The sequence below is a fragment of the Ferruginibacter sp. genome, assembly GCF_028288465.1.
Taxonomy (GTDB): Bacteria; Bacteroidota; Bacteroidia; order Chitinophagales; family Chitinophagaceae; genus Ferruginibacter.
Genome location: NZ_JAQBNR010000057.1, coordinates 1 through 57,671, shown reverse-complemented (window position 1 = coordinate 57,671; position 57,671 = coordinate 1). Strand labels below are relative to the sequence as shown.

Sequence of the window (57,671 nt, the reverse complement as noted above, 5' to 3'; positions counted from 1 at the left end):
TTGAATGAGCAGGCATTGCAAATGCTGACGCTCGATGAATGAAAACGAGTAAAACTAACATCGAATTTGCAATAATACATACACGCATTGTTGCATGCTTTGTATCGCATAAATTAAATCCAATTATAACCCCTGATATCTTTAACGAACAAAGCAACAAGTGTTTTCAAGCTGCGATTTAGACATGCTTTGGTTAAGAAAAATTTACACACTACCGCTCCTTTTTTCTTACTAACATCCAAATGAATAAAACAGCGGCCACAGTCAGTATCACTCCAAACCAGTCACCAAAACGGGAGTAAATTGTTTTTTTATTTACGGTTGTAACTTCACCTATCAGGGAAGTTTTTGTTCCGCCCGAACTATTAGCTTCTGCAGTAACCCTTCCATAACAATCGCTGATGGTTAACCTGCCTTGTCTTGCAGATCTCACTTCTGAAAAACCGTTCTCAACCCCTCTTAATATGGCCATCCGCGAATGAAGCCAATCGTCAACCGTAAAATCCCATGCCGGTATGCATATGACTGTTGCGTTACTAGTTCCGTAAGTTTTAAGATAGTCAGGGAAGTCAAGATCTTTGCAAATAGCCACTCCTGCCTGTTCTCCGTTAAATTTAAACATTCCCGTTTCAGTGCCCGGCGTAAATTGGGATTCTAATCCATTTACCAAATGAACTTTATTGTAATCCAACAAAACGTTGCCTTCTGCATTTATTACCAGGGCCGAGTTTCGCTCTTGCACATTTTTAAAATTTGTATAGCCCGTAACTATTGTTACCTGATGCTGTTTTGCCGTACTACTTAAAATACCAATCGCGGCAGCACTTGTTTCCCCATTTATATTAATTGCCCTTTCCGGAAGAACAACCAATTTCGCTCCCATTGCTGCAAGCCTGGCAATTTCCTGCGCATATTTATTGATATGCAACAATTCATTTTGAAAGTCGATATCCTTTCCCATTTTATGCAAGCTTTCATCCAACACCACAAGCCCAATCACAGCTAATTTTTGTTTAGAGTTGTTGTCAATTTGAATAAATCCGAAGACAAAAACCAATGTCACCAGCGTAAAAGAAATAATCGTCAACGGCCAGCGTTTGTTTTTTCCTTTCCGGTAATACCAACCAACTGCCAGGGCTGAAGGAATGAATGTAACCACAAAGGTGATACCCAGTATACCTGTTATAGATGCGATCTGAATGACAGGCAAAAAATCGGATTGTGAATAGGCAATACTCGCCGCAGTTCCATCCGGTGAAAATTTGATTAATAACAGTTCGAAGGCCGTGAAGAAAACAGGAAAAGCAAAAACACAAAACCATTTATTTATTTTGATAACCGTAGCCCTGCTAAGCGTTACTATTATGGCGAAAATAAGGGGCAGTGCTAAAGTAAAAATGATAGCTGGCACCAGGCCGGCAACAATTTTCAAATAGTGGAACCAGCTTAGCCTGCCGATTAAATAGCCTGCAAAAGAAATAAAAAATGTTTGCCTGGCTGTTACACCAAATGAAACGAGTAATACAGGTACTGGCGCAAGCCACAGAAGATACCAGTAATTTCCGCTTAATCCATTCGACAAATACCAGCATACACCCGGTACAATAATGGAACCGGCAATAAGTACTTTCTTTGAGAAGCGGCTATTCAATTGCTTATCAGGTTGCATGCAGGCAGACGTTTAATTGTATAAACCTCAAAACTAGCTTTGTTTGTCAATGAAAAATTGTAAAATTTAGACAGCCTGGTGGTGGATAAGGAAATCGGCTATAGTATGATTTTCGGCTTGAAATTGTTTGGGCCTGGTGCCGGCAAACTGGCGAAAGTCTTTAATAAAATGTGATTGATCGTAGTAACCACAATCATAACAAATGGAGGTAAGGGAATTTTGATTTGCCTGCATTTGCCGGATTGCTTTGTTGAACCGCACAATTCTTTGATAATATTTTGGCGTGTACCCAATATTTTGCAGAAAGGCCCGCTCAAGTTTTTTATAATAAAATTCGTTTTCATTACATAACGCATTCACGGTAATATGGTCTTTATGTCGAATGGTTTCTACCGTTTTATTACAAGCCAACCATTCGTTTGTTGGAACTTTTAATATTTGAGTTATCAATTGATCCAACAAATAAATTCGTTCAGCATCCTTCTTCTTTTCGAGCAACCGGGCTTTCCAATTCTCTACAGCCATATCGAGCACCTCGCCAGCAGGTACTATTTTATTTAACATATCTGCCGCCGGCATTTTTGCTAAAAGACTAATACCACCGGGTTTGAAACGGACCCCCAAAAGGTCGGTAGCTCCATTTTGCCTGGTATAATAAATATGGCTTCGTTGCCCCATAATAAATGTATCAGGAACAATAGACCCAGGCAGCAAATCATCAGACAGTAAAAACTGCATAGCATTGCCAAAATAAAAAATCAACTCAGCACGGCCACCCGGGATCAACCGTTCCAAAGGAGACATGGTCATTGCAGGAGCACGGCATACCCAGTAACACTCTATCAAATGGGCCAGCGCCTCAGCAGGTTTATATTGAGTATATGTAATCATTTATCACGGTAAAAAAATTGATATTCTGATTAAGGTAGAAACTTAGACCTATTTTGTCGGGACTATCAACACTAAAATACGGTATTTTCGGTTGTACCGGGTTAACCGGTGACCAGCTCTGTTCGTGATATCTCCTATACTCTAAAAACAAAAAATCTGCACCGGACAGGCACAGATTTTTTCGATTGGACAAATATCCATCTGTTACAATAATTTAATTCTTCTGTACATATTTACGGTAACTGAAGTCGCCAAAATTTTCTTTGCCCTTTCTCTCTTTTTTGAAAGCTGCAAATAATACATCCAGCTCCGCCAACAATCCAGCTTCATCCAGGCTTTCTTTGTACAATGTGTTTAGGCGCTCACCTTCATTATCACCGCCAATGTGCAGGTTATACCTTCCGAGTGCAGTGCCTACAAAACCAATCTCGGCAGCGTATGGTCTGCCGCAACCATTGGGACAACCAGTCATGCGCATAATAATTCCTTCATCCTGCAGCTGGTGTTTTAGTACCAGCGGTTCAATTTTAGAAATCAGTGTGGGCAGGTAACGTTGCCCTTCCGCCAATGCCAGCGGACAGGTTGGCAATGCCACACAGGCAATTGAATTTTTGCGCAGGTGACTAGCGGCTTCTGTATGTTCAATAATCTTAAACCGCTCCAGTATTTCGTTGATGGCTGCTTTATCCTTATCCGCCACATCGCTGATGATCATATTTTGATTGGAAGTAAACAGGAAATTGCACTTGCCGGTCCTGGCCACTTCCAGCAAAGCAGTTTTCAGCGCCAGCTTTTCATCATCCAGTACCCGGCCGTTTTCTACAAATAAGGTATAGTACCAAACACCCTGTGCATTTTGCAGCCAGCCATAACGGTCGGCCCTTTGCGTAAATTCGTAAGGTCTTGCTGGTTCCAGCTTAAAGCCAGTGCGTTTTTCCACTTCCGCCCGGTATGCTTCTACGCCCATATTATCCAGGGTATATTTGAGTCTCGCCAGTTTCCTGTCGCTGCGGTTACCAAAATCACGCTGCACCGTAATGATTTCATAAATGGTCCTCATTACTTTTTCCTCCGTATCCACAAAACCAATGGTGGTACCTAGTCTTGCGTAAGTAGAAGGATTACCGTGTGTGGTTGACAAGCCACCACCAATGGCGATATTGAAGCCCTTTAATTCGTTGTTTTCTATAATGGCAACCAGGCCGAGATCATTGGTAAAAACATCCACATCATTGTTCGGCGGAATGGCAATACCAATTTTAAATTTCCTGGGCAAATACCTGTCCTGGTACAATGGATCTTCTTCTTCATTCTTCTCTGCTATCTTCTCTTCATCCAGCCATATTTCATAATAGGCTTTTGTTTTAGGCATCAGGTAGCTGCTGATTTTATCTGCGTAGGCAAATACCTGTGCATGTATCGGCGATTCACCGGGATGAGAGGTACAACTTACATTACGGTTAATATCGCCACAGGTAGCGATAGAATCAAGACCAGCCTGGCTAAAAGACTGTATGGTGGGCCTTATTTTTGATTTGATCAATCCATGCAACTGTACGGTTTGCCGCGTGGTGATTTTAATTACGCCGGTACTGTTGTCGAGCGCAATTTCATTGGCAGCGATCCATTTTTTAGCGCTGATAGCACCGCCGGGCAAACGCAGTCGGATCATGAAGGTGTAAAGGCGATCCAGCTTTTTTTCCGCACGTTCTTCTCTCCTGTCACGATCATCCTGCTGGTACATGCCGTGAAATTTTATTACCGCAGTATCATCTTCCCTTATGGCGCCGGTAATTTCATCGTGCAGACTTTGCGGAATAGAACCCCGCAAACCATCACTGGCGGTTTTTATTTTTTCTATTGCAGATAAATTATTTTTTTCTGACATGGTAATTTTTTAATAACGCTTCTAATCTGGTTTCTTTAAATTGCTCTCGTCCTGTTCTCCCACTTGGAGGAGTTAGACGGGGTTCTTAATAAACATCCTTTTCATACCGGCCTTCTTCTTCCATCAATTCCACATATTTCTTTGCCTCTTCCAGTGATTTGTTACCCTGCTGCTGGATAATTTCTATCAATGTATTCTCCACATCAATGCTCATTGGATCTTTGGTGCCGCAGATAAAAAATGAGGCGCCGCTATTGATCCAATCATATACTTCAGCAGCGTGCTGCAGCATTTTATGCTGTACGTACAATTTAAAATGCTGGTCTCTCGAAAACGCAACATTCACTTTTGTAAGCACGCCTGTTTCAACCCAGTTCTGTATTTCCGTTTGGTATAAAAAGTCGGTAGCAAAATGCTGGTCACCAAAAAACAACCAGTTTTTTCCTGTGGCGCCGGTTGCATCCCGTTCTGATAAAAACGACCGGAAAGCGGCGATACCAGTACCCGGACCAACCATGATCATATCTTTATCATCGGCCGGCATCCGGAATCTTTTATTGGTCTGAATAAAAAATTTCTGTTCGGTGTTCACCTGCAACTCACTTAAATAAGTGGAGCAAAGGCCATACCTCTTTTCATCATTGATGGTATAAGTATCCTTGACTGCAAGGATATGCACTTCGCCCTCATGCGCAGACGGTGAAGAAGCAATGGTATACAACCTCGGAGAGATCGCATTCATCTTACTCACAATGGTTTCAAACTGCGCTGCATCTTTTACCGGGTAAATTTTTAATAAATCCAGCAAATCCATTTTCGTTGCAGGAATATCTTCACCGGTTATTTCCGCATATTGTTTTACCAGGCGCTCGGTTAAGTAAATGATATTGATCTTGTATTTCAACAGATCATAAATGCTCACCTCTTCATTTTTAAATACGATCTTTTTTGTACCATCTACTTTGGCTACAGTAAGAATATCTTCCACCACCTTTGTTGGATTCTCCGGCACAATGCCTACCGAATCGCCGCACTGGTACTGCAATCCTTCAGCCGCTATTTCAATATGATAGGTTTCTTTATTTGAACCGCGGTCGTTTAAATTTACTTTTGTGAGTACCGTACCAGTATAAATTTGCTTACCTGTTTTTTTTGCCGCAATGGTTGCCGGTGTTGAAGCAGGAACAAGCGTGGTGGCTGTTGAAAGGCTTTTCAATACATTGCTGAACCAGCTGTTGGCTTCTTCCTCATATTCCACATCACACTTTTGCATTGGTGCAATTCTGTTGCCACCCAACTTATTAAATTGCTCATCTACTTCTTCGCCAGTTTTACAAAACAAAGGGTAAGAAGTATCGCCCAAAGCAAGCACGCTATACTTTAATTTTTCCAGCTTAAAGCCATTCTGGTGGATATGATCGTAAAACTTTTTTGCGGCAACGGGTGGCTCGCCTTCGCCATGCGTGCTCACAATGGCTAATAAATATTCTTCTTTTATCAGGTCAGTTAAACGGTATTGATCCATCCCTACTACCTTGGCATGAATGCGTTGTTGTTTTGCCTTAGCTGCAAAGTCAGCTGCCAGCCTTTTAGAATTGCCGGTTTCAGTACCATACACAATGGTGATTTTACTTACAGCAGGTTCAGCAACAGAAGACGTTGCAGAAGCCGGTTGCTGTTGAACCATACCATTCAGGTAGCCATTCATCCAGATCAGTTCGTCTTTACTGGCTGAACCAAGCAGGTCTAAAAAAAGTTTCAGTTTATTCTCTGCCAGCATTTGTTGTTGCTTTTAAAAGGTTATCATCCGGAAGAACCGGTTTAAAATAATGATCAGTACTTGCCGCATCGGGCAACCAGGCATATTTTTCATGAAGTGCTACCACTTTGCCGATAATGACCAGCGAAGGCGAAATAAAAGAACGTCCTTTTAAATTCATTTCGTAGTCGTATAAAGAACTGATGTGTACATGTTGCAACGGCGTTGTAGCCTGTTCTACCACCGCCATTAATTTCAGCGGATCAATATTGTATTTTACCAGGTTGGCCACTACATTATCCAACGTTTCTGACGACATGTAAAAAACCAATGTATCAGTAGTTTGTGACAATTCCTGCCAGTAGGCGTCTGTTACAATATCTGATTTATAAGACGTCAGCAAACGCACCGCTGTAGAGAGTCCTCTACCCGTTAATGGTATGCCAGCGTAAGAAGCCGCACCTAGCGCTGCTGTTACGCCCGGTATAATTTCGTAGGGAATATTGTGCTCTGCCACAGTTTGCAATTCGTCTAAAATATTAGAGAAGATAGACACGTCTCCACCTTTCAGGCGCACCACCAGCTTGCCTTGCAGTGCATATTCCACGATGTAGGAATTAATGCTTTCCTGTGGTGTGCTGTAGCCCCGACGGCACTGTTTACCTACATAAATAACCTCAGCATCTTTGCGTACATACCTGTCTAAAATATCCTTGCTTACCAATCTGTCTGTCAACACCACATCAGCCGCTTGCAGGTAACGTGCCGCCTTGACGGTGATCAATTCAGGATCACCGCAGCCTGCACCTGCCAGAATTACTTTACCGATATGTTGACTGGTTTCGTTCATTGCCCCCATCCCCTGAAGGGGAGTTTGATTTCATTAATTTTTAAAACTTTTATCTATCGTCAATTTCTCTTTCCCCTTTTCTTTTTCACCTCATCCCTACCCTTCTCCTTTAGGAGAAGGAACTGGAAGTTGGCGGTCTAAAAACCTGCTGCAAACTTCGTTTAGACCTCCTCCATTCCTCCCCCTTTGGGGAGTCAGAGAGTGCTTTTAAAACAACCCCTCAATCGATAAATACCTTTCACCGGTATCGTAGTTAAAGGTCAGTACTTTTGAACCGGCTGGAATTTCTGCCAGCTTTTTAGCAACTGCTGCCAGTGAAGCTCCGGTTGAAATACCTGCTAAAATACCTTCTTCTTTGGCCAGTCTTTGTGTATATGAAAATGCATCATCCTTGCTTACCTGTATTACGCCGTCTAGAATGTCTTTATTTAAAATCGAAGGTGCAAAACCTGCTCCAATACCTTGTATCGGGTGTGGTCCGGGAGCGCCACCACTTAATACGGGCGACAATTCAGGCTCAACTGCAAACACTTTTAGGTTGGGGAATTGCTTCTTCAATATTTCCGCAACACCGGTAATATGGCCACCTGTACCGACACCGGTAATAATATAATCCAGCCCTTCGGGAAAGTCTGCAGCAATTTCCAGCGCTGTTGTTTTACGGTGTACTTCTGTATTGGCAGGGTTATCAAACTGCTGTGGCATCCAGGCATTGGGTGTTGATGCGGTTAACTCGCCTGCTTTTTCAATGGCGCCTTTCATCCCTTTTTCCCTTGGTGTCAGCACAAATTCTGCGCCGTATAAAGCCATCAGCCTTCTGCGTTCAATGCTCATACTTTCGGGCATAACCAAAATAATTTTATAGCCTTTAACAGCCGCAACCAAAGCCAGTCCTATACCTGTGTTACCACTGGTAGGTTCAATAATCACACTATCCTTATTTAATAAACCTTTCAGCTCTGCATCTTCAATCATAGCGAGTGCAATACGATCTTTAATGCTTGCGCCCGGATTTGTTTTTTCCAGTTTGATCCATACTTCGTGCTGATCGCCGTACAGTTTATTAAGGCGTACATGAGGCGTGTTGCCAATGGTTGCTAAAATGTTATTTGCTTTCATTTTATGATGGTTTAATTAGTGTCTGTTGATGTTTTAATTATTTGATTATAACTGTTGTTCTGTCTCCGCCAGGTTAAAAGTTCATCAAAGCTATTTTTGTACAAGAGGGCGATGCAAGAATGACGACCATTGCCTCACCGGCCCGGACCAGTTTTTATATTACAAAATTGAGCGCCTCTGGTAAAGGATTATTATCCCTTATTGATACCTCACTTTTATGATATACGATTGAATATGGCAACACCGAATTGGTAAGCCATACATTTCCTCCGATCACGCTGTCGTGGCCAATCACCGTATCGCCGCCCAAGATGGTCGCACCTGAATAAATGATTACATTGTCTTCGATGCTCGGGTGCCTTTTTGGCTTTACCTGGATTTTACTCACACTCAGTGCACCGAGCGTTACGCCCTGGTAAATTTTTACATTGTTGCCAATGTGCGTGGTTTCACCAATTACAATTCCGGTTCCATGATCAATAAAAAACGATGACCCAATTTCGGCACCAGGATGAATGTCAATACCGGTTTTGCTATGCGCATATTCAGAAAAAATACGCGGCAATATTTTTACTCCCAGCAACACCAATTGATGTGAAAATCTGTAAACAGCCGTTGCATAAAAACCAGGGTACGCCATCAACACTTCTTCAATTGTTTTGGCAGCAGGATCTGATTGTAATATTGCTTCAGCGTCTTTCAGTAACAGGTCGTATATAGCCGGTATGTTTTCAAAAAATAAATCGGTAACGGATTGTGTTTGTTCACCATCGGCATTTACATCATAAATGAGTGCTGATAAATGACTTTTATACGATTCAAATTCTTTTGTGAGCTCGTACTGCGACATCCTTTTTTGCTTCTGCGGTATGAACAAAAATTCAAAAAATCCGTCAATAAATTCCTGCGCCAGCTCCTTATCCGGAAAGGCTGTAGTAGCCTGCTGGTGCTGGTTGTAGAGACATTGTATGAAGTTGGATGTTACCACTTTTTTAGTTAAGAGTTATAAGTTATGAGTTGTAAGTCGTAAGTTCTAAGTTTTAAATACAGACCCCTCAAGCTTAAAGATTTTTTAATTATTAATTTTTTAATTCTCTAGTTTCCTATTGTATCATACAAGCTCCAACTGTTACATTGCTTGTTTCATCAATCAAAATAGCACCGCCGTTTACCCTTAGTTTTTTGTACGAATCAAATGGAACCGGTGAGGCTGTTTTAATTTTTACTTTTACGATGTCGTTTAAACCGGCTTGTTCAGGTGCCGGCTCTTTTAACAGTGAATTTACATCCAGCTTATATTCTATTTCTTTCACAACGGCTCTGGTAACACGGCTGTTGATTTGCAGTAGATATTTATTGCCTGGTATCAATGGTTTGTTGCCCATCCAGCATAATAAAACATCCAGTTCATTTTCTACAGATGGTTGATTATCTTTCAGAACTATTACATCGCCGCGGCTGATATCGATATCATCATTTAAATGCAGTACCACGCTTTGCGGCGCAAATGCTTCTTCTACTTCTTTACCGCCAATTTCAATCGCACTGATGGTGCTTTCCAGGCCGGACGGCTGAACAGTTATTTTGTCGCCCTTTTTATAAATACCGCTGATTACTTTACCGGCATAACCGCGATAATCATGCAGCGCTTCTGTTTGCGGCCGGATGACATACTGCACGGGAAACCTTGCATCGGTATAATTGATGTCGTTAGCTACTTCTACATTCTCTAAAATGTGCAGTAGAGATTCACCTTCATACCATGGGAAAGCCGGTGATTTTTCAACAATATTATCGCCATTGATGGCGCTGATGGGAATGTATTTAATATCCATTAAACCCAGTGAGGTAGCCACTTCCGCATAATCAATTACAATATTGTTGTACACATCCTGAGAGTTATTTACCAGGTCCATTTTATTGATGGCTACTACCACATGTGGCAGGTTTAACAACGATGCAATGATGGAGTGGCGACGGGTTTGCTCCACTACACCATTGCGGGCATCAACCAAAATAATCGCCAGGTCGCTGTTGGAAGCGCCGGTTACCATGTTGCGGGTGTACTGGGTGTGCCCCGGTGCATCTGCAATAATAAATTTGCGCTTTGGTGTGCTGAAATATTTGTATGCCACATCAATGGTAATGCCCTGCTCTCTTTCGGCACGCAAACCATCGGTTAATAAAGCAAGGTCTATTTCACCATCTTCTTTATTTTTACTTTGCTTTTCAATTGCTTCCAGTTGGTCAATCATGATTGATTTGCTATCGTACAGCAAGCGGCCAATCAAAGTACTTTTTCCATCATCAACACTGCCTGCGGTTATAAATCTGAGTATGTCCATTGTTATATGTAGTTGTAAACTTTAGTTGTAAGTAATAAGTTTTAAGTCAGATTATAAGTTATAAACTATTTATGGCTTCAGGTGCTGAAAAAAGGTGGCAAATTATACGCTGCATTTCAACTTATAACCTATAACTCATAACTTATAACTCTAAAAATATCCGTTCTTTTTCCTGTCTTCCATTGCTGCCTCGCTTACCCTGTCATCAATTCTTGTTTCACCTCTTTCGCTGGTTTTGGTTGCGATGATTTCTGTGATGATGTCATCAATATTGCTGGCAGTAGATTCAACAGCCGCTGTACAGGTCATATCACCCACCGTTCTGTACCGCACTTTTTTTACAGATACTTTATCGGTTTCATCCAGCTGGATAAATTCAGATGTGGCTACCAGTTGCCCCTGCCATTCGAGTACTTCCCTGTCGTGTGCAAAATAAATGGAGGGCAATTCGATTTCATTTCTTTTGATGTAATTCCAGATATCCAGCTCCGTCCAGTTACTGATTGGGAATACCCTGACGTTCTCGCCCTTGTGTATACGTCCGTTGTATGTGTTCCATAATTCCGGCCTTTGCAGTTTGGGATCCCATTGACCGAACTCGTCTCTTACAGAAAAGATCCTTTCTTTGGCCCTTGCTTTTTCTTCATCTCTCCTGGCACCGCCGATGCAGGCATCAAACTTAAATTCTTCAATGGTATCCAGCAAAGTATAGGTCTGTAACGCATTACGGCTGGCAAACTTTCCTTTTTGTTCGGTTAAGTTTTTTTCTTTGATGGTGTCAGCTACACTTCTTACTATCAGTTTTTCACCAATGCTGTTGGCCAGGTGATCCCTGAAATCCAACGCTTCCTGGAAATTATGACCGGTATCAATGTGCACCAGCGGAAAAGGAAATTTACCGGGACGAAATGCTTTTAAAGCAAGATGCACCAGTACAATAGAATCTTTACCACCAGAAAAAAGCAAGGCTGGTCTTTCAAACTGGCCTGCTACCTCCCTGAAAATGTGGATGGATTCCGATTCCAATAAGTCTAAATAATCTAACCTGTGTTGACTCATACTTATTTTTTGGGCGAACAAAGCAACGGTTTTCAAAGCTTTGATTCACGGTGATATTTTTTAATTTTTTGCTGCTGGTTCTTCATGCACATGAAGACCGCATTCTTTTTTATCTGCATCCTCCCACCACCAGCGGCCAGCCCTGAAATCTTCACCCGGTCTGATGGCTCTTGTACAAGGCGCACAACCGATGCTTACAAAACCTTTATCGTGCAGTGGGTTGTAAGGAACATGATTTTTGTTGATGTATTCTTTTACCTGTTCTGTTGTCCAGTGTAAAATAGGGTGATACTTAATAATTTTATTGGATTCGTCCCACTCTATAATCGGCAAGTCATGCCTGTCGGGTGAATGCTCCGCCCTTAATCCTGTTATCCAGATCGCATTACCAGCCAGTGCCCTTCTTAATGGTTCTACTTTACGAATGAAGCAACAATCTTTCCTGTTTTGAACAGATTCATAAAATGAATTGGGGCCTCTTTCTTCAACGAGTTGTTGTAGTGTGCCCTGGTTAGGATAGTAGGCTTTTATTTTAGTATTGTATTGCTCGTTGGTGCTGTTCCATACAGAATACGTTTCTGCAAACATACGTCCTGTATCCAGCGTAAATATTTTTACAGGTAATTGCTTACTCAAAATTTCGTGCGTAATAACCTGGTCTTCAAAGCTAAAACTGGATGAGAATGTAACCCGTTCCGGAAACTGCGTAGTGAGTGATTGTAAAAATTCAGCGATGCTTAGTCCATCTAATTGATGGAGTAATTGGGAAACGTTGTCTGGTGTTGAAATCATGCGTTAAAAATAAATTGTGGTAAAATAGTCTGCAAAAAATTTAGCCAAAACTTAATGTATCAACAGCAACAACACTTATTACTGCAACATTTTTGATACTGCATTATGGAAGGAAATAGAAGCATAGTTTATTATAAGTCTACCTAAATGATGGACAAATATACTTTACAAAACCGAAATAGAAAATTTTTTATTGAGGCCCGCCCGGTAAAGTTATTTACGGAGCGTTTTATAAATTCGGATGGCTGCAAGCAGGATGGCGATAAAAGCCACCAAACCAATCATGCCCCACAGCAGGCTCATGCTTTGTTTGACTGTTACCAGCATTACAATGGCGAATAAAAATACCGTAGCACCCTCGTTCCATATACGCAACTGCTGTGACGTATATTTAAAAATGCCCTTGCTTTCGTCTTTATAAATTTTATGCAGCGTAAAATGATAGGCGTATAAACCGGCCACCAGCGCCAGTTTTATCCACAGCCAGGTGGGGATGCTGCCAAATAGGTAAGCCACCCAACTACCAAAGATCAGCGTAAGGATGGCAGAAGGCCACGTGATGCCCAGCCACAGCCTTTTGATCATAATGGAAAACTGGTCGGAGAGAATTTGCTTTTCAAGTTCATCTTTTTCCTGCGCTTCTGTATTATATATAAACAGGCGAACGATATAAAACATACCGGCGAACCAGGTTACAATAAAGATAATGTGTAGTGCTTTGATGTAGAAATACATAATATGGCTGATGTCTGATTTTTTGATGTCTGATTTCTTTTGGTTTGCTGCGCATGTCCTTTATTGACAGAGCCTGCTAACCGAAGTATTTATTTTTGATACAACGAGTCTATAAAAATAATTAGCTATCTGCCCGGCTGTACTTATTTAACTTGGTTTGAGAAAAATTTGGAGGCCGCCACACACATAATATTCTTTCTCCCGGCATACCCTACAAAATCAGACATCAAAAAATCAGGCATTTAAAGAGAAGTTTTTCACCCAGCCCGCCAAAACATCTACCCATAAAGGGTTCGTATTCAAACAGGGTATCATAGTAAACGCTTCGCCGCCGGCGCCCATAAATTCTTCTTTTCCCCTTACATCAATTTCTTCCAATGTTTCAAGACAATCGCTTACAAAGGCGGGACACAGGATAAGTATTTTTTTTATACCTTCTTTTGGCAGTTCAACCAACCGTATATCGGTAAAGGGTTCCAGCCAGCCCTTACCTAACCGTGATTGAAAGGAAATACTGTATTTAGTTGTTGGAATATTCAATTGTTCCATTACCAGCCTGGTGGTGGTAAACACCTGGTGGCGGTAACAATGGGCATGTGCCGGAGAGGCTACCTCACAGCAGTTGCTTATTTTTAAACAATGGCTTCCGGTAGTATCGCTTTTGCGGATATGTCTTCCTGGTATGCCGTGGTAGCTAAATAAAATATGATCATGTTCTTTCTGCAGGTAAGGGCGGATATTTTCTGCCAGCGCATGGATATAATCCGGCTCATTGTAAAATGGCGGCAAAAATTGCAGCTTAAACCTGTAGTTATTTTGTTGGTATACTTCTTTGGCTGATTCAACCGCGGTTTCAAAACTAGACATGGCATAATGTGGATAAAGTGGAATGGCCAGTACTTCTTCCAGGTCCGGGTTTTTATTTTGCAACTCATCAAAAGCGGCTTTTGGCGATGGATTGCCATAGCGCATGGCAATGGTTACCGGTTCATCCACTTTAGCCTGCAGCGCCTGTTGTAACTGCTTTGTTAGTACCACCAGTGGAGAACCTTCTTTTGTCCAGATGGTTTTATAAGCTTCGGCACTTTTAGGAGCCCGGAAAGGAACAATAATACCATTTATTAAAAAGAAACGAGCCAGGAAAGGAATGTCTATCACCCGCTCATCCATTAAAAATTCTTTCAGGTAACGTCGCACGTCTTTTACTGCGGTTGAATCCGGTGAACCCAGGTTCATTAAAACAATTCCTTTTTTTGCCATGACTTGAAAATGATTTGCAAATGTAACCACTGGTTTTGCTAAAAGTTCATCCGGCCAAAATATTGTTGCCATCAATATTTTGAACAGCATTGTGAAAGCTTATAACTAAATCAGCTGGTATAATGCTTTTATTAAATAGAATAAAAAACGTTGGAAATACAAGCGCAACGAAGGTTTGAAAGCCAGCCAATATTTAAATAATAAGCACTTTAAAAAACCTGACAATAAAGTGACAAATCCAACTGCACCACATCATAAAAGATTTCGTTTATGTACCCGTGGATAGATCATATTTTAAAATGATACTTATCATTCCGCAAAATGACAAAGCAATGACACAGAAATTAGTTTACAACAACCCACGCAAGTAATTTTGTGCAATCAACAAGTAATTAAGAAATAAGGATGCCCGGACAGCAACATACAGATATTTCCACTTTTTTTATAGCAGGCATTAACTATAAAAAGTCAGATGCTGCCATTCGTGGACAATATGCTATCAACAGCGATCAATACGCCTCCCTGCTCTCGCTGGCTCCCCAGTATGGTATTAAAGAATTATTTATTCTTTCAACCTGCAATCGCACTGAAATTTATGGTTTTGCGCAAAGTGCCCAGGACCTTTGCAAACTGTTGTGCAGCCAAACGCAGGGATCACTCGACAATTTTACTGAACGGGCATATATAAAAGGCGGCAAAGTGGCTATTGAACATCTTTTTGATGTGGCTGCCGGATTGGATTCTCAAATACTGGGCGATTATGAAATTATTGGCCAGATAAAAAACGCGTTTAAATTTTCAAAACAGCATGCTTTCATCGGTGCCTACCTGGAAAGAATGGTGAACGGGGTATTACAGTCATCTAAAATGATTAAGAATACAACGGAACTAAGTGGAGGAACCGTATCAGTTTCTTTCGCTGCCATTCAATATATTAAGGAACACGTTCCTCACCTGGCAGATAAAAAAATATTGTTACTTGGTACCGGCAAAATCGGTCGTAATACCTGCAAAAATTTAGTAGATTACCTGGGAACAACAAATATTACCCTCATCAACCGCACTGAAAGCAAAGCGGCGGAACTGGCTGCGGAGCTAGGTCTGCAATATGCCCCACTCGAAGACCTGGCTAACCAGATTGATGAAGCTGCTATCATTCTTGTGGCTACCAATTCGGCAGAACCTGTTATTTTGGAATCACATGTAATCAATGGCACTGATAAACTGATCATCGATTTATCTATTCCTTATAATGTAGAAACAGCCGCTCACCTGCTACCCAATGTTACATTGGTAAATGTAGATGAGCTCTCAAAAATAAAAGATTTAACACTGCAAAAAAGAATTGCAGAAGTTCCCAAAGCAAAAGCCATCATTGCAGAACATATCAATGAATTTTTAAACTGGCACCAGATGCGCAAAAACGTGCCTGTTTTAAAAGCAGTGAAAATAAAGCTTGAACAAATGCAATCCTGCAACTTGTATATCAACACCTGCTTTTCCAATATTGCCTCCCCCGGTTGCCCGGCAGCTGACGAAAAAATTCAAAAAGTAATCAACGGAATGGCTGTAAAAATGCGCCATCATAACCAACGTGGCTGCCATTACATTGAAGCCATAAATGAGTATATTGCCTGAGCGCAAATAAATTTACATGACGAAAATTATCAGGATAGGTACCAGGGAAAGCCAGCTTGCGGTATGGCAAGCCACATTGGTACAACAACTGCTTGCAAAAAATAATCAGCCTGCCGAATTGGTATTTATAAAAAGCGAAGGCGACATTGACCTCCAGACACCGCTGTATGAAATCGGCGTGCAAGGAATATTCACCCGTAGTCTTGACATTGCCCTGATAAATAATAAAATTGACATCGCTGTACATTCCATGAAGGATGTGCCTACGCAATTACCAAAAGGTATTGTTCAATCAGCGGTATTGCCAAGGGCTTCTTACAAAGATATTTTTGTGTATAAAGGAGAACTGTCTTCTATTGAAGATGAACTGGGATACGACGCTGGCAAATGGGCAACTCACGATTCACGATTCATCACTCACCATTCACCATTCACAATAGCCACCAGCAGCATCCGCCGCATGGCGCAATGGCTTAACCGTTATCCAAATCATAGCATAGAAAATTTAAGGGGTAATGTAAATACACGGTTGCGTAAAGTGCAGGAGAACAACTGGCAGGGGGCCATCTTTGCGGCCGCCGGATTGGAAAGAATCAACCTTCGTCCCGAAAAGTCTATTGAGCTGGACTGGATGTTACCGGCACCGGCACAAGGCGCTATCATGATCGTGTGCAGGGACGGAGATGAGGTTTGCCTGCAGGCATGCGATCTGCTGAATGACGCTGCTACAGCCACCTGCGCCAAAATTGAAAGGGATTTTTTAAGAACATTGCTGGGCGGTTGCTCTACACCCATCAGCGCACTCGCCGAAATAAAAGACGATCAAATTTATTTCAGGGGAAACATTTTATCTGCCGATGGAAAAGAAAAAGTATCCATCGACAAATGGATTACACACGCAGAAGCAAACGAAGCGGGTAGTGTGCTTGCAAACAAAATATTATTAAACGGCGGAGAAAAAATTGCACTCGCTATTCGCAATGCAAAGTAACGTTGACATATTATGCACCCGGCCCCTTAACGGAGGGTTGATAGAGGAAGCCTTGCTGCAGGGCATTGTAATTGATGAAATTTCTTTCATTGAAACAACACCTGTTCAGAATATAGAAGTACAACAGGAAATTGAACAGGAAGCGTTAAGGATTACCACGGTAGTGTTCACCAGCATGAACGCGGTAGAAGCAGTTGCTGATTACCTGGACGGTCAGCCGGTTGAATGGCGCATCTATTGTATGGGTAACACCACCAATCAATTGGTAAAAAAATATTTTGGTGCACAGCATATTGCCGGCATCGCCAACAGCGCTTCGGAACTGGCGGAGTTGATTATAGAAGAAGGCGCTATTGATGAAGTAATATTTTTTTGCGGTGATCAGCGCCGCGACGAATTGCCTGAGATATTGCGCAGCCACGAAATTGAGGTTACCGAAATTACCGTGTACCAAACCATCGCCATCACACATCAAATTGACAAAATATACCACGGCATCTTATTTTTCAGTCCGAGTGCGGTAGCAAGTTTTTTTAGTAAAAACAAAATACCTGCTTCAACTGTTCTGTTTGCCATTGGCAGTACAACGGCTAACGAAATAAAAAAACATTCCGGCAATACAATTGTTATCAGTAACCAGCCGGGGAAAGAAAATTTAGTGCGCAAGATGATGGAGTATTTTACCTGAATCCTTCAGACCATTCAACAAACAAATCAATGATAAAAAACGATCTTCTTTTAAGAGCCCTGCGTGGCGAAGTGGTAGAAAGACCACCGGTATGGATGATGCGCCAGGCAGGCCGTTATTTGCCCGATTATTTAAAGTTAAAAGCGCAATACGATTTCTTTGCCCGCGTACAAACGCCGGAACTGGCCACTGCCATTACATTACAGCCCGTTGACCAGGTGGGTGTTGATGCCGCTATTATCTTCAGCGATATTTTAGTAATACCGCAGGCAATGGGTGTTGAAGTGTTGATGGAAGAAGGCAAAGGACCATCCTTACCAAAAACTATTCACACACAACAGGATATTGATGCGCTGGTAACCGAAGGTGCAGAAGAGAGTTTGAAATATGTGTATAATGCACTATCTCTCACCAAAAAAGAACTCAACGGTCGTGTACCATTGATTGGTTTTGCCGGCGCTCCATGGACTATTTTATGTTATATGGTGGAAGGTAAGGGAAGTAAAACCTGGGATAAAGCCAAGCAGTTTGCCTACACACAACCTGCGTTGGCACACCAGCTGTTACAAAAAATAACCAACATCACCATTCAGTATTTAAAGCTGCAGGCAAAGGCCGGCGCAGATACGGTACAGGTTTTTGATAGCTGGGCAGGTTCATTAAGTCCGGCAGATTTTAAGACTTATGCGCAACCTTATTTAATACAAATTGCGGATGCATTAAAAGATGATGTGCCGGTAATTTTATTTCCAAAAGGCAGCTGGTATGCATTGAAAGATTTAAGCGAAAGCAGCGCTGCAGGACTGGGTATTGACTGGTGTGTATCACCACAAATGGCAAGGGAATTAACCGGCAATAAAATAACGTTGCAGGGAAATTTTGATCCGTCTATGTTGCTGGCACCAATCCCGGATATTAAAAAAGCGGTTACGGAAATGATTGATGCATTTGGCACGCAACGATATATTGCTAACCTGGGACATGGCATTACGCCCAACGTTCCGGTAGATCATGCAAGGGCGTTTGTGGATGCGGTGAAGGAATATCAAGCGAAGTAGCGGCCCCTCTAAATCTCCCAGGGGGAGACTTAAAAGGCAACAGTTCTCTGATAGTGAGAGCTTTTTGGTTAAAGGTTTTTGAAGCTTGAGCCAAGCTCAAATGCTATTATTAAACTTTATTGGCGTCGCACTCTTGTACTTTATGATCTTTATTGAGCAACCAAATTGCAGCGTTAATCAAAACTCAAAGCACCCGGCTAATACGATTTATAATGGAATTTAAAAATCAATGGATCGCTTTTATTCACCAGTTGCAGAACGACATTTGTGCTGCACTGGAAGCCTGTGATGGCAAAGCAACCTTTATTGAAGATGCCTGGGAACGAGCAGAAGGTGGTGGTGGTAAAACAAGGGTCATCAGCAATGGCAATGTGTTTGAAAAAGGTGGTGTCAATACATCCATTGTGTTTGGTGATGTAACCGATATGATGCGGACACAATTAAAAATCAATGGCGACAAGTGGTTTGCATGTGGTTTAAGTTTAGTAATTCATCCTTCCAACCCTTTTGTGCCAACGGTGCATTGCAACTACCGCATGTTCGAATTGTACAATGCAGCCGGCGAAACAATTGACCGCTGGTTTGGTGGTGGTACAGATTTAACACCCTATTATTTGTTTGAAGAAGATGCCAGGCATTTCCATCAAACCTATAAAAATGCCTGCGACCAGTTTGATCCTTCTTTCTATCCTGACTTTAAAAAAGTATGCGATGACTATTTTGTAAATACGCACCGCAACAATGAGCGTCGTGGTATTGGTGGTATTTTTTACGATTATAAAAAACCGGCAGGGGAAAAAGATATTGAATTTTGGTTTGGCTTTGCCAAAGCCTGTGGCTATGCTTTTATGGATGCGTATATTCCGATAGTAGAAAAAAGAAAAAATATTCCTTACACTCCCGAAAATAAATTCTGGCAGGAAATAAGAAGAGGGCGTTACACGGAGTTCAACCTGGTACACGACCGGGGCACTATTTTTGGTTTAAAAACAAATGGGCGCACAGAAAGCATTTTGATGAGCCTGCCGCCAACCGTGCGTTTTGAATACAATTATCAGCCGGTAAAAGGTAGTGAAGAAGATAAGTTATTGCAGGCATGTTTGCATCCGGTAGACTGGCTCAATACCGCCATCGACATCAATGAAGATGACTGGTCAAAAAAGGTAAATAGTTGTTAGCGTTACAACATCGCCTGGCAATTTTAAATATTAAAATCATACTATCATGTATCTGCAAAGAAGGAACAGAATATTAAGAACAAATGCTTCTATCAGAAGCCTTGTTTCGGAAACTACATTAAAGCCAACTGATTTTATTGCTCCCTTATTTATAGATGAAGGTGAAAATGTGGCGTTTGAAATTCCTTCTATGCCGGGCTATTACCGCTATTCAATTGATGGTACCATTAAAGAAGTAAAGTTGTTGTGGAGCATGGGTATAAAAAGTGTGTTGCTGTTTGTAAAAGCTGCTGATGAAACGAAAGACAATACCGGCAAGGAAGCCTGGAACCCCGATGGCCTGATGCAGCGCACCATCAAAGCCATTAAAAATGCTTTGCCGGAAATGATTGTAATGACTGATGTGGCGCTAGACCCCTACTCTGTTTACGGCCATGATGGCATTGTAGAAGATGGTGAAATTGTTAACGATCCTACGGTTGAAGCATTGGTAAAAATGAGCCTGAGCCACGCCAAAGCTGGTGCCGATATTGTAGCCCCAAGCGATATGATGGATGGAAGAATTGGTGCTATCCGTGAAGCGCTTGAACAGAATAATTATATAAAGACCGGAATCATGGCCTACAGTGCCAAATATGCTTCCTGCTTTTATGGGCCTTTCCGGGATGCCCTGGATTCGGCGCCTGGCTTTGGTGATAAAAAAACCTACCAGATGGATTACGGCAACCGCATTGAAGCCATCAAGGAAACATTGATGGACATCGAAGAAGGCGCCGATATTGTGATGGTAAAACCCGCCATGGCTTACCTCGATATTATCCGTGAAGTAAAAAATGCCGTAGATGTACCGGTAAGTGCATACCATGTAAGCGGCGAATATGCCATGATAAAAGCCTCTGCAAAAATGGGCTGGATCAACGAAGACAAAGCTATTCTGGAATGTTTAACTTCTATTAAGAGAGCTGGCGCAGATTTGATCGCTACTTATTTTGCAAAGGATGCGGTGAAGTTATTATCGTAAAATAAAACTGCTATCAATACTGTCTTAAAGCAACACAGCGCCACGACTGCGGTCGCATTATGTTCTTCGTTGATAGATACGCTTCGGAAAAAGTTGCCAAAAGGTATGCAGTAAAAGTGAGTGACACAACTATGAAGCCATGAAAGACTACTGCTTGTTCCAAACTACAAAACACTTTATTTTATAGCCTTGCGTTGCAAAAAACGCAAAGAAATGTTTGATTGCCACATGGATATTTGCAAATAAGATTTATATTTCACGTTCAATTTTATTCCCATGACCAGGCAACTGCTTATCTCCTTTCTATTCCTCAGTTTTTGTATTGGTGCTGTCGCACAACAAAAAACTGACACTACATCCAACAATCTCAACAATTATTTTAAACCGGTCAAATGGCGTTCTATCGGGCCATTTCGTGGTGGCCGTTCTGTGGCAGCTACCGGCGTAGTGGGCAATCCTTCCGTATATTACCAGGGCACTACCGGCGGTGGTGTATGGAAAACAGAAGACATGGGTATTACCTGGAACAATATTTCCGATAGCTTTTTCAGAACCGGTTCTGTGGGCGCCGTTAGTGTTGCAGAAAGTGACCCCAACGTAGTGTATGTGGGCATGGGCGAGCATGCTGTACGGGGCGTAATGACGCACGGTGGTGACGGTGTGTACAAATCAACCGATGCAGGAAAAACCTGGAAGAAAATTGGCCTTGATCTGACGCAACACATTGCCCGGATTGTAATACATCCCAAAGATCCCAACATTGTTTACGTTGCGGCACAGGGCGCATTATACAGCAAAACAAAGGAACGGGGCATTTATAAATCCATTGATGGTGGCGCTACCTGGAAAAACGTTTTGTATGTAGATGATAAAACAGGTTGCACCGATTTATCGATGGATATGAATAACCCGAGGATATTGTACGCATCTATGTGGGAGCATGGCCGCCTGCCCTGGAAAGTAATCAGCGGTGGCCCCGGCAGCGGCTTGTACAAATCGGTTGATGAAGGTGAACATTGGGAAAAAATGAAAGAAGGTCTGCCCAAGGAGATGGGTAAAATGTCCATTGGTGTTTGCCGGTCCAATTCTGAAAAAGTATATGCCCTGATAGAAAGTGATTTTGAAAAAGAAGCGGGCGGTATGTATGTGAGCGAGAATGCAGGTAAAACCTGGAGCCAGGTTTCCAGCGATCATCGCCTGATACAAAGAGCCTGGTACTACATTAAACTGTTTACAGATCCGTTGAATGAAAATACGGTGTATGTGATGAGTGCGCCGTCCATGCGTTCAACAGACGGTGGTAAAACATGGGAGGATGTTTCCGCCACACATGGCGATCATCATAACCTGTGGATCAATCCTGCCAACTCCAAAAACATGATCATTTCTGATGATGGCGGATCAGCCATCACTTTTAACGGGGGTAAATCCTGGAGCAGCCAGAACAATCAACCCACTGCACAGTTTTACCGCATCAATGTAGACAACCAGTTCCCGTATCATATTTATGCCGGTCAGCAAGACAATAGTTCTGTAAACATTGCCAGCAGGGAATTTGATGCCAGCGGCATTGGCACCAGCAGCTGGACTTCTTCTGCCGGAGGCGAAAGTGCATTCATCGCTTTTAACCCCGATGATCCACGGTTTGCAATGGGTAGCAGTTACGAAGGTGGCATTCAGTTGCTGGATAGCAAGGCTAAGGCCGGTACCAATATAATGGCTGCGCCCATTCAATATTTATCGCGTGATGCCAAAGACATGAAGTACCGGTTTAACTGGAATGCACCCATCATTTGCAGCAAGCATGACCCCGCTGTTTTTTATCATGGTGCACAATGTTTACTGCGCACGTCGGATATGGGTAAAACCTGGTCGGAAGCTTCGCCTGACCTGACAAGAAATGAAAAAGACAAACAAGGCAGGGCCGGTGTGCCCTATACCAACGAGGGAGTTGGCGCAGAAAACTACGGCACACTCAGTTATATCATGGAGTCGCCGTTGGAAAAAGGTGTGATATACACCGGCAGTGATGATGGTTATGTGTATATAACAAGAGACAACGGATCGCATTGGCTAAATATTACGCCGGCGGGTTTACAGGAATGTTTAATCAACGCGATTGAAGTTTCGCCATTTGATAAAGCCACCGCTTACATCGCTACCACCCGCTACAAATTCAGTGACCATACACCGGGTTTATACAAAACTACCGACTATGGTAAAACCTGGACAAAAATAAATAACGGCATTCCTTCCGGCGCTTTTACCAGGGTGGTAAGAGAAGATGATAAAAGAAAAGATTTGCTGTCTGCCGGTACCGAAACGGGGTTGTATATGTCATTGAACGGCGGTAAAGACTGGACTCCTTTTCAATTGAATCTGCCGGTTACACCCATTACCGATCTGCGTATACACCAGAATAATTTAATTGCTGCCACTTCAGGAAGGTCTTTCTGGATTTTGGATGATTTGTCGCTGATTCGCCAATACAAAAAAGAAGCCGCTTCTTTCTCCCTGTTTCAGCCAACTCCGGCTTACCTTGTAAACGGCAGCAGTGAACTGGATGAAACCAAAGCCAGTTTTAAAGGTGCTGCACCATTCAGGGGAGTAAATCCTTCAACCGGGGTCGTGTTGTATTACCAGTTGCCTGAACTGAAAGATTCAACAACCGAACTTACCCTGATAATAAAAGATGCGACTGGCAATTTGGTGCGCAGCTTTACTTCAAAGCCTGACAGCAATTACAAAAAATACGATGGCGCTCCTGCAGAAGAACCTGTGCTGTCAAAAAACAAAGGCGTAAACCGGTTTGTCTGGGATATGCGTTACACCACTATCCCCGGTGTACAGGATGTGTATGTGGAAGGCAGTTACCGTGGTCATAAGGCTGCACCGGGAAACTACACTGTCACGCTCAAAACGGGCGCCCAGCCGGCTACTACAACTGCCACCATACTTGCCAATCCTTTGTATACCACTACCGCTGCGGAGTACCAACAATACAACGAAGTAATGACGGCCATGGAACAGGAACTAACCACCATGTACAACAACACCAATACCATGCATAGCCAGCAGCAACAATTGGAGAGTGTGTTAGCCAGCCTGCCGGCAGATGAAAAATATACTGCAGCAAAAACGGCGGCGAAAGACCTGGTGAAAAAAATGAAAGCCTGGGATGAAGACATGGTACAACGCAAATCAAAAGCGTATGATGATGCCGAAAACTTTCCGGCTAAATTTTTAACCGATTACCAGTTTTTAGTAAACCAGACGGAAAGCGAAATACCACATGTAAATCAACCTTCGCTTGATTTGCAAAAAGAATTAAATGCACAATGGGCCAAATTAAAAACCCGTCGCGATGAAATAGTCAGCTCCATTCCGCTGGTAAATAAGATGTTCTGGGATGCAGGTTTGGGTGTTATCTGGAAGAAATAGAAAGATGTTTTGAAAGGCTGCCGGTCTTTGAAGTGAAATTACTTCAAAGACCGGCAGCCTTTTTATTTCACGTGCGCTGTGAGCCAATCTATAATCTCTTCTGTTGTTGTGAGGCCGGATGCGATGTTGACGACGAAAATATATTTCTCATCCTGCGATGCATGAATGTCCAATCCGTTTTTGATAAGCAACATCCGCATCATTACATAACCTGTTCGCTTATTGCCATCAATAAAGGGATGGTTAATCAGTAAACTTTCGATTAACGCTGCGGCTTTGTGTATGGGCGTTGGATACAGATCAGTGCCTGCAAAAGTTTGAAACGGCCTGGCTAATGCTGACTCTAATCCTGATAAATCGCGGATTCCATTTGAACCTCCAAACTGTTCAATGAGTATGGAATGAATTGCTTCAGTTTCTTTTACGGAAATCATTGAGCGAGCCTTGTTAGTAGTTCTTTATCTTCCTCTAAAATTTTATAAAGTGAAGATGTGAGCGGCGTAATTGATTCCTGCTTTGCCTCTATTTCTTTTAGCCAGGTCAATAGCTCTTCAAGAGCTTTATCCGGAAAGCGGTCTAACACCTTGCTGATTTCGTATTTAATTTCTTCTTTTGACATATTTATCTTTTGGCAAATAAAGTTACCTTATTTTTCAAAATGCCTGTGCTTTAAACGCCTGTTTCATATTTGCTTATTCGCTTCCCGCTTTATGGTTGAATTTATAAGCCGAAATGTGGCAGGCGATTTACTCCACCAACAAACATTTCCCCTTGTTAGCTACCCCGATTATTTTACCTTGCAGGCACAAAAATTGAGTACAATAAAATAAACAACAACATGAATGATTTAAAAGATCAGGTAGCCTACATTACCGGCGGCAGCAAGGGTATTGGCTATGGCATAGCAAAAATTTTAATTGACAACGGCATGCGGGTTGCCATTACCAGCCGCAGCCTGGAAGCAGCAAAAAAGGCAGCAGCCTCGCTCAGCAGTGATCCTTCAAGAGTACTCGCATTGCAATCAGAAGTCAGCACACTGGCTTCTGAAACTAAGGCTGTAAAAGAGGTGACTGATCATTTCGGGCAGCTGGATGTATTGGTGGCCAATGCCGGCGTTGGGCATTTTGCTTCCATTGAAACCTTATCTGAAGCGGAATGGCACGAGATGATTGACACCAACTTAACCGGCGTATTCAACAGCGTTAAAGCTTGCATTGAGCCGCTGAAACAATCCAAAGGATACATCATTACCATTGCGAGCCTGGCGGGTACTAATTTCTTCGCAACAGCTTCCGGTTACAACGCCAGCAAATTCGGGCTGGTTGGGTTTACCCAGGCCATTATGCTGGACCTTCGGCAATATGGTATCAAGGTATCCACCATCATGCCGGGCTCAGTTGCTACTCATTTTAACGACCACACACCCAGCGAAGCAGACGCCTGGAAAATACAGCCGGAAGACATTGGCCAGATGGTAGCAGACCTGTTACACATGAATCCAAGAACGCTGCCCAGCAAGATTGAAGTAAGACCATCTTCTCCCGGAAAATAATAACACTTTTATACATCGTTATCTTCCCGCAATGCGAGGAGATAACGATTTTTTGTAGTGGATAATTTAACATGGTTATCTACATTTTTTAAACAGCACCATTGCCATAAGCTTGCTGAAAGTGCATCGCCAGTTGCGGCAAACATTCCTTTAGTTGCTGCATATCATCCAGCACAAAATATTGTTTTTGAAAACTGTCTTTGATGTAAGGCGTGTCAATTATTTGCATTACATCGAAAGGAACTCTTGCAGGCGTGTCAGATAACGCATAACTTGTTTCGCCTATGGAACTTAAAATGCCGGCGCCGTAAATCTTTAGTTCGTTATTTTCTTTTACCAAACCAAACTCGATGGTATACCAGTACAACCTGGCAATAGCTTTAATTACTTCTTCATTTGTCATATAATTTTTTGCAATGGCAGATAACCCCAGCAAATAATCGCAGATGTATTGGTCGGTCAGCATAGGCACATGCCCGAATACATCATGAAACATATCCGGCTCTTCCAGGTAATCCAGGTTTTCGGGTTTGCGTATCCAGGTGGTTGCGGCGAATTGTCGCTGGTGGATTTTTTCAAAAAAATAATCATTGTCAATCAATCCCGGTACGGCAAATATGCTCCATCCGGTAATGTTACGGAGCCGCTCATTCACGTCATTAAAATCGGGGATGGCCGACGCGGTAAAATTGAGTTGCTGAATACCGGTTAAAAAGTTACGGTAGGCAAATTCTTCAACCGCTTTCAATTGTCTTTCGAATAACAACATCCAGGTATGTTGCTCAACAGGAGTATATAATTCATAGCGTTGCGAAATCATACAAAACGATTTAAGTATTCAATAATAATGTGAAGGCAGGAACGGCCGCAATAGATTTAGTTATACGAATAATAAAGGAAGGGGGGTGTAACAACGGCCGGAGAAAGTTTTCACGTTATTATATTGGCCTTCGTTTCCAGGTTTTTAACGGCGCAGCAAAAATTATTTTGGGTAGCATAAACCAATCGTTTTATGTTATGCAACTATCAAATGGCGATGAATAACCGGTGATCAAATTCAATGTGAAAGTAAAATTTTTTGCCGGAATTAAATGTGTTCAGGCAGCCAAAATATTTGTAAAAAATAATTGCCAGATGAAATGCCGGGCTGTAACTAACCTCACTGTTTACCAGCAATAACAATACCCTGCTTTTTCCCCAGTTTAACTGATGAAACCGGCGTGCCCACCAACCGTATATTTTTTCCCAACACATCACCTTCCAGTTTGTTGCCGGCAATTTCTATTTTTTTACAGGCTTCCAGCGTAATCATAAACTGCCGTTTGTGAAATGGCGTAAACCTGTTGGAGCGACGGATGATGTTATTATTGAAATACAAACCTTCGGTTGATTTGGCATACAGTACAGGATAATCAAACGGGTTAAAAGTATTACCTTCTATCCGTATGTTGCGGTGAAATGGCTTGGCAATATCCATTTTCGGTATTTCAGGATCGATACTGATAATGCCTTCGCAAAACTGGTACATCGAAGTCAGACAGGGATCATTAAAAGTATTATTACGGATAGTCACATCTTTTACAGCACCGCTTTCAAACCAGCCATTGGCGTCTCCGGGAATTAAGATGGCCGAACCACTGGATTCAAACACATTATTTTCAATCACCACTTTACCCGGAGTAGACATTAAAATACCGCGGGCACGATTACTTCCGAAGAAGCTATTTTTTATCAGCACGTCGGGCACCCAGGTCAAATTCTCCAATGCATCTCCTGCTGCAAGAGCTGCCGGCAAAGCTTCTTTAAAACTGATTTCAAAAAGCACGGAGTCTCTTGCTCTCCATGATTCTACGATGCCCGTCGCAAAAGTATTCATGGCTTCGTTTTCAATAAAGCCAACCTTCTCACCTGCGTTTGCCCAGGTAAAACCGATGCTTTGTTCATGCATCAGTTTGCACAACAATTTTTTATCCCCCAGTTTTTCAATGACCTGTACGCTTGTACCATGTACATTAACCGGGTCATCCATCAGGGCTGCGAACCGGCAACTGTCTACCGTAATTTGCCCCTTGCAGTTGGAAAAATGCAACCCGTCATCATGACCGCTCAGTATGCGGTCTTTAGCAGGATTGGGTACAGCGCTTACTTTTCTAAAAGTCAGGTTTTCTGAATACTGGCTTAAAATTCCAAGCCCGGCATTGTGATACATGTCCATGTTTTCAATGGTCACATTTTTACTACCGGTAATAAATGTACCGGCATGATCGCGGGCGCTGTGTCTTAACACTAAGTAGTTTCCAACTGCAGGCTTACGTTTAAAATTATAGTTAAGCCTTACCAATCCATCATGTAGAATAGCGGCTGTGTAACCATCATAGCCTCCGCCAAGACAGCCTTCGTCGCCTGTGCCGGGCGCTACCAGTTTTGTTACTTTATCAAATTCCATTACGCCCCACCATTCACTTTTCCAGCCTTCTCCAACAAATACCAGTTTACCCTTTTCAATTATAAAAGGAGATTCAGTTGCATTGATGGCAATATCTATGTATTCATTTGTTACCACTATAATTTGTGCCTGGGCAGTCAATGGAATATCCCAGTCAATGCTAACATTGCGGATGGTGATGTTGTTGCAGTTGTCAATGGTAAAAGGCTGCATCCTGTCGTGAAATATAAATTCGCTGCCACTGCAGTCCACCATTAAATTGTTCACCCCTTCAAATAAAATAGGGCAACGGCGAAACGGTATAACATCTGTGTTGGATTCGTAATACAATTTTTCCGTAACGTACTGGGGCCAAAAATCGTAGCGGCCTTTGGGGAATACCAATACCTTAGTGCCATTTTTTTTACAGGCAGCAATTGCCTTTTGTACAAAAGGAACTGCATTTATTCTTGAGTCGGGTTTATAGCCAAATCCGGCAACACTAACAGTATCCTGTGCAATGAGTGTATTAAAAAAAATGAGTGATGTTAGTAAACAGAGTGCAATCTTTTGTTTCATTTTAAAGGTTTGAGCTGTTACGCAACCGGTCTGGAGTAAATTTATTATGCTGTTTTATTTTACGGTTCTTGCAAACAAATCTATTAATAGTTTATCAATTTAAAACCTCAACATTTTTTAAGAATGTATTTAAAAATAACCGGGCGATAGTTGTAATTAATAAAATGAATTAACCGGGTGAAAAGTAGCCAATGATTTCAATACATAAGCCGGTTCATAGTTTGTGTGAGAGCGGCCTTTACTGTTCTTGATTTGGTTAGGCCGATGGCTGTTTGATAATGTTGTACTGCTCTTTTATTATCCAGGCCGGTATACAAGTTTCCGAGTAGTGAATGATAGAGATGGTTGCTGTTCAGTTGCAGTTTTTCTGCTTCAGCAATGGCCTGTTCTTTTCCATTGGCTTTGGCAAGGGCATAGGTTCTGTTTAATGCGGCAATGGGAGAATAAGCTGTTTGCAATAATTTGTTATAGAGTTGCAAGATGCCCTCCCATTTTTCCTGCGTATCTTCTTTATTGGTATGCCACCAGGCAATAGCGGCTTCCAGGTGATATTTGGAAACATCTGTCCCTCTTGACGCCAGGTTTAAATAATACCGGCCCCTGTCAATCAGCTCCCGGTTCCAGAGGGTTTCATCCTGGTCTTCGTACAAAATAATTTCTGCCTCTTGATTGAGCCTTGCTTCAAACCTCGACGCATGAAAACACATCAAAGCCAGTAACGCATGTACTTCAGGTTTTGCAGTTGTATCATTTTCTGCAAGCAATAAAGTAAGCCGCATGGCTTCCACACAAAAATCTCTTCGCAACGCACTATTTTGGGAAGCTGAATAATAGCCTTCATTAAACAATAGATACAACGTAACGAGCACCAGCGGCAGCCGGTTATTAATGTCGTTTGCACCAGGCCCGGCTATTTGAATACATTGTGTTTTCAGCTTCTGTTTGGCCCGGGTAAGCCGTTTATAAATCACTTCTTTATTGGTTAAAAATGCATCTGCAATTTCTTCTACTCCAAACCCGCAAAGCAGGCTTAATGCAAGCCCTATCTGTGCTTCAGCGTTAATACAGGGATCGCAAATGGCAAACATCATAGCCAGCTCACTATCATTTATATTTTTACCTGAAAGATCAATTTCGATTTCATCTGCCGTGATTGTATTGTGTTGAATGTCCTTTGCTATCTTTTGAGAGAAGAGGGAATGATGCTTCAGGTAATCCTTCGTTTTATTTTTTGCAACAGTATATAACCAGGCCGTCGGATTTTCAGGGATGCCTTTTATACCCCATAATTCCGATGCCCGCAAAAACGTATCACTGGTAATATCCTCGGCAATTTCGATGTGTTCAATGCCAAATAATTTACAGAGCACAGCGATTATCTTCCTGTACTCGGTTCTGAATAAGTGTGGTATCAGCTCATTTTCTTCCATAAATAAAATGCCTCCGCAATGCTGCAGAGGCATTTTCAATTTTGTTACATCGTCATAATTTGTCTCACTTCTACATTACCGTTTACCGCCAGTATGGGACAGCCTTTAGCCAGTCCGGCAGCTTCTTCCAGTGTATCAGCTTTTATGATGCTGTAACCGCCAATGACTTCTGTTATTTCAACATAAGGGCCATTCGTTACCACACCAGCAGGCTTTACTACGCTGCCTTCCATTCCTAAACGGTTACCCGCTGCTGACAATTTATTTTGTGCGGCAAGTCCGCCCAACCAGTCCTGCCATTGTTTCATTGATGCCTGCATTTGTTCGGGCGATGGCGGCACTGCATTCGCATCCACCTGCATTCTGAAAATCAATAAGAATTCTTTCATTGCTGAAAATTTTAATTGTTAAAAGCAAATGACGACTGAGCATTTAAAATCTGGACATATCATGCAGACTATTTTAAAATTAACTATTATTTTCAGCATTAAGCGTTGTGGCAATAGCACTTCCTTTATAGTATGGGGTATGTAGAATATAAATACCGTTTAAAAAAAATTGGTTGAAAGATATTTAATAGCAGCCATTGCTAAATCTTACACCATGCGTTTTCAAACAGAGGGTTTGAATCAATAAAGGTAAATCTATTGTAAATAACTATCTGCGCACAATAGTATTCTATTGGCAACAAAACCAATTCCTTTGTTTTCCGGATAACTATTTTACTCCTTTAAAATTTTTTCTTCAAAGGTTTGCCCACGCTGTATTAAACGTACTGTATATAAACCATGGACCAATGTTTCAACCGGGATAGAGGTAATAGCATTCGTCACAATTTGCTTCTTTACAAGCCTTCCTGTAAAGTCGGTAATTTCAATCGTTCCTTTTGCAAAAGGCGTTTTGACAAACAATGTCCTGGAAACTGGATTGGGCCAGATCAACAATGGTGTAGTTTGTTTTACGTTCACTGCTCTTACATCGCTGTAACTGTAATTGCCATTGACATCGGTTTGTTTGATCCGGTAGTAATACAACCCCGGTAAAACTGAATTATCTGCAGCAACATATTTATGCGACTGCTGTGGTGACAGTACCTGTATTTTTATCCAGTCGCCGGTACCGGTGCTTCTCTGTACTTCAAAATAATTATTGTTAATCTCCTCCCCTGTTTGCCATTGCAATAAAACAATGTTGCCACGCAGACTGGCATTGAATGAAATAAATTTTACCGGCAACGGATTATCGGTAGTTCCTGAAGCTATTGTAAACGGACTAAAATTCGTTATTCCAGTGAGCGATTGCACAGTACCTTCTGTAATCGTTCCCGTTGTAAATCCATTGCCCTCATCCTTCCAGGTGCTGCCATTCCACCGGGCTACTTTTAGATCGCTGATGGCATCTACCGTTCCGCTTCTCGACGCTTTCCAGTACAATGTAACTTTAGGTGTGGCAGTGCCGGCGACCCGGTTGAGTAACCAGTATTCCATGCGGCTCAGGTGATTGATAGTGACATCGTGTTGTATTGTATCTAAGCCTGCGCTTTGTACAGTCTGATGAAAATATTCGGCGCTGAATGCATCGGTTGCCAATGCCGGCGCCGTTACTGCAATGGGTGCAAACTGATTAAGTTTTCCTACAGGAAATACAAATGCCTTGTTGCCGTTTTTTATTACCGGCCCGTCAACAAAACTGGCATCGCTTGCACTGGTGTAATTGCTGTTGTCTGAAAAAATCATTTCCTTACCTGTGCTGCTGGTTATAATACCGCTGGCAAAAATTACATTGTTACTGATATTGACGGCATCATTCAGCGTTATTTTACCTGTACCGTTTTTTTGCATGGTAAGTTCAGCAACGCTGACAGGTTGTGTTCCGGATTGCTCAAGCGTTCCGTTGGTAGTGCCCGTAAATTTAATTTTACCCAACGTTATCCCTGTTGCTGAATTCAAACTGAGGTTTGCACCGATCTCGTCAAAATCACCGGCTCCAACGTTGATTGTTCCACCATTCGTGGCGTAAGAAATACTTCCCAAATATTTGTTTCCCAAACCACTCCCATCTGCATCCAGCAAGAAGTTGCTGCCGTTGTTACTGATACTGGTATTACCTGTTATGGAATTGCTGCGAAAATAAGAGCCGTAGCCACCCGCATAACTGGCATCATCAGCGGTTGTAACGTTTCCGGTAATTTTATTTTTTAAGAAATAGCCATACGCGTTTCCCCGATACCCGGTAACGTTTATATTAACCGCCAGCGTATCATTTTGCAAACTAAAGCCTGCAGAATTTTGCACAGCAATACTACCTCCGCCCGTTTGATTCATCATACGATGGAGTATAAACAGGTTAGGTGTGGTATAACTTGCAGCAATATTTACAATGCCCCCAACGCTGGTTTTAGCAGCCACATTTCCAAAATAGGTATCGCCTGCGGTATGATTGGTATAGGTAAAATTTCCATTAATCGTACCCCCCGCATTGAAAGCAACGGTTTGTCCGGCGACCGTACGATTGATGGCCAGATTGCCGCCACATTGCAATGCATCCAGATGAGAAATATAAATAGCCCCAATGCCGCCGCTGTTAAAAGTTACATTACCTGTATATACATTTCCTGCTGCAGCAACATCACCTTCGTAAAAAGGATTATGCCCGTTATTGGAAAAATTACCGTTACCTGTTATTACATTATTTCGGATGTAAGTTGCATATCCCCCTCCATAACTGGTGTCATCAGCGATGGTTACATCCCCGGAAATAGTATTGTTAAATAAACGACCGTATTGGCTGCCACGGTAGCCGGTAATGTTTACAGCGCTTATTGACAAAGTATCACCCAGCAAATTAAAACCCTTGGAGTTGCTGACAACAATACTGCCACCACCGGTTTTATTAATAAAACGTTGCAACTCAAAAGCATCTGGTGTTGTATAATTTGAGGTAATATTCAGGAGCCCCCCGACAGTTGTATTAGCGGCAACATTTCCTAAAAAAGTATTACCCGCAGTATTATTTATATACGTAAAGTTTCCACCGATAGTTCCTCCCGCGTTAAATGCCATGGTTTGTCCCGCTACCGTTCGGTTAATGGTTAAATTGCCTGAGCATTGCAATGCATCCCCGTGGGAAATAAATACATTGGCAATACCACCGCTATTAAAAACAACATTGCCAGTATATACATTTCCGGAAGCTGCGATATCACTTTCATAAAATGGATTGTGTCCGTTATTGACGAAACTGCTGTTACCCGTTATTTTATTATTGCGAAGGTACGTAGCATACCCACTGCCGTAAGTAGTATCGTCAGCAATAGTTACATTACCAGAGATCGCATTATTCAACAACCGGCCATATTCGCTGCCCCGATAGCCTGTAATGCTCAAAGCGTTTACTGACAAAGTATCGTTACCAAGGTTAAATCCCCTGGGGCTGCTGACGGTAATACTGCCTCCCGCGGTTTGATTGATGACATGCTGCAGCACAAAAACATCCGGCGTTGAATAAGCTGCCGTAATATTAATAGTTCCGCCAATAGTGGTTTTGGCAGCAAGGTTACCGAAATAGGTATTGCCTGCGGTGTTATTGGTATAAGTAAAATTTCCGCCGATATCTGCGCCTGCATTAAACGCCACTGTTTGCCCTGCGACCGTGCGAATGATGCTAAGGCTACCTGTACACTGCAATGCATCGAGGTGAGAAATGTATACATCGGCACTCCCTCCACTGTTAAAGGCAACATTACCATTGTAAACATTTGCTGTTGCAGCACCATCACCTTCATAAAAAATATTATGTCCATTGTTCGAAAAATTGCTGTTACCCGTTATTTTATTGTTTCGGATATAAGTGGCATAGCCACCGGCATAACTGGCATCATCAGCAATTGTTACATTGCCGGCAATAGTATTATTAAATAACCTTGCATATTCATTGTCCTTGTATCCGGTAATGCTTAATGACGCCAAAGACAAAGTATCCAGCTGCACTGTAAATCCCTTCGGATTTTGAACATTAATCACACCACCACCGGTTTCGTTCAAGATATGGTGCATTTCAAATAAGCCAGGAGAAGGATAAGTTGCAGTAATATTTATTGTGCCCGCTATACTGGTTCTAAACGCATTGTTTCCCATACCGGTAGCTGATCCTGCGTTATTGATAAGCGCAAAATTACCGGTAATGTCGGCGCCTGCATTAAACAGGCTTGTGCCACCACCAACGGTACGAGTTACCGCAAGATTGCCATTATATTGAGAAGCAGACGCATAGCTGATGTAAACAGGCATTATACCGTTGATATTGAAACTGACGTTGCCGTTGTACTCATTGGCCGGGGCAGCTGTGCCTTCGTTGAATTGGTTGTTGCCGGTGAGATTAAAAGTAATATTATCATTAACGGTATTGCTGTTAAAATTAGCAATATACCCTCCTGAGCCAGTGTTAATATCAATTACAATATCTGTCGCCTCATTGCTGTTATTTAAGATTGCGCCGGTAAAATAATTGTAACTGTTAATGCTGTTTAATGCAAGTGCAAAACCATTAACATCGAGCTGGCTGCCGTTCTGCATATTGATACTGTTAACTGTAGTATTTGATGCCAGCACTGGCCACCTGTTACCGGCTATTGACCCGGGAATAATTACATTTCCCGTTGCATCAGGTACTATAGCAGGTGTCCAGTTGGCGGCAGTATTCCAGTTAGTATTTACAGAACCATTCCATGTTTGTGAAAAGACAAATTGTGTACCTGAAATTATTATACTGGTCATCAGGAGCAAAAGTATTCGTTTCATTTTTTCTTATTTTATGGGAGAAGATATTGTTCATAAACCGGTATAAAATTATCCGGCCAAAACACAACTGTAAATGACTACCGGCAGCAGAAAGATTGATTGTAATTAGGTGCTGGCAGTGACACCTTACCGGCGGCCCTGTCTTTTCTTGAAATACAGCAACCAATCTTTAGGTCATTAAACGACGATAAAAATGCATGACTAAAAGACCAGGTTTCCTGAGATTGATCGCGGGCATGGAAGGCCATTGAGTCGTGGCTTACAACTCCAGGATGCAGTGCTATGAGTCATTGCGCTATATAATTATGAAATATTGTACCCGTATGGCTTACGAGCTATTATTCCGTTAGGAAGCAAACAGATAATTACTGTGGCTTTTAAATTGAAACCTTAGTCAGCTGTGGCTTTGATGTTTTCAAAAATGCCTCCTGAAATATCAGGAGGCATTAAATGATAGCAACTACTGCTTAATCACTTTCATTATTTTTTGCTGATCTCCCTGGGTTATCTGAACCATATATACGCCTGGTCTTAAATCTTCGCCAAACCGGAGCGTGCTATTTTTTACGGTATTTAATTTTGAAATCCGTCTTCCATTCAGATCAAGCAAAACAGCTTCCACTTTTTCGGCAGAGTTTGAGATTACTTCAATCGTAAAGTAATGGCTGCTTGGATTAGGCAGTATTTTACAATCGAAATGATGGTGATGATCTTCATCTCCGTCATGACCATTTTTGTCATGCGGCACCAGCACCTTCGTTTTTTCTATAGTTGTATTGCCCGAAGCATCTGTACTGGAGATGGAAATGGTATAGGTTCTTCCATTGCCATTGCCACTTCTTTCAGCCCGTAGTTGCAGGTGATGATTATCCAGCACTATCCAGTCTGGCGCTGTATCTCCGTTACCGGTTCCGCTTACTGGCTCATTGCTGGTCACAGACAGTGAACTGCTAACGCTGCCACAATTATCCCAACTGTTGTAGTTAACTGTTACAGCAGTCATTTGATGGTTGGGGGGCCAAAGTACATCCGGAGTGGGCTTTATCCCTGTAATGTTTGGTGGCGTGATATCTTTTACCGTTACACTAAAACTGCAGGTATCTGTTTTTCCGGTGGGGCCGGTAGCAACAAACCTGTTGATAGTACAACCAACCGGAAAAGCAGCACCGCTGCCCAGTCCTGCAATTTGTGATAACGAAGCGTTTCCGCAAGCATCTGTTACCACCGGCAAATCAAACTGCACCGTTGCATCGCAACGGTTAGGGTTGGCGTTAACCACAATATTTGCGGGGCATTGTATTTTAGGAGGAGCACATTCCCCTGCCAGTGTTAGTTCATTTAACGGTATACAATTAAGGCCTGCAGTAAGTACATAATTATTTACTGCATCCCGGTTAGCAGGCGCAAAAGCTTTCCATGCTGTTCCGTTGTGTACGTTAAGTTCCAGCAGATTTTCTGCAATACCATTTAGTTCAGCATCCAGGTAATTAATTTGTATTGATCCGCTGAAAGGCTTGCTGGTATTATCGAATTGATACACCCTCGCAATATGCGGATTGGGTAATGCATGTGTTACTATAGCACTTTTATTCAATGTTGTATTACTAATGGTAAAGTCGGCCGACGGAATGAGCACAAGACTATCGGCAGAGAAAACGGTACCCGGTTTAATGACCATGTCGGTGCCGGAGGCTACCGTCAGGATTTGCGACTGCAGACTAATTGGCAAAATAGCTGCGATACAAATCAGTACGGTGAATAATACTTTTTTCATGATTGATAATTTTATTTGATGATATAAAGGTTTAGTCTTTTATGCAACGGACAAAAAATCCATAATTTTTAACAGGAAAATCTGTAGTATAAGTCAACGGGGAAAAAACTACAGGATCGGGGATAGGTTCAACATACGAAGTTGAGCTATAAGTAAGCTCAATCCGGGAAAAATCGACTCCCAGTTTACCCGCAGATATAACAGAATAACCGATGGGGGAATATCTGAAACCAAAAGAAATGTCCGCTGCACTCCACCAAGTTGCTGTGTTCCCCATTCCACTAAAAGAGCCATCAGTATTACGTTGTCCGCCAGGAAGGCCAGTAAAGCCGCTCCAGTTAGTAGTATCTTTAGACCCAATAACCCATAAAGTAGTAGACCGCATTTTAGCAGCGGCCTCTGTTGGACTCCCTAAATAACTTGCCAGATCCGACCACTCATCCGAATACATATGTGATTGCCTTGGGATATGCCAGCCTAGTGGAGCTAAGCCTCGACCATCAGTTACTGCATACCAATTGTATAATTTACCATACAGCTCACCCATTGCCAGATCATTATTATAATAGCACCAAGCGCCGGTTTTTAAATTATTCCATGTTGCTGTATCTGTAACCTGTGGTATTGTATCTCCATTCCGATAAGTTGTTACATCCAGGTTCTTGGTCATCCATTCCTGTGTACCTATAACTACACTGGTTGGTATTGGCAAAGCCGGGTAACCGCCAGTCATGTTCATCCAGGCACCTCCATTATATACTTGTATTTCACCAAGTACACCGCAGTCTTTGCACCAGATCATTAACCCGGCTACAGGTTTTAAAATGGCATCCCTTTGGGCCTGTGTCATGCGTGGAGGCAGCAATCCTCTTGAAGTTGAACTTATATCCAGCTGCGCTGATGTGTTGGGGGTAGGGGTACCGATACCAATTTGTGCATTTATTGTTCCTGCCGCAAACAGGAGAAAACATACTAATACTATTTCAACAGCTTTCTTTTTATTTAATCTTTCCATATTTAATTTGCTTTAGTGTTAGAAATTATTGAACACAAAGAATTTTTGTTTTCGACTTTTTTCTAATCTTTTATACAACGGACAGAGAATCCATATTTGTCATTAGGGTAGGTTGTGGTTACCAGCGTTACGTGGCTATCCACTACAACAATATTTGTTGAGATTGCCAGAAAACTAATAACATCAATATTTGCCCCGAGCCTGCAGGCATAAATGTTTTTACTGTAGACACCTTGTATTGCAGGCAATCCCCACATTTCCGTACTCCACCATGTTCCACTGTTACCAATGTTTTCGAATGAACCATCCGGATTGCGTTGTCCTGCGGGCAGGGCGGAGAATCCTGATTCATTAGTAGCTCCCGTATTTGGCTTATTCCATAGTGTCGTTGCTTTTAACTCTGCTACGGGTCTTGCCCCCCAATAATTTTGCAATCTTCCCCACTCATCTTCAGGACCACCACCAGAATTGGCTGGGATGGTGGAGATATGGCAGCCCAAAGGTGCAAGTCCTCTTTGATCAACTACGGCGAAGCGATTGTATAGTTTGCCATAGACGGCATTTGCCGGATCGTTATTATAATAGCACCATGCTCCGGTGGTCAAGCCTGCCCATGCTACAGGGTCAGAAACTTCAGGTATTGTATCTCCATTTCTATAAGTTACCACATCCAGGTTTTTTGTCATCCACTCCTGTGTACCGATTGTTACACTTGCAGGTATTGGGTCAGTTGTGTAATCTCCATTCATGGTAGTCCACGTTGCTCCGTTATAAACCTGCAGCTCTCCTAAAACGCCACAGTCCTTACACCAAACCGTAAGTCCCCCCTCCGGCGAAGTAATTGAATTTCGCTGTGCCCGCGTCATCCGCGGAGGCAAGAAGCCTTTGGTTGTAGAACTTACATCCAGCTGCGCTGACGCAGCAGGTTTGAGAATTCCGATACCAACTTGTGCGGTTAATGTGCCTGCTGCCAAAAGGTTAAAAGCAAATAAAAATATTTTAATTGCTTTCAGTGAGTCCCCCTTTTTCATAATTAGTTGTTTGAAAATGTTTTATTTATTTTCCCTCACCATGTAACCAGAAAGTGTTACAACGGAATATTTTAATCCCTTATGCATCGGATGGAGAACCCCAATTTTCCAGGATCTGGGCCCCAAGACCAGATTGCACCAAAAGGACCCAATACATACGAGCCAGTCGTTCTTAGCGGATATTCAGCGAACACTGATGCCACTCCAAAAGCCTGGAAGTCACGAGAAAAATCTCTATATAAACTAATCTGATGTTCGTAGTAGTAATTGCTCCACCATTTACCAACAGTCCCAATGGAATCAAATACACCATCAATTCTGCGTTCGCCGCCTGGGATTGCAGTGAAACCACTTTCGTTGCTTGCTGTAATCAAACCTTTCCATAGTACAGAAGCTCGCATTTTATCTCCTGTTGCAGATGCTAACCCTAAATTGTTGTTGAATATTCTCCATTCTTCATTATCAGGTATATGCCAGCCAATAGGAGCTAGTCCTCTGCTATCCAACATAGCATAACCGTTGTATAATTTTCCGTAAACAACTCCATTTCCCGGATCATTATCATAGTAACACCATGCACCCGTAGTCAGATTGGCCCAAACTGCAGCATCAGTAACCTCAGGTATGGTATCTCCATTTCTATAAGTTACCACGTCCAGGTTTTTAGTCATCCACTCCTGCGTACCAATTGTTACGGTAGGTGGAACCGGAGCCGCAGGATAGCCTCCCATCATGTTGGTCCAAATACCTCCATTGTAAACTTGTATTTCGCCCAATACTCCGCAGTCTTTGCACCAGATCATTAAGCCGGGAACCGGGGATTGTATGGCATCCCGTTCAGCTTGTGTCATTCTCGGTGGTAAAAACCCTTTTGTGGTAGAGCTAAGATCCAGTTGCGCTGATGTAGCGGGATTGGCTGTTCCAATGCCGACCTGGGCGTTTATGTTCTCTTTTATAAAAAGAAAAAAGGCAAGAAAAAAAATACCAATCGCCTTGAATTTGTTTAGTGTTTTCATCGTTGATAAATTTTATTATTTTAAACTAGTCTTTAACACAGCGCACAGAAAATCCTGTTTGCTTTTTTATTGCCCACCTGTAAATGTTAGGGTCATAAAAATTAACCTCCCTATACCATGCTACACTGGTGTTAACAGTATCTTCCGTACCGGTCCACCAGGAGCCAACAGTACCCAGTTGTTTGAATACTCCTTCTTCACGTTTCCCTCCTGGTAAAGCGGTAAAATAAGATTCGTTGGTGGCGCCTGCATTAGGCCTATGCCAATGGTAAGTGCCGGTTTCCTTTATTTTATTGCCTGCAACAGATTCGCCGCCTAAATCAGATGTTAGATTACTCCATTCCGCATCGGTTGCAACATGCCAGCCAGCTGGAGCCACCCCCCTGGGATCGTGCACTGCATACCAGTTATATAATTTACCATAGACACTATTGACATAATTATAATCATAATAACAGTATGCCCCTGTTGTCAAAGTATCCCATACAGTAGGATCTTGAACCTGTGGTATAGGATCGCCATTATTGTAAGCAGATACATTCAGGTTTGTTTTCATCCATTCTTGTGTACCTATTATAGCACTTGGCATCGGGGCAATATCCTTCACGCAACGAACCGACATCCCGCTATACTTACTGCCGACATTCAAATGGTCAATGTAGGAATTCATATTACTTAGGGTCCAAAAATTAGCATAGTATCCAGACTCCGAAGAAGTCCAAAAATTACCACCCTCACCAATACCATTGAAAGCCCCTTCTTGATACCTGGCACCACCTGGAAGGGCGGTGAAACCACTACTATTAGTCGCTCCTTTATTTGGAGCCTTCCAATGCGATGTGCCAATCTCTTTCACTTTATCTCCTGCAACAAGTTGAACATCATTAACACCGCCTAAGAATGCTTCTAGCTCGTACCATTCTGCATCGCTTGCTATGTGCCAACCGGCAGTAGCCAAGCCTCTCGGATCGGCTACCGCATACCAATTATATAATTTACCATAAATATGTCCATTAGTTGGATCGTTATTATAATAGCACCATGCTCCTGTCATTAAAGCATACCACTCTGAAGGGTCTTTAACCTGTGGTATAGTATCGCCATTCCTGTATGTTGCTATATCCAGATTTCTTATCATCCATTCTTGTGCTCCTATGACGACACTAATTTGGGAAGCTGATCCTCCAATCATATTTGTCCAGGTGGTTCCATTATATGTTTGTATTTCGCCGTATGCACCACAGTTGCTACACCATATCATTAATCCTGGCGCTGGGGATACAATGGCATCTCTTTCTGTTTGCGTCATCCGGGGTGGTAAAAATCCTTTATTAGAAGAAGTTACATCCAGTTGCGCTGATGTATTAGGCGATGCGGTTCCAATACCTACCTGGGCATTTAATTTCACTTGCATTAAAAGGAAAAAAGCAAGAAAAGAAATGCCAATCGCTTTGAGCTTGTTCACTGTTTTCATCATTGATAAATTTTATTATTTTAAACTAGTCTTTAACACAGCGCACAGAAAAACCGGTCTGCTTTTTTATTGCCCACCTGTAAATGTTAGGGTCATAAAAATTAACCTCCCTATACCATGCTACATTGGTGTTAATAGTATCCTCCGTACCGGTCCACCAGGAGCCAACAGTACCCAGTTGTTTGAATACTCCTTCTTCAAGTTTTCCGCCTGGTAATGCAGTAAAATGAGTTTCGTTGGTAGCACCCGCATTAGGGCTTTCCCAATGGGAAGTGCCGGTTTCTCTTATTTTATTGCCGGCAACAGATTCGCCGCCTAAATTATTCGTTAGATTATTCCATTCCGCATCACTTGCAATATGCCAGCCAGCAGGAGCCAATCCCCTTGGATCGTGCACAGCATACCAATTGTATAATTTGCCATAGATAGCTCCATTGAAAGACGAACCCTGGTAATAGCACCATGCGCCTGTAGTCAAAGTATCCCATGCAGCTGGGTTTTCAACCTCCGGTATTATATCTCCATTCCTGTAGGTTGTTACATTTAAATTGGTTTGCATCCATTCAGCGTTTCCTATTTTAACGCTTTTGGGAGCAGCGTCCCCATCCCGCAGGCAACGAACAGAAAATCCTTCTGGTGTTAAAAAGAAATCATTTATCTGATGAGGAGGAGATATATGATGATATAGTATCACTGCCTCAGAAAACTTATTTAAATCTAGTTCAGGAGCAAGATGCGAAAAGTAATGAATACCACTTGGGCCTTCGGCATCAAAATCGCCCGTGCTCCACCATTTGGCTAAATTCCCCACGGAGCTAAACGAACCATCTGCATTACGTTTCCCGGCAGGTAAGGCTGTGAAACCACTTTCGTTAGTTGTTCCACTATTGGGCATTTGCCATAAGATGGAGATGGCTCGCATTTGGCCAGCTTTATTCACAGGAAGGTAAGCCCCTCCCATATAATTAAGGCTACCACTAATACCACCAGACGTTGAGCCACCTAAGCTAACCACTAACCTGGCCCAATCAATATTGTCTGGCACCTTCCATCCTTCTGGTGCCAACCCCCTGCCATCCATTATTGCTGCACGATTGTACAACCTGCCGTATATACTACCCTTTGCTGCGTCGTTATTATAGTAACACCACGCCCCTGTATCTTTTAAGTTTGCCCATCGGGCAGGGTCGGTAACTTCTGGTATAGTATCACCATTCCGGTAAGTCACCACATCCAGATTTTTAGTCATCCATTCCTGGTAACCTATCGTTACGGTTTTGGGTGCTTGTGTAGCCGCATAACTTCCAGTCATGTTCGTCCAGATGGCTCCATTGTAAATTTGTATTTCGCCTACTAGGCCGCAGTCTTTACACCAGATCATCAATCCAGGAACCGGGGACTGTATGGCATCGCGTTCAGCCTGTGTCATTCTCGGTGGCAAAAACCCCTTACTGGAAGAACTTACATCCAGTTGTGCTGAGGCGACTGGCGTCGCAGTTCCAATACCTACCTGAGCAAGTGAAACACTTGCCGCAAATAGCAGCAATGCTGTTACAATCATTTTAGTTGTTTTCATTTTGATAGTTTTTCTTTGACAGTTATTTTTAAAACAATATTTATTACCTTTCTATGAAGCATAAAAATGCCTTGTCCGTTGAGGTTTGGTGTAGCACAATTGATATAGTAGATAATGAGCCCAGCGGGGATTTGAAGAAAAGTCAGTACGAGCTGGAAAATTGAAAATGTGTTACAAAAAAATAAAAAGATTGTGCCAATAGGAATGAGCATCGTCAGTCTTCTTCTTGACTGTTATCACCGGCGCAAAGTGGTTACATTGGGTTACGGTTGTTATCAAAAAAATGGCTGCAAATTATTTTACGATTAAAATGAAAACTAACGGGGAAGATTAAAAAAGAAGCATCATTGATTTTATGCAAAAACTAATTTATGGTTTTTTGTGTGGCAGTTCTGTCTGTACTACGACTTAAATAATTTTGCAGCTGTTTAACATAACCATTCATCAAATCAAGGTATTTCGCGGCTTCGTTTAAGGCGTTATTCTTTTCCGCTTCAGCGTTTGCACTCCTTGCACGCAGGCTGTTAATTTTTGCACGGATGTTGGCACGGTAACATTTGTAATACACAAAAAGCGCTTTATCCGCAGGCTTGAGTATGGCAGGAAAGAGATTGGTATAATGATAGAAAAACAAATCCGACAAATCTTTCCTGTTAAAAGCATCCAGGTCCATACATAAAAAAGCGATCTCATTCAGCACATCAATTTGCCTTAAATCATCATTGAATTCGATGCAGTCAAAAGGCGCTGGTGACGGTAATAAAAAGATATTCCGCGAATGCAGGTCGCCATGACAATCCCTGAATAAACCTGCTTTTAACCTCGCTTCAAAATTGCTTTCATTTTGCTGAACAAATGTATCAGACAAGTGAATGGCATCACTGATTATCATACTGCTACCTGTAATATTGTCTACTAAAAAATCTTTTTCCGCAACGAGGTCACTGAATTTTACCTGTACATCCAGAGCATCTTTTTGATAAATGATAGCAGCCGTTTTATGAAAGGCAGCGATTTTTTTTGCCAGGTTTATTATATCCTGCGGACTTACTTTATCCGACAATAACAACCTGTCCATTTGGAGTTCAGCAGGCAACTTTTTCATCTCAACAGCATAGTCAGCAATAGTCCCTGCTTCGCCGCCGATAATAAAATGGCCGTTCAATTCCCTAACTTCTTTAACGCCCAGATAAATATCTTCTGTCAGCCTGCTGTTGAGTTCAATTTCTTTTTCGCAATAGTATTTTCTTTTTTCAATGGTAGCGAAATCGAGAAAGGAATATTGTATAGGCTTTTTAATTTTATATACCAAGTGGTTGCACAAAATTACCCACGATATATGCGTCTCTTTTAAAGCCGGCCGGCAACCAGCCTCCGGAAATTGGCCCCCGACAACCAGTACATCAATTTGTTCTTTTGTCATCTTGTAATTTTATGTAAGCCGCAGCTTTGTTTAGCATTGTCCAAAGGTTATCATTGGTTGATTGCAGCACCAGGTGCTCTTCTTCCAGTGGCTCCCACTCCTTCTTTATTTTTTTATACACATCAAAATCAGCATCACTGTCTGGTCGCTTTTTTTGTACTCTTTCCCGGATAAGATATTCAGTTGCTTTTACTTCAATAAAAACAACACGGCCTTTATTTTTTGCTGCTGCTTTAAACTGTTGCCGGATGTTTTTCTTATAAAATGTACCATCCAGTACCACATCTTTGTTCTGTTCAATATACAGGTTCATTTGTTGCAGCATTGAGTCGTACACCGATAATTTTTCTTTTTCAGCATAGGTTTTATCGCTGACAACCAGTTGTCTTACAGCATCGCTGTTTACATATCCGCAATTAAGCATTGCGGCCAGTTTAGCTGCAAAAAAACTTTTGCCCGAGCCCGGTAAACCGCATACAATAATTATCATTGCACATTATTTTTACCGGCCAACACCGGCAGTTTTTGTTGTTAAGTAGTCTGCTTTATTCATCTCCGTCAACTTCTGCGCATCACCTGAATCTTGCAAAAAAATTCTTTTATTCAATGGATTGCTATGACTGTTATCAAAGTATATATTGATTCCAATCATACTTTACAACCGTTTAAAAGCATTATTGCTGATATAATTTGTTATAATATTCAGTAACCATTCTTTTGCTGTCAAATTGCGGACTAATATCCTTCATGCCATTTTTAATGAGCGATATCCATCTGCCGGGATTGTTATAGTACATCGGTATTACCCTCTTTTCCAGCATATCATACAGGCTTGCTGCGTCAGCATCGTCCTGCTCATGTACCGGCAAGTCTTCGTTTGCCGCGGGTATAACAAAACTGTTAACGTCATCTTTTGCAAACTCAGGAAACCAGCCATCCGGTATAGATAGGTTTACAGCGCCATTCATAGCAGCTGACATTCCGCTGGTACCGGAAGCTTCGTGTGTTATCCGCGGCACGTTGAGCCAGACATCCGCTCCTTTCTTCAGCATCGCAGATAACTTCAATTCGTAGCCTGCCAGCACCGAACAATTAGCATATGATTTACAAATGTTCACTATTCTGTCAAACATAGCGATCGCTGCATAATCCATTGGGTAAGGCTTTCCGGCCCAAATTATTTGTACCGGCATATTAATATTTGCAGCCAGCTGCTGAAAACGTTCCATATCTATGAACAGCAGGTCGGCACGTTTAAAACCCGTAAATCTTTTTGCAAAAACAATTGTCAAAATATCAACGTCATAAATCTCTCCAGTTTGATCAGCCACTTCTTCAAACAATAATTGCTTACATTCTTTTTTTCTTTTTATAAGTGCACTATCATCATCACCTTTCAGCGCCTCATACATTTTTTTATCCTGCCAGTAAGCACAATTTTGTGCATTGGTTATGGCAGTGAGTTTGCTGGTTTCGGGCACTTCCGGCCACAAGCCAAGTAAAGTTTGCAGGTGCAAATGAGATACTGCATTCGCACGCCCACACAGTTTTAATGCAGTCATTGTATAGTCCATTACATCATCTTCTATCGCCGCTATTTCCCTTACTTCTTCCAGGGATATGTCACAGTAGAATCCATATTTTTCCAACAACGAAATGTGCTTCTTTTCATTGCCGCCCGCTTCGGGCGTATGATTGGTAAATACCAGCTGTTGCTGTACCTGTTGAAGGCTACCCCATTTTTTATATAAATGAAAAGCCAGCGGCAGTCCATGCGATTCATTCAGGTGATACACTTCCGGCAGCCAATTCAATTTTTCCAGCAATCTCGCCCCGCCGTCGCCCAACAATATAGAAGCTGCAATTCTTGTTTCTGGATTGGCATCGTATAACTTATGGCAAATGGTTTTAGCGAGATAATCGTTTTCAGGAAGATCCGTACTAAGAAAAAAAACAGGTGCAGTGCCAAAAACTTCAGGAGGTAAATACCAGGCTGTTACAAACACATCATGCCCGGAAACCTTAATGGTAAATTTGATATTTGTTTCCTGCAGGAAGCCGTAGATTTTTTCCTGGAACAAAACATCCATGGTTTGATCTTGCTTACGGATTTGATCGTAATAGCCATACTTCCATAAAATACCGATGCCCACTACGTTTTGTTTTAATTCGTAAGCGCTGCGCATGTGACTGCCTGCCAAAAAACCAAGCCCGCCTGCATAGGTTTTTAATGGTTGATGAATAGCAAATTCCATACAGAAATAAGCCACTCTTTTTTTAAAGCCGGGATCGGGTGTATAGGGATAGCTGAATGAAAAACTCATTTGTACTGATTGATTAATACACTACAATTTGAATATGCTGATTCACTACAGGATTTGATGCCTTGGGAACATTCAGATAAAGGATACCGTTTCTGTATTCAGCATTGGCAAATTCCGCATCAATATTTTTTGGCAATGGAATCAGTCGTTTAAAGCATTCGAAATTAAATTCATGCAGCCTGAAATTTTCGTCTTTACCAGGCGGGTAATTCATTACTGCAACAGAGAGCGTATTGTCATCAGCAAACACTAAAAAATTACCCTTTTCAACTCCGGGGATAGCCACTTCAATTTTATACAAATCGGCGAGTTCTGTAACATTGGCTGGCGGCGAAATCATTTTGCCTTTGTGAGGCAGCTTGAGCGCCACCTGCAAATCTGTTTCATTCTGTGCAGGCACATAAGTACCGGGATACACTGTGCAGTCTGTATTTCGTATGGCAACGTTTTTCATTTTTTTTATTTTAAAAATGAATAAAAAATGCTCAGGCATGAATCATTGCAGCAACATTTTCACTGCCCGATTCAGCTGTGATTTTTCCTGGCGAACGCTTTCCTAAAATCATCTCCAGGTCTTCTTTAAAAATTACTTCTTTTTGCAGCAACAACTTCGCAACCTTTTCCAATGACTGCATATGCTGCTTCAAAATTTCCTTTGTTTGCTGGTAGGCATCATTCACCAATTTCCTTACTTCTTCATCGATAATTTTACCGGTTTCTTCGCTATAAGGTTTTTGAAGGCCGGTGTCCCGCTGGCCTGTTGAATCGAAGAAACTGGTACTGCCTATCTTTTCGTTAAAACCATAGTAAGCCACCATCATATACGCTGCCTTGGTTACTTTTTCAAGGTCATCCAAACCTCCGGAAGAAACTTCGCCAAATACCACTTCTTCACTTGCCCGTCCGCCCAGGGCGGCGCATAAATTTTCCCTGAAGGCAGATTTTGCGAGCAGTTGTCTTTCTTCCGGAAGATACCAGGCTGCACCCAGCGATTTGCCCCGGGGGATAATAGAGACTTTTGCAATCGGATCCACTGTTTTCATCAGCCAGCTGATCACTGCATGGCCGGCCTCATGGTAGGCAATGATCTTTTTTTCTTCGGGCGAAATAATCTTACTCTTTTTTTCGATACCCGCGACCACCCGTTCTACTGCACTCATGAAATCTTCCCTGCCGATTTTGTCTTTTTTATTCCTGGCCGCAATCAGTGCCGCTTCATTGCAGATATTGGCAATATCAGCACCTGAAAATCCCGGCGTTTGAGAAGCCAAAAAATGCGGATTTACGGAATTATCAATTACCAGCGGCCGCAGGTGCACATTAAAAATTTCTTCCCGTTCCAGCATGTTGGGCAACTCCAGGTAAATATGCCTGTCAAATCTGCCCGGCCTTATCAATGCAGGATCCAGTATGTCTGCACGGTTGGTGGCAGCCAATACAATTACACCGCTGTTGGTATCAAAGCCATCCATCTCTGTTAACAACTGGTTCAATGTACTTTCTCTTTCATCATTGGCGCCTCCTAAAAACGCACCCTTGCCTCTTGATCTTCCAATGGCATCTATCTCATCAATAAAAATAATACAGGGTGCTTTTTGCTTCGCCTGCTTAAATAAATCCCGAACCCTGGAGGCTCCTACGCCAACAAACATTTCTACAAATGCAGCACCTGAAATAGAGAAGAAAGGAACCTTTGCCTCACCGGCAACTGCTTTTGCCAGCAACGTTTTTCCTGTTCCGGGTGGTCCAACTAAAATAACACCTTTCGGAATTTTTGCTCCCAGCTTTGTGAACGCACCCGGATTTTTTAAAAAGTCAACTACTTCCTTCACTTCCATTTCAGCTTCTTTTAAACCGGCCACATCTTTAAATGTTACATTGCTTTGCTGGTTCTCCAATAAGGTGGCGGTTGACTTTCCAAAATTAAAAATGGAGGAAATTCCTGTTCCGCCTTCTGCACCGCTGTACCGCCTGAACATATAATTCCATACACCCAGCAACAGAACAAATGGTAAAATCCATCCGGCGGCGGTCCAAAACCAGTTTGATTTTTTTATATACTGAACATTAATTTTTTCATTTGCTGCAAAATTTTTCTCGGCCTCATCCAGTTTCCTGTCGAAAGTTTCTATCGAACCAATATGAATAACATAATGCGGGCCGGTGTAAAGGCCCTTGCCAAAAGCTGGTTTAAAAACTTCCCTGAACATACTGTCACCGGCAAATGCCTTCCTGATGTATATTTCGGCACGCTCATTATTGATGACATTGATTTTGTCAACAGCCTTCCTGCTGAGTATGTCATTTTCAAATTGCTGCCATGCGATTTCTTTTGTTGTGCTGTAGCTGTTGATCAATGATGGCAGCAGAAGAAGGGCAAAGAACAGTAGGTACATCAACCATTGTGTACGCCTTTCAGAAGGTGTGTTTTGTGGTTGTTCAATATTGTTGCTATCATTTGTCATCGCCTGCTATTCCATTTCATGTTGAAAGATGATTGGTAAGTTTATCGCAAAGTGAAGTTGTATTTAAACGTATGATAAATCAAGAAGGCAGATTCATTAAAATCCGCCTCAAATGCAAACTGAAACAGTTTAGCCCGCTTGTAATGAAAGATTGTTACAGCTCTGTAAAACCTGCCCTGGTATTGGTTAATTCAGCAGCATCTTTCTGCTTCGGATAAGTCGTATTGGTTGCAAACCTTACTACCATTTCCCTGTAACCGGTCAAAAGCAAATTTTACCAGCCTAAAGGTAGTGATAGCAAGGGATGATTATCAATGACAGAAGTCAACTTTTTAGTTGTTTGTGATCATCACATTTTATAGGGATTTGTAATTGTAAGGAGATTCATTTGCGCCGAATTATGGCGCTATTTACCAGGCCGTTTTTTATCCTTTTTCAAACCTGCCGGTTACTTTTTTTATCGCTATCCTGTACATCACATCTTTAATTTTTGCATTATCCTCTACTTTACCATTTTGCAGATAACCATATGTGTGTATAGTACTGCTGGTTGATAGCGGAAAGATGCGGTTGTAGAGAATTTCCCTGGTTTGCTCAGCTTCTTTGCTTTTTAACTCTTCAAATATACCTTGTATAATAACGCTTTGCCAGTTCTTCATATCCGTCATAGTATCTACTTCAAAACATACTTTAGGATTTTTGCGTAATATCTCCAACTTGGTACCTTCAGTAGTTTGTCCGTAAATATAAACGCCATCATAGGCAAATGTCACCGGTACAACATAGGGCTGCTTTCCTTTTGAACAGCCCAGTCTGCCAACCACCTGGCTGCTTAGTAAATTATTGATCTGCGTTTCATTTAATTCTCCGGTCATGGTGTTAAGTTGATTGGTGAACACAGTATTCGTTGCAGCATACTTGCTCACATATTTTCAAAAATGCTTTTCATTTTATTAAACTGGTGCTCCATTGCCACTAAGTGAATGTGCAGCTTACCCAGTCTTCCATACACCTCTTTCCTAATGCTGCTGTGCATACCATTCTCCAGCATAAACATACGGTCGAGTTCTTCGATTTCGTTGCTTAACAGCATAATGAGTTCATCTTCCTGCACCAGGAAATGTTGAAAGTTTTCCATTTTTTTAAAACTATTATATGATTACAAACATCTCTTGCGATTATGAACATTACAACGGTTAAACGCAGGCAAAAACCATTTTTCTGAATACTTAATATTATGCTGCCAAACAAAATTATTTTTAAGCTTATAAAGTTGCAAAGACGACCGTCAGGATAAATACTGAGAATGGTCAGTGCGATGTACCTAAGTTCAATTATTTTTGAACAGTTGCCTTTATCAGGCCGGCAGCCACTTTGCATAAAACTACCAACGTGCAGCCATGGTAACATCTGTGTAAATGGCATTTCCCGGTTGATAAATGGTTAACGGCTGCGAGTTAAAAACGCAACCGGGTATAGATTTTCTGCTTTTCTTATTCGTTACAATTCCCCTTTTGCGGTATTGCGATTTTTATCTTTAATGAGTATTTTTATATCATCCGTTCTACGTCTGTAACTACGCATCTATCTCCAGATCCATGATAAAAAAACACGTTTTCAATCATGGCAGATACACTAAAGTTAATCAGGGACCTTACCATCGTCACAGGCATTTATCTCTACTTTATTGCCTGGGTGTATGTAAATTTTTATTACCAGCAATTCGGTATTTCTACCGCTTCAATAAAGATTGATTACAGCAGCTACCTCATGTATTCTTACAATGTAATTACATCTGCTCCCTTTTTGTACTGGGTCAAACTTTTTGTAGTACTCGTATTGATCCGCCTGCTCGTATTGTTCATTATCGATCTGTTCCGTCAACGGTATACCTTCTTTGAAAAAATAAATACCCTTCTTTTAAATAACCTGGTCATGGTTACTTTAAAAAAAATGATTAAGCAGAATTCTTTACTGGCACTCATTATTTTTTTAGTACTCATTTTTCCCCTGTTGTTTAAAGTGGCCCGCAGGGTGGCGGTTGACAATTACCGGCAAGACCGTATTCATACAGAAAACCTGAAGTCTGTGCAGTTTATTTTCAGAAAAGAGGCCGACCTGGTGAGCCCCGCCATTGTGCTTGACTCCTCACTTTCCCGAAACCATATTTTTTACAATGACATCGCTGTTTTAAAAAATGACCAGCAGCAGCTACTCAGGCTGTTGGCTGAATCTGATGACTATTATATTGTTTTGCAACAGCGGCCTTTTAACAAAGCCTTGGGCGCATTGCCCCTCGGTTATATCTACTACGTTAATAAAAAAGATATCCTGCTGTCAAAAATTATTCTGCGTTCACTTTAAAAATTATTTCATGAAAAAGACAATATTATTTGCGTTGATTGTATTGCTTGCTGCCTGTAACAATACGGGTAAGCAGACTACTGCAACCGGTGAACAGAAAGCCGGAGCAGCAGGTTCAACTGATGGTACTGAAAAAAAATTACCGGGTGAATCAACCGATGGCGGAGATACCAGGGTTGTGGCGAAATCAGGCAGCACGGGCCTGCACGATAATCTATTGAATCCCGATGATTCAAAAACCGGCGCTACAGCTGTTGTTACAGGCGATACTGCCCGTGAAGCAAATAGTGGTGGAACTGTTACACCCACTACCGGTACAGGTTTCGCAAGTAACAATAATCCCATTACACCCGGTGATGGAAAAACCATTGTGTTTGTAGGCATTTTCGCCCAATGGAAAACCAATGCAGGAGAGGTGTTTGACGGCAGTTATGATACCACACACCATTTATTTGTTTTTTGTGCAACGGATAGTTGCAAACCAGTTCCGGAATCGGAAGTACAATTTCCACAGTTTGGCAGTTGCGATCTGGCGCTGGAGAACCGGGTCAAATTATTCATGATATTAAAAGATGGCAATATTGATCCTGTGGGCAGTAAAATACAATTGGTGGGCACAAAGGGCTTTGCAAAAGTGAATGGTGTTTTAAAACCGGTACAATTTGATGCAAGCACAATAAACAGAATCAATAAAGCAAAAATGATTGTAAAGCCACAGGGCACCCGTCAGCTTGTGCCACCGGTTAAAATCCAAAAAGGACTTATAAAAGATAAAACGACACTGCAAAAAAACAATTTTATCAAGCCTGCCGAACAAATAATTCTGGTAAAACCTGGTATTGATGAAGTAAAGGAGAATTCAACATTTAAACCTGCAGAAAAAAAAGTTGTACCTGCAGTGGTTAACCCAGCTGTTTCGTCTGCTGTTACGCTGCAAAAAACAATTGAACAACCTGTAGTAAAAAACGAAATATTACAACCTGTGCAGGTAAAAGAAATGAGGCAGCCCATCTCTGCAAAACCGGCATTAAAACAGCAATTATTGCAGCCAACAAAAAAAGCCGACACAGCAAAAGCAACAAAAAAAGTGACCCTGATAAAAAGAACAGACCCAAGCTAACGGGATATAAAAAGAAAAGCAGTGCCGGCTGCGTTTTTTAAAATGACAGATTACCACCGGCAGTCCGTTGTGCTGATAACCGCCCCCATGCAGCAGGGTAAAACTTCAGGAAGTAAAAAATAAATACAAATCAATATGCGCCGGCTAATGAAATATTGTGTACAGCACATCGGTTACCATTGAACTCATGTTCTTCTTTTGTATCAACAACTGATACTACACATAGCCAATCAACAGAAGTGGCACTGCAGGGAAACCGACATTAAAATAAATCATAAGGCAGCCTTACCTTTTATTGCAGGATTAATACGATACTTACACACCCATTTAATTTTTTTATTCCAGGTAGAAATCGGGTGCTACCTGCATTTACAACATCCCCGCCGGATGCACCCACGGCAAACGGTAAGGTCTTTGCAGTAACCCATTCGCTTCTATATCATTGATAATTTTACGTTGCGCCGGATCATATACCAGCGGCCGGCCAACCTTCATAGACATATTGGCGAGTATGCAACTGGCGGTAGAGATATGCCCCTGTTCAATATCGGCGACAGGCCTTCCTCCCTGCCGGATAGCTTTTAAAAAGTCCAGCATGTGCAGCCTGGTAGCGGGTGCAGCATTTAATTCAATATCCGGTTCAGCAAGGTCTTCAGGATATTTTTCTTTTTCGTACACGACGTCTTTATGAATGGGCGTTTGATTTTTATCCATTGGTATAAAATCATATTGCATGGTGCTTGCCTTCAGTGTTCCCTTATCGCCATAGATAATAAACGACCAGGGATAATCAGGGTCTGCCGGGCTTCCCCAGCTGCGGTGCTGCCACATACAGTTTAATTCGTCATATTCAAACAGCGCTGACTGGGTGTCTGAAATATTCGACTTACCTTCTTTTTGAACATATATTCCTCCTGTTGAACTGATGCGTTTTGGCCAGCCCAACTGCAGCATCCACCTTACCGTATCAAACATATGAACACACATATCGCCCATGATGCCATTGCCGTATTCCATAAAAGTACGCCACCAGCGTTTGTGCGGTAGATCATCGTAGGGTCGCATCGGCGCTGGGCCTGTCCACATTTCATAATCAAAAAACCCGGGCACTGGTTTTACAGCAGGATTACCATTCGCACGCATGTGGTAGTAACAACACATATCTACATGCGATACTTTTCCAAGTAAGCCTGTTTCAATAATGTTCTTTTTCGCATCTATTAAATGCGGTGTGCTTTTGCGTTGTGTACCTACCTGTACCACCCGGTTGTATTTACGTGCCGCGGCCACCATGGCCTCTCCTTCCAGCACATCTGTACTGATGGGCTTTTGTACATACACATGCGCACCTGATTGCATCGCCGCAATGGCCAGCAGCGCATGCCAATGATCTGGTGTGCCGATCAGTACAATATCAAGTTTATTTTCCGCAAGCATTTTGCGAAAGTCGGTGTACAGGCGGGGCGTTTTACGCGACAGTTGTCGCTGGCTCACCATTTTTGCCGCATCGCTGAGCATGTTTTTATCCGCATCACACAAGGCGATCACCTCAACAGGTTCCACTTGTATCAACCGAAATAAATCACTTTTGCCATACCAGCCGGTTCCGATCAAGCCAACCCGCAGCCGCTCCGGCGGTAACATAAAATTCAATCCGTTTACATCGAGGGCACCGAGCGCCAGCGACGCTGTTGCACCTTTAATAAATTTGCGGCGGTTGATTTCGAATGAATTCATGGAAGCATGTTTGAAGTGGATAAGATTTGCTTATTGAAGATAAGTATTGCGATTCATAAAATGCATTATTGATCGACTGGAATTGTTGTAGCAGGTCCGCAGCACCGATTCGTTAAATTGCAACACAACCCTGCTGAATCATACTTGTGTTGCATTGATTAACTCGTGATCCATCTATTCCTTTCCAGCCAATAAATAAGCAGTAACATCAGCCAGATTTTTTTCTGTTAACCCGGTTGTTGAAGGATCAGGCATCAGGCTTTTAGACTGCTTTTTCTTTGAACTTATTTTATCCTGTGCGATAACGTGTTTCTTACCCGTAATATCCCTGATTACCAACGACTGTTTATTATCGGAAACAAGAAACCCAAAAACAGATTCTCCATCCTTGGTATTTACCAGCCAGGGTTCATAGCCGAAAACAATAGCGGCACTAGGATTAATAATGGCATCCAGCATGGCCACCTTATCAAATTTTTTACCAATGGCCGTAAGTTCCGGTCCTATATCATTCCCTGTTGTACCAATGCGGTGACAGGTACTGCAGGTAGTTTTAAAAATAGCTTTACCCAAGGCGGCATCACCGTTTAGCCTGGCAATGCCATCAATGGAAAATGTTTTACCACTACCCTTGTTGATATATTTACCAGCCTGAACTCTGACAGCTAAATCCGGGTTATTGGAAAGATGCTCCTGCACAACCGGCAATAAAATGGCAGGTAATTTATTTTCTGCCATTAGGCCAATGAGCAGCTGTCCTCCAACTGAATCGGCTGCCATTTCTTCGGTTCGCCAGCTGCGTTCATCTTTCGACTGGCGCTCATCCAGTATGGTCTGTCTTTTTACTTTCATGGCTGCAAGCTTTCTTTCGTACGTTGTATTCAGGTTTATTTTTGACCAGTCAATCAAACTATACCAATCATTACTCTGGCGAAAAGACAGCCAGTAAACGGCCTGTTCCTTTATATCCTGCAGGTCAGACTTCGCAACGTTCACCATTGCCGTTGCTGCAGATTGATCGTTTATAAATGCCAATGCTGTAATCATTCTTTTTCTTTCTTCAGCGGGCAATAAGGAGTCGGCAGCTCTTTGTGCGATATCGTTTACTGCATTTACCGGGTGCAGGCGCCAGGCAAAATCAGCCATTTTCTTATTCCATTTAGCAGGTGGCTGTGTATTTTTTTCCGCCAGTGACATTTTCAATTCATCATACCATGCACCTGCAGTTGCATCCATCGCACTCCCCAAAGCTTCAAGATACCATCTGTCCTTACCATCGTATTGCGAAGCGAGTGAAAGCAGTATTTCTTTTTTTGCCGCATACGGTGTATCTCTTAAAGCAATGGCTATTTCCCTTCGTACAAAAGCCGATGTATCAGTTGATAATTGCTTTGCATAAGGCATTATATCAGCAGCAACCTGGCGTAAAGAACGGAACGCAGCAGCCCGGAGTGTTGCATCCCGGTTGGTTAATATTTTTTCCACTTCCTTTTCTCCATCAGCACCTAATTTAGATAATAACCACACTGCCCTCGCCTGTACAAAAGGATTTTCATCCTGCAATAATGCCTTAACTGGAGTAACAACTGTTGCGCCCTGCTGTATAAGCTTTTCAAATGCGCTGTTGCGAACATTGACAGCTGGATTTTTAAGTGCCGCTATCTGCCCTTTTACTATACCGAGATCAATCACCGGGTTAATTAGTTTTTTATTTTTGGGAGCAATGCGATAGATCCTTCCGTACCCAATGCTATCCTTCATCTGGTGGCCACCCACAACAGGGTCGTACCAGTCTGCAACATACATGGCGCCGTCAGTTCCAATGGCAACATCAGCCGGGCGAAACCATTTTTCTTTTAGTGTATTCTGTGCGCTGTCATTCCATACATAGCCTTCATTATCTCCGGCAAGTGAAGTGATAAAATTTTCCCGTTTGCCCAAATTATAGCCTGACTGTTGCATGGCCGGATGATACCCAAAAATTACATTCCTGCCAGCATCGGCACTTAACAACATACCCCTGTAAGCCTTTCCCAACGCATCACTTTCATTCATCACAACACCGGTAGGTGCACCTGCACCAGAGCGGTCACCGGCAGGCATTACACCCGGATCATCCTGGTGCCAGTGCGCAGCAAAAATATCCTGGCCGGGCCGCTGATCAGCCTGCCAGAAACGTGTACCATCCGTGCTGAAATAACCCGCATTACCGCCTTCCATCAACCAGGTGGTGCGACAAGTTACTACCTGGTCATCATTATCATTCTGCCAAAGGTTGCCATAAGAATCAGTAACCACTTCGTACGAATTACGGAAATTATGTCCCAATACTTTCAGGCCCGTTCCATCAGGATTGATGCGAAGTGCTAAACCGCCCACCCAAACTTTTCCATCATCACTTTTTTGATTGCCTTCATTGGTATTATTATAAATAGATCCGCCGGTATAGATGCTTCCTGAATGCAGGTTCCAACCGCTTTTATCTTTTACGTGATGCGGGCCTGCGTTACCCACATTAAAATACCAGTTGCCATCCGGCCCGGCGGTGACAGAATGCAGTGAATGGTCATGGTCTTTACCACCAAAGCCAGTTAATAAAATTTCCTTCTTATCGGGTTTGTCATCGCCGTTTTCATCCGTATAAACAATCAGGTTAGGAGAGCAGGAAACAATTACTTTATTGCCGATCACTGCAATGCCAACTGGTGAAACGAGGTCGCTGTCCTGTACAAATACTTTTGATGTGTCTGCTTTTCCATCCTGATCGGTGTCTTCCAGAATCATTACCCTGTCGCCACCGGAATGATGCAAAAATTTCGTTGAATCATTATTATAATTCCGGTAATTCACCGCTTCTGTAACCCATATCCTCCCCTTACTGTCCACATCCATATTTGTTGGGTTATACATCATGGGCGACTCCGCCCAGAGTGTTGCAATAAGATCATCAGGCACATACAGCCCGGTTTCATTTTTTGGAGCAGGGGAACGGCATGCATTGAAATAAATTACTGCTATAATTGTAATGGTGATTAACGAAAGAAATCGTTTCATGAAAAGTGATATTAGTAAACAGGTTTCGGGAAAATATTTTTTAAAAACTGAAGATTCTGTTGATAGCTTTCCACCACATTTGCTCCCTCGGGCATGGCCCACTCTATCTGCATCCATCCATCGCCATAGTA

At 42.2% G+C, this 57,671-nt stretch carries 45 protein-coding genes (1 of these 45 running past the window's edge); 11 read left to right on the top strand and 34 right to left on the bottom strand.

The features are described from left to right. Positions 1–42, top strand: partial view of a Crp/Fnr family transcriptional regulator gene (locus JWR61_RS22380; RefSeq protein WP_301929936.1) — the final stretch only. The gene continues 645 nt to the left of window position 1, outside the view; only the last 42 of its 687 coding nucleotides appear in the window; its start codon lies beyond the left edge, outside the window; the stop codon is at positions 40–42. 169 nt (positions 43–211) lie between these two features. Here JWR61_RS22380 and JWR61_RS22375 read toward each other — a convergent pair whose 3' ends face one another. The 12 genes from JWR61_RS22375 to hemH form a co-directional block, all read right to left on the bottom strand. Next, positions 212–1,669, bottom strand: coding sequence for a nitrilase-related carbon-nitrogen hydrolase (locus tag JWR61_RS22375; RefSeq protein ID WP_301929935.1), 1,458 nt, complete (start codon positions 1,667–1,669; stop codon positions 212–214). A gap of 66 nt (positions 1,670–1,735) precedes the next feature. After that, complete coding sequence (locus JWR61_RS22370; protein WP_301929934.1) at positions 1,736–2,560, bottom strand: helix-turn-helix domain-containing protein; 825 nt, start codon at positions 2,558–2,560, stop codon at positions 1,736–1,738. Positions 2,561–2,774: 214 nt separating this feature from the next. After that, complete coding sequence (gene cysI / locus JWR61_RS22365) at positions 2,775–4,448, bottom strand: assimilatory sulfite reductase (NADPH) hemoprotein subunit (RefSeq protein WP_301929933.1); 1,674 nt, start codon at positions 4,446–4,448, stop codon at positions 2,775–2,777. 85 nt (positions 4,449–4,533) lie between these two features. Next, positions 4,534–6,228, bottom strand: a complete 1,695-nt coding sequence (locus JWR61_RS22360) for a sulfite reductase flavoprotein subunit alpha (RefSeq protein ID WP_301929931.1) — start codon at positions 6,226–6,228, stop codon at positions 4,534–4,536. Further along, positions 6,212–7,066 (bottom strand): uroporphyrinogen-III C-methyltransferase, encoded by an 855-nt coding sequence (cobA, locus tag JWR61_RS22355; RefSeq protein ID WP_301929930.1) that lies wholly within the window; start codon positions 7,064–7,066, stop codon positions 6,212–6,214. The genes JWR61_RS22360 and cobA overlap by 17 nt, the downstream gene beginning before the upstream one ends. 198 nt (positions 7,067–7,264) lie before the next feature. Beyond that, positions 7,265–8,176, bottom strand: coding sequence for a cysteine synthase A (gene cysK / locus JWR61_RS22350; RefSeq protein ID WP_301929929.1), 912 nt, complete (start codon positions 8,174–8,176; stop codon positions 7,265–7,267). A 154-nt stretch (positions 8,177–8,330) separates the two neighbouring features. After that, positions 8,331–9,164, bottom strand: a complete 834-nt coding sequence (locus JWR61_RS22345) for a serine O-acetyltransferase (RefSeq protein WP_301929928.1) — start codon at positions 9,162–9,164, stop codon at positions 8,331–8,333. A gap of 115 nt (positions 9,165–9,279) precedes the next feature. Further along, positions 9,280–10,521, bottom strand: a complete 1,242-nt coding sequence (locus tag JWR61_RS22340; RefSeq protein ID WP_301929927.1) for a sulfate adenylyltransferase subunit 1 — start codon at positions 10,519–10,521, stop codon at positions 9,280–9,282. Positions 10,522–10,671: 150 nt separating this feature from the next. Then, positions 10,672–11,580, bottom strand: a complete 909-nt coding sequence (gene cysD, locus JWR61_RS22335; RefSeq protein WP_301929926.1) for a sulfate adenylyltransferase subunit CysD — start codon at positions 11,578–11,580, stop codon at positions 10,672–10,674. A gap of 60 nt (positions 11,581–11,640) precedes the next feature. Continuing rightward, positions 11,641–12,372, bottom strand: coding sequence for a phosphoadenylyl-sulfate reductase (locus JWR61_RS22330; RefSeq protein ID WP_301929925.1), 732 nt, complete (start codon positions 12,370–12,372; stop codon positions 11,641–11,643). A gap of 213 nt (positions 12,373–12,585) precedes the next feature. Continuing rightward, positions 12,586–13,107, bottom strand: coding sequence for a CopD family protein (locus JWR61_RS22325; RefSeq protein WP_301929923.1), 522 nt, complete (start codon positions 13,105–13,107; stop codon positions 12,586–12,588). A gap of 234 nt (positions 13,108–13,341) precedes the next feature. Further along, the gene (gene hemH / locus JWR61_RS22320) at positions 13,342–14,367 is read right to left on the bottom strand and encodes a ferrochelatase (protein WP_301929922.1); all 1,026 of its coding nucleotides are present in this window, start codon (positions 14,365–14,367) and stop codon (positions 13,342–13,344) included. Between the two features lie 405 nt (positions 14,368–14,772). Here hemH and hemA point away from each other — a divergent pair, with 405 nt between their 5' ends. The 7 genes from hemA (at position 14,773) to JWR61_RS22285 (ending at position 24,382) form a co-directional block, all read left to right on the top strand. Next, entirely contained in the window at positions 14,773–16,005 is a 1,233-nt protein-coding gene (hemA, locus tag JWR61_RS22315; RefSeq protein WP_290335438.1) for a glutamyl-tRNA reductase, read from the top strand. 16 nt (positions 16,006–16,021) lie between these two features. Next, complete coding sequence (gene hemC / locus JWR61_RS22310) at positions 16,022–16,996, top strand: hydroxymethylbilane synthase (RefSeq protein WP_301929921.1); 975 nt, start codon at positions 16,022–16,024, stop codon at positions 16,994–16,996. Next, on the top strand, positions 16,986–17,684 hold the full coding sequence (locus tag JWR61_RS22305; RefSeq protein ID WP_301929920.1) for a uroporphyrinogen-III synthase: 699 nt from the start codon (positions 16,986–16,988) through the stop codon (positions 17,682–17,684). Before hemC ends, JWR61_RS22305 begins: the two co-directional genes overlap by 11 nt. Before the next feature lie 29 nt (positions 17,685–17,713). After that, positions 17,714–18,742 carry a uroporphyrinogen decarboxylase gene (gene hemE, locus JWR61_RS22300; RefSeq protein ID WP_301929918.1) on the top strand — a complete coding sequence of 343 codons (1,029 nt, stop codon included), beginning with the start codon at positions 17,714–17,716 and terminating at the stop codon, positions 18,740–18,742. Between the two features lie 212 nt (positions 18,743–18,954). Next, a complete protein-coding gene (gene hemF, locus JWR61_RS22295) occupies positions 18,955–19,920 on the top strand; it encodes an oxygen-dependent coproporphyrinogen oxidase (protein WP_301929917.1) in 966 nt (321 codons plus the stop codon). Positions 19,921–19,966: 46 nt separating this feature from the next. Further along, complete coding sequence (hemB, locus tag JWR61_RS22290) at positions 19,967–20,941, top strand: porphobilinogen synthase (RefSeq protein WP_301929916.1); 975 nt, start codon at positions 19,967–19,969, stop codon at positions 20,939–20,941. Between the two features lie 276 nt (positions 20,942–21,217). Further along, positions 21,218–24,382, top strand: coding sequence for a hypothetical protein (locus tag JWR61_RS22285; RefSeq protein ID WP_301929915.1), 3,165 nt, complete (start codon positions 21,218–21,220; stop codon positions 24,380–24,382). A gap of 62 nt (positions 24,383–24,444) precedes the next feature. Here the strand turns inward: JWR61_RS22285 and JWR61_RS22280 are convergent, their stop codons facing one another. Both JWR61_RS22280 and JWR61_RS22275 read right to left on the bottom strand, forming a co-directional pair. Beyond that, a complete protein-coding gene (locus tag JWR61_RS22280; protein ID WP_301929914.1) occupies positions 24,445–24,816 on the bottom strand; it encodes a type II toxin-antitoxin system death-on-curing family toxin in 372 nt (123 codons plus the stop codon). Further along, the gene (locus tag JWR61_RS22275) at positions 24,813–25,001 is read right to left on the bottom strand and encodes a hypothetical protein (RefSeq protein WP_301929913.1); all 189 of its coding nucleotides are present in this window, start codon (positions 24,999–25,001) and stop codon (positions 24,813–24,815) included. Before JWR61_RS22275 ends, JWR61_RS22280 begins: the two co-directional genes overlap by 4 nt. Positions 25,002–25,220: 219 nt before the next feature. Here JWR61_RS22275 and JWR61_RS22270 point away from each other — a divergent pair, with 219 nt between their 5' ends. Then, positions 25,221–25,934 (top strand): SDR family oxidoreductase, encoded by a 714-nt coding sequence (locus tag JWR61_RS22270; RefSeq protein ID WP_301929912.1) that lies wholly within the window; start codon positions 25,221–25,223, stop codon positions 25,932–25,934. Positions 25,935–26,022: 88 nt separating this feature from the next. On the opposite strand, the gene phhA is transcribed toward JWR61_RS22270, so the two are convergent. From phhA to JWR61_RS22180, 18 genes are all read right to left on the bottom strand, one after another. Further along, complete coding sequence (phhA, locus tag JWR61_RS22265) at positions 26,023–26,754, bottom strand: phenylalanine 4-monooxygenase (protein ID WP_301929911.1); 732 nt, start codon at positions 26,752–26,754, stop codon at positions 26,023–26,025. A gap of 339 nt (positions 26,755–27,093) precedes the next feature. Beyond that, a complete protein-coding gene (locus tag JWR61_RS22260; RefSeq protein WP_301929910.1) occupies positions 27,094–28,938 on the bottom strand; it encodes a right-handed parallel beta-helix repeat-containing protein in 1,845 nt (614 codons plus the stop codon). Between the two features lie 197 nt (positions 28,939–29,135). Continuing rightward, a complete protein-coding gene (locus JWR61_RS22255; protein WP_301929909.1) occupies positions 29,136–30,401 on the bottom strand; it encodes an RNA polymerase sigma factor in 1,266 nt (421 codons plus the stop codon). An 11-nt stretch (positions 30,402–30,412) separates the two neighbouring features. Continuing rightward, entirely contained in the window at positions 30,413–30,757 is a 345-nt protein-coding gene (locus JWR61_RS22250; RefSeq protein WP_301929908.1) for a YciI family protein, read from the bottom strand. 333 nt (positions 30,758–31,090) lie between these two features. Beyond that, positions 31,091–35,167: a T9SS type A sorting domain-containing protein gene (locus JWR61_RS22245; protein WP_301929907.1), complete on the bottom strand. Its 4,077-nt coding sequence runs from the start codon at positions 35,165–35,167 to the stop codon at positions 31,091–31,093. A gap of 460 nt (positions 35,168–35,627) precedes the next feature. Further along, the gene (locus JWR61_RS22240) at positions 35,628–36,941 is read right to left on the bottom strand and encodes an HYR domain-containing protein (protein WP_301929906.1); all 1,314 of its coding nucleotides are present in this window, start codon (positions 36,939–36,941) and stop codon (positions 35,628–35,630) included. Between the two features lie 31 nt (positions 36,942–36,972). Beyond that, positions 36,973–37,956 (bottom strand): fibrobacter succinogenes major paralogous domain-containing protein, encoded by a 984-nt coding sequence (locus tag JWR61_RS22235; RefSeq protein WP_301929905.1) that lies wholly within the window; start codon positions 37,954–37,956, stop codon positions 36,973–36,975. A 62-nt stretch (positions 37,957–38,018) separates the two neighbouring features. Beyond that, positions 38,019–38,987, bottom strand: a complete 969-nt coding sequence (locus JWR61_RS22230) for a fibrobacter succinogenes major paralogous domain-containing protein (protein ID WP_301929904.1) — start codon at positions 38,985–38,987, stop codon at positions 38,019–38,021. A gap of 71 nt (positions 38,988–39,058) precedes the next feature. Further along, positions 39,059–40,003 carry a fibrobacter succinogenes major paralogous domain-containing protein gene (locus JWR61_RS22225; protein ID WP_301929903.1) on the bottom strand — a complete coding sequence of 315 codons (945 nt, stop codon included), beginning with the start codon at positions 40,001–40,003 and terminating at the stop codon, positions 39,059–39,061. 25 nt (positions 40,004–40,028) lie between these two features. Continuing rightward, entirely contained in the window at positions 40,029–41,480 is a 1,452-nt protein-coding gene (locus JWR61_RS22220; protein ID WP_301929902.1) for a fibrobacter succinogenes major paralogous domain-containing protein, read from the bottom strand. Positions 41,481–41,502: 22 nt separating this feature from the next. Then, positions 41,503–43,053, bottom strand: coding sequence for a fibrobacter succinogenes major paralogous domain-containing protein (locus JWR61_RS22215; RefSeq protein ID WP_301929901.1), 1,551 nt, complete (start codon positions 43,051–43,053; stop codon positions 41,503–41,505). A gap of 364 nt (positions 43,054–43,417) precedes the next feature. Next, complete coding sequence (locus JWR61_RS22210; RefSeq protein ID WP_301929900.1) at positions 43,418–44,476, bottom strand: hypothetical protein; 1,059 nt, start codon at positions 44,474–44,476, stop codon at positions 43,418–43,420. Further along, on the bottom strand, positions 44,457–44,966 hold the full coding sequence (locus JWR61_RS22205) for an AAA family ATPase (protein WP_301929899.1): 510 nt from the start codon (positions 44,964–44,966) through the stop codon (positions 44,457–44,459). Before JWR61_RS22205 ends, JWR61_RS22210 begins: the two co-directional genes overlap by 20 nt. A gap of 184 nt (positions 44,967–45,150) precedes the next feature. After that, complete coding sequence (gene glgP / locus JWR61_RS22200; RefSeq protein ID WP_301929898.1) at positions 45,151–46,800, bottom strand: alpha-glucan family phosphorylase; 1,650 nt, start codon at positions 46,798–46,800, stop codon at positions 45,151–45,153. Between the two features lie 13 nt (positions 46,801–46,813). Next, positions 46,814–47,254 (bottom strand): Hsp20/alpha crystallin family protein, encoded by a 441-nt coding sequence (locus JWR61_RS22195; protein ID WP_301929897.1) that lies wholly within the window; start codon positions 47,252–47,254, stop codon positions 46,814–46,816. Between the two features lie 31 nt (positions 47,255–47,285). Next, positions 47,286–49,196, bottom strand: coding sequence for an ATP-dependent zinc metalloprotease FtsH (gene ftsH / locus JWR61_RS22190; RefSeq protein WP_301929896.1), 1,911 nt, complete (start codon positions 49,194–49,196; stop codon positions 47,286–47,288). A 494-nt stretch (positions 49,197–49,690) separates the two neighbouring features. After that, complete coding sequence (locus tag JWR61_RS22185) at positions 49,691–50,140, bottom strand: pyridoxamine 5'-phosphate oxidase family protein (protein ID WP_301929895.1); 450 nt, start codon at positions 50,138–50,140, stop codon at positions 49,691–49,693. Between the two features lie 47 nt (positions 50,141–50,187). Further along, positions 50,188–50,403 carry a hypothetical protein gene (locus JWR61_RS22180; protein WP_301929894.1) on the bottom strand — a complete coding sequence of 72 codons (216 nt, stop codon included), beginning with the start codon at positions 50,401–50,403 and terminating at the stop codon, positions 50,188–50,190. 485 nt (positions 50,404–50,888) lie between these two features. Between JWR61_RS22180 and JWR61_RS22175 the strand changes: the two genes are divergently transcribed. Together JWR61_RS22175 and JWR61_RS22170 are read left to right on the top strand one after the other, a co-directional pair. After that, a complete protein-coding gene (locus tag JWR61_RS22175; RefSeq protein ID WP_301929893.1) occupies positions 50,889–51,629 on the top strand; it encodes a hypothetical protein in 741 nt (246 codons plus the stop codon). Between the two features lie 10 nt (positions 51,630–51,639). Beyond that, positions 51,640–52,749, top strand: a complete 1,110-nt coding sequence (locus JWR61_RS22170; RefSeq protein WP_301929892.1) for a hypothetical protein — start codon at positions 51,640–51,642, stop codon at positions 52,747–52,749. A gap of 369 nt (positions 52,750–53,118) precedes the next feature. Here the strand turns inward: JWR61_RS22170 and JWR61_RS22165 are convergent, their stop codons facing one another. Both JWR61_RS22165 and JWR61_RS22160 read right to left on the bottom strand, forming a co-directional pair. Further along, the gene (locus JWR61_RS22165; RefSeq protein WP_301929891.1) at positions 53,119–54,486 is read right to left on the bottom strand and encodes a Gfo/Idh/MocA family protein; all 1,368 of its coding nucleotides are present in this window, start codon (positions 54,484–54,486) and stop codon (positions 53,119–53,121) included. Between the two features lie 174 nt (positions 54,487–54,660). Next, a complete protein-coding gene (locus tag JWR61_RS22160) occupies positions 54,661–57,540 on the bottom strand; it encodes a PVC-type heme-binding CxxCH protein (RefSeq protein WP_301929890.1) in 2,880 nt (959 codons plus the stop codon). Positions 57,541–57,671: the final 131 nt, after the last annotated feature.

Coding starts and splice junctions, on each gene's coding strand:
- JWR61_RS22245 (WP_301929907.1), bottom strand. CDS start 35,167: ATGAAACGAATACTTTTGCTCCTGATGACCAGTATAATAATTTCAGGT.
- JWR61_RS22175 (WP_301929893.1), top strand. CDS start 50,889: ATGGCAGATACACTAAAGTTAATCAGGGACCTTACCATCGTCACAGGC.
- glgP (WP_301929898.1), bottom strand. CDS start 46,800: ATGAGTTTTTCATTCAGCTATCCCTATACACCCGATCCCGGCTTTAAA.
- JWR61_RS22340 (WP_301929927.1), bottom strand. CDS start 10,521: ATGGACATACTCAGATTTATAACCGCAGGCAGTGTTGATGATGGAAAA.
- JWR61_RS22370 (WP_301929934.1), bottom strand. CDS start 2,560: ATGATTACATATACTCAATATAAACCTGCTGAGGCGCTGGCCCATTTG.
- JWR61_RS22235 (WP_301929905.1), bottom strand. CDS start 37,956: ATGGAAAGATTAAATAAAAAGAAAGCTGTTGAAATAGTATTAGTATGT.
- JWR61_RS22180 (WP_301929894.1), bottom strand. CDS start 50,403: ATGGAAAACTTTCAACATTTCCTGGTGCAGGAAGATGAACTCATTATG.
- JWR61_RS22360 (WP_301929931.1), bottom strand. CDS start 6,228: ATGCTGGCAGAGAATAAACTGAAACTTTTTTTAGACCTGCTTGGTTCA.
- JWR61_RS22255 (WP_301929909.1), bottom strand. CDS start 30,401: ATGCCTCTGCAGCATTGCGGAGGCATTTTATTTATGGAAGAAAATGAG.
- hemH (WP_301929922.1), bottom strand. CDS start 14,367: ATGGCAAAAAAAGGAATTGTTTTAATGAACCTGGGTTCACCGGATTCA.
- JWR61_RS22220 (WP_301929902.1), bottom strand. CDS start 41,480: ATGATGAAAACAGTGAACAAGCTCAAAGCGATTGGCATTTCTTTTCTT.
- JWR61_RS22195 (WP_301929897.1), bottom strand. CDS start 47,254: ATGAAAAACGTTGCCATACGAAATACAGACTGCACAGTGTATCCCGGT.
- JWR61_RS22260 (WP_301929910.1), bottom strand. CDS start 28,938: ATGAAACAAAAGATTGCACTCTGTTTACTAACATCACTCATTTTTTTT.
- JWR61_RS22170 (WP_301929892.1), top strand. CDS start 51,640: ATGAAAAAGACAATATTATTTGCGTTGATTGTATTGCTTGCTGCCTGT.
- JWR61_RS22205 (WP_301929899.1), bottom strand. CDS start 44,966: ATGATAATTATTGTATGCGGTTTACCGGGCTCGGGCAAAAGTTTTTTT.
- JWR61_RS22210 (WP_301929900.1), bottom strand. CDS start 44,476: ATGACAAAAGAACAAATTGATGTACTGGTTGTCGGGGGCCAATTTCCG.
- cysD (WP_301929926.1), bottom strand. CDS start 11,580: ATGAGTCAACACAGGTTAGATTATTTAGACTTATTGGAATCGGAATCC.
- JWR61_RS22185 (WP_301929895.1), bottom strand. CDS start 50,140: ATGACCGGAGAATTAAATGAAACGCAGATCAATAATTTACTAAGCAGC.
- phhA (WP_301929911.1), bottom strand. CDS start 26,754: ATGATTTCGCAACGCTATGAATTATATACTCCTGTTGAGCAACATACC.
- JWR61_RS22240 (WP_301929906.1), bottom strand. CDS start 36,941: ATGAAAAAAGTATTATTCACCGTACTGATTTGTATCGCAGCTATTTTG.
- JWR61_RS22215 (WP_301929901.1), bottom strand. CDS start 43,053: ATGAAAACAACTAAAATGATTGTAACAGCATTGCTGCTATTTGCGGCA.
- JWR61_RS22375 (WP_301929935.1), bottom strand. CDS start 1,669: ATGCAACCTGATAAGCAATTGAATAGCCGCTTCTCAAAGAAAGTACTT.
- JWR61_RS22330 (WP_301929925.1), bottom strand. CDS start 12,372: ATGATTTCAACACCAGACAACGTTTCCCAATTACTCCATCAATTAGAT.
- hemA (WP_290335438.1), top strand. CDS start 14,773: ATGCCCGGACAGCAACATACAGATATTTCCACTTTTTTTATAGCAGGC.
- JWR61_RS22250 (WP_301929908.1), bottom strand. CDS start 30,757: ATGAAAGAATTCTTATTGATTTTCAGAATGCAGGTGGATGCGAATGCA.
- JWR61_RS22165 (WP_301929891.1), bottom strand. CDS start 54,486: ATGAATTCATTCGAAATCAACCGCCGCAAATTTATTAAAGGTGCAACA.
- JWR61_RS22305 (WP_301929920.1), top strand. CDS start 16,986: ATGCAAAGTAACGTTGACATATTATGCACCCGGCCCCTTAACGGAGGG.
- hemC (WP_301929921.1), top strand. CDS start 16,022: ATGACGAAAATTATCAGGATAGGTACCAGGGAAAGCCAGCTTGCGGTA.
- cobA (WP_301929930.1), bottom strand. CDS start 7,066: ATGGGGGCAATGAACGAAACCAGTCAACATATCGGTAAAGTAATTCTG.
- JWR61_RS22325 (WP_301929923.1), bottom strand. CDS start 13,107: ATGTATTTCTACATCAAAGCACTACACATTATCTTTATTGTAACCTGG.
- cysI (WP_301929933.1), bottom strand. CDS start 4,448: ATGTCAGAAAAAAATAATTTATCTGCAATAGAAAAAATAAAAACCGCC.
- JWR61_RS22285 (WP_301929915.1), top strand. CDS start 21,218: ATGACCAGGCAACTGCTTATCTCCTTTCTATTCCTCAGTTTTTGTATT.
- JWR61_RS22225 (WP_301929903.1), bottom strand. CDS start 40,003: ATGAAAACACTAAACAAATTCAAGGCGATTGGTATTTTTTTTCTTGCC.
- cysK (WP_301929929.1), bottom strand. CDS start 8,176: ATGAAAGCAAATAACATTTTAGCAACCATTGGCAACACGCCTCATGTA.
- hemE (WP_301929918.1), top strand. CDS start 17,714: ATGATAAAAAACGATCTTCTTTTAAGAGCCCTGCGTGGCGAAGTGGTA.
- JWR61_RS22275 (WP_301929913.1), bottom strand. CDS start 25,001: ATGTCAAAAGAAGAAATTAAATACGAAATCAGCAAGGTGTTAGACCGC.
- ftsH (WP_301929896.1), bottom strand. CDS start 49,196: ATGTACCTACTGTTCTTTGCCCTTCTTCTGCTGCCATCATTGATCAAC.
- JWR61_RS22280 (WP_301929914.1), bottom strand. CDS start 24,816: ATGATTTCCGTAAAAGAAACTGAAGCAATTCATTCCATACTCATTGAA.
- JWR61_RS22160 (WP_301929890.1), bottom strand. CDS start 57,540: ATGAAACGATTTCTTTCGTTAATCACCATTACAATTATAGCAGTAATT.
- JWR61_RS22230 (WP_301929904.1), bottom strand. CDS start 38,987: ATGAAAAAGGGGGACTCACTGAAAGCAATTAAAATATTTTTATTTGCT.
- JWR61_RS22270 (WP_301929912.1), top strand. CDS start 25,221: ATGAATGATTTAAAAGATCAGGTAGCCTACATTACCGGCGGCAGCAAG.
- hemF (WP_301929917.1), top strand. CDS start 18,955: ATGGAATTTAAAAATCAATGGATCGCTTTTATTCACCAGTTGCAGAAC.
- hemB (WP_301929916.1), top strand. CDS start 19,967: ATGTATCTGCAAAGAAGGAACAGAATATTAAGAACAAATGCTTCTATC.